Annotated in this window: 56 protein-coding genes and 1 pseudogene (2 of these 57 running past the window's edge); 39 read left to right on the forward strand and 18 right to left on the reverse strand. The window is 72.1% G+C overall.

Annotated elements, in window-relative coordinates:
• Window positions 1–401: the 3' portion of a Fe-S cluster assembly sulfur transfer protein SufU gene (sufU, locus tag ACZ404_RS18590; protein WP_468441105.1), read on the forward strand. The gene continues 67 nt to the left of window position 1, outside the view; 401 of the gene's 468 nt are visible here — the last part of the coding sequence; the start codon falls outside the window, past its left edge; its stop codon occupies window positions 399–401.
• Complete coding sequence (locus ACZ404_RS18595; RefSeq protein ID WP_399069030.1) at window positions 398–730, forward strand: metal-sulfur cluster assembly factor; 333 nt, start codon at window positions 398–400, stop codon at window positions 728–730. Before sufU ends, ACZ404_RS18595 begins: the two co-directional genes overlap by 4 nt.
• Before the next feature lie 93 nt (window positions 731–823).
• Here the strand turns inward: ACZ404_RS18595 and ACZ404_RS18600 are convergent, their stop codons facing one another.
• A complete protein-coding gene (locus ACZ404_RS18600) occupies window positions 824–1,642 on the reverse strand; it encodes an AbfB domain-containing protein (protein WP_468441107.1) in 819 nt (272 codons plus the stop codon).
• A gap of 405 nt (window positions 1,643–2,047) precedes the next feature.
• Here ACZ404_RS18600 and dapD point away from each other — a divergent pair, with 405 nt between their 5' ends.
• Complete coding sequence (gene dapD, locus ACZ404_RS18605; protein ID WP_468441109.1) at window positions 2,048–3,037, forward strand: 2,3,4,5-tetrahydropyridine-2,6-dicarboxylate N-succinyltransferase; 990 nt, start codon at window positions 2,048–2,050, stop codon at window positions 3,035–3,037.
• A 45-nt stretch (window positions 3,038–3,082) separates the two neighbouring features.
• On the opposite strand, the gene ACZ404_RS18610 is transcribed toward dapD, so the two are convergent.
• Window positions 3,083–3,586: an HAD domain-containing protein gene (locus ACZ404_RS18610; protein WP_468441111.1), complete on the reverse strand. Its 504-nt coding sequence runs from the start codon at window positions 3,584–3,586 to the stop codon at window positions 3,083–3,085.
• A 137-nt stretch (window positions 3,587–3,723) separates the two neighbouring features.
• Between ACZ404_RS18610 and ACZ404_RS18615 the strand changes: the two genes are divergently transcribed.
• A complete protein-coding gene (locus ACZ404_RS18615; RefSeq protein ID WP_468441113.1) occupies window positions 3,724–4,272 on the forward strand; it encodes a SigE family RNA polymerase sigma factor in 549 nt (182 codons plus the stop codon).
• Entirely contained in the window at window positions 4,269–5,480 is a 1,212-nt protein-coding gene (locus ACZ404_RS18620; protein WP_468441115.1) for a WD40 repeat domain-containing protein, read from the forward strand. Before ACZ404_RS18615 ends, ACZ404_RS18620 begins: the two co-directional genes overlap by 4 nt.
• Here ACZ404_RS18620 and dapA read toward each other — a convergent pair.
• Window positions 5,467–6,363 (reverse strand): 4-hydroxy-tetrahydrodipicolinate synthase, encoded by an 897-nt coding sequence (gene dapA, locus ACZ404_RS18625; protein WP_468441117.1) that lies wholly within the window; start codon window positions 6,361–6,363, stop codon window positions 5,467–5,469. The two genes, ACZ404_RS18620 and dapA, sit on opposite strands and share 14 nt — an antisense overlap.
• Window positions 6,364–6,533: 170 nt before the next feature.
• On the opposite strand from dapA, the gene ACZ404_RS18630 reads away from it, so the two are divergent.
• The 6 genes from ACZ404_RS18630 to ACZ404_RS18655 all read left to right on the forward strand — a co-directional run bounded on the left by ACZ404_RS18630 (window position 6,534) and on the right by ACZ404_RS18655 (window position 9,817).
• Complete coding sequence (locus ACZ404_RS18630; RefSeq protein WP_468441119.1) at window positions 6,534–6,674, forward strand: hypothetical protein; 141 nt, start codon at window positions 6,534–6,536, stop codon at window positions 6,672–6,674.
• Window positions 6,671–7,366 carry a hypothetical protein gene (locus tag ACZ404_RS18635; protein ID WP_468441121.1) on the forward strand — a complete coding sequence of 232 codons (696 nt, stop codon included), beginning with the start codon at window positions 6,671–6,673 and terminating at the stop codon, window positions 7,364–7,366. Before ACZ404_RS18630 ends, ACZ404_RS18635 begins: the two co-directional genes overlap by 4 nt.
• 53 nt (window positions 7,367–7,419) lie before the next feature.
• Entirely contained in the window at window positions 7,420–7,839 is a 420-nt protein-coding gene (locus ACZ404_RS18640; protein ID WP_468441123.1) for a phage holin family protein, read from the forward strand.
• Complete coding sequence (locus ACZ404_RS18645) at window positions 7,836–8,348, forward strand: DUF3618 domain-containing protein (protein WP_468441125.1); 513 nt, start codon at window positions 7,836–7,838, stop codon at window positions 8,346–8,348. The genes ACZ404_RS18640 and ACZ404_RS18645 overlap by 4 nt, the downstream gene beginning before the upstream one ends.
• Window positions 8,349–8,435: 87 nt before the next feature.
• Window positions 8,436–9,041: an ArsR/SmtB family transcription factor gene (locus tag ACZ404_RS18650; protein ID WP_468441127.1), complete on the forward strand. Its 606-nt coding sequence runs from the start codon at window positions 8,436–8,438 to the stop codon at window positions 9,039–9,041.
• 14 nt (window positions 9,042–9,055) lie between these two features.
• A complete protein-coding gene (locus tag ACZ404_RS18655) occupies window positions 9,056–9,817 on the forward strand; it encodes an SRPBCC family protein (protein WP_468441129.1) in 762 nt (253 codons plus the stop codon).
• Between the two features lie 11 nt (window positions 9,818–9,828).
• Here ACZ404_RS18655 and ACZ404_RS18660 read toward each other — a convergent pair whose 3' ends face one another.
• Window positions 9,829–11,655 (reverse strand): endonuclease/exonuclease/phosphatase family protein, encoded by a 1,827-nt coding sequence (locus ACZ404_RS18660; protein ID WP_468441131.1) that lies wholly within the window; start codon window positions 11,653–11,655, stop codon window positions 9,829–9,831.
• Between the two features lie 265 nt (window positions 11,656–11,920).
• On the opposite strand from ACZ404_RS18660, the gene ACZ404_RS18665 reads away from it, so the two are divergent.
• From ACZ404_RS18665 to ACZ404_RS18685, 5 genes are all read left to right on the forward strand, one after another.
• Window positions 11,921–13,348 carry a hypothetical protein gene (locus ACZ404_RS18665; protein ID WP_468441133.1) on the forward strand — a complete coding sequence of 476 codons (1,428 nt, stop codon included), beginning with the start codon at window positions 11,921–11,923 and terminating at the stop codon, window positions 13,346–13,348.
• Window positions 13,349–13,511: 163 nt separating this feature from the next.
• Window positions 13,512–14,969 (forward strand): alkaline phosphatase PhoX, encoded by a 1,458-nt coding sequence (locus tag ACZ404_RS18670; protein ID WP_468441135.1) that lies wholly within the window; start codon window positions 13,512–13,514, stop codon window positions 14,967–14,969.
• 494 nt (window positions 14,970–15,463) lie between these two features.
• Entirely contained in the window at window positions 15,464–17,044 is a 1,581-nt protein-coding gene (locus ACZ404_RS18675; protein WP_468441136.1) for a TROVE domain-containing protein, read from the forward strand.
• Between the two features lie 86 nt (window positions 17,045–17,130).
• Entirely contained in the window at window positions 17,131–17,778 is a 648-nt protein-coding gene (locus ACZ404_RS18680; RefSeq protein WP_468441138.1) for a GntR family transcriptional regulator, read from the forward strand.
• A 17-nt stretch (window positions 17,779–17,795) separates the two neighbouring features.
• The gene (locus tag ACZ404_RS18685; protein ID WP_468441140.1) at window positions 17,796–18,824 is read left to right on the forward strand and encodes a 1-aminocyclopropane-1-carboxylate deaminase; all 1,029 of its coding nucleotides are present in this window, start codon (window positions 17,796–17,798) and stop codon (window positions 18,822–18,824) included.
• 34 nt (window positions 18,825–18,858) lie between these two features.
• Here ACZ404_RS18685 and ACZ404_RS18690 read toward each other — a convergent pair whose 3' ends face one another.
• The 3 genes and pseudogenes from ACZ404_RS18690 to ACZ404_RS18700 form a co-directional block, all read right to left on the reverse strand.
• A complete protein-coding gene (locus ACZ404_RS18690) occupies window positions 18,859–20,061 on the reverse strand; it encodes a TerD family protein (protein WP_468441142.1) in 1,203 nt (400 codons plus the stop codon).
• Window positions 20,062–20,179: 118 nt separating this feature from the next.
• A pseudogene (locus ACZ404_RS18695) lies at window positions 20,180–20,722 on the reverse strand (alcohol dehydrogenase catalytic domain-containing protein); the annotation flags it as partial.
• A 32-nt stretch (window positions 20,723–20,754) separates the two neighbouring features.
• Window positions 20,755–21,564 carry an NAD-dependent epimerase/dehydratase family protein gene (locus ACZ404_RS18700; RefSeq protein WP_468441144.1) on the reverse strand — a complete coding sequence of 270 codons (810 nt, stop codon included), beginning with the start codon at window positions 21,562–21,564 and terminating at the stop codon, window positions 20,755–20,757.
• 229 nt (window positions 21,565–21,793) lie between these two features.
• On the opposite strand from ACZ404_RS18700, the gene ACZ404_RS18705 reads away from it, so the two are divergent.
• Window positions 21,794–22,735, forward strand: a complete 942-nt coding sequence (locus ACZ404_RS18705) for a 5-dehydro-4-deoxyglucarate dehydratase (RefSeq protein ID WP_468441146.1) — start codon at window positions 21,794–21,796, stop codon at window positions 22,733–22,735.
• Window positions 22,736–22,769: 34 nt separating this feature from the next.
• Window positions 22,770–23,933, forward strand: coding sequence for a hypothetical protein (locus ACZ404_RS18710; protein ID WP_468441148.1), 1,164 nt, complete (start codon window positions 22,770–22,772; stop codon window positions 23,931–23,933).
• Here the strand turns inward: ACZ404_RS18710 and ACZ404_RS18715 are convergent.
• Entirely contained in the window at window positions 23,870–25,108 is a 1,239-nt protein-coding gene (locus ACZ404_RS18715) for an MFS transporter (RefSeq protein ID WP_468441150.1), read from the reverse strand. The genes ACZ404_RS18710 and ACZ404_RS18715 overlap by 64 nt on opposite strands.
• Window positions 25,109–25,300: 192 nt before the next feature.
• On the opposite strand from ACZ404_RS18715, the gene ACZ404_RS18720 reads away from it, so the two are divergent.
• The 14 genes from ACZ404_RS18720 (at window position 25,301) to ACZ404_RS18785 (ending at window position 39,649) form a co-directional block, all read left to right on the forward strand.
• Window positions 25,301–25,882: a TIGR03086 family metal-binding protein gene (locus ACZ404_RS18720; RefSeq protein ID WP_468441152.1), complete on the forward strand. Its 582-nt coding sequence runs from the start codon at window positions 25,301–25,303 to the stop codon at window positions 25,880–25,882.
• Between the two features lie 230 nt (window positions 25,883–26,112).
• Window positions 26,113–26,286: a DUF6368 family protein gene (locus ACZ404_RS18725; protein WP_468441154.1), complete on the forward strand. Its 174-nt coding sequence runs from the start codon at window positions 26,113–26,115 to the stop codon at window positions 26,284–26,286.
• Window positions 26,287–26,378: 92 nt separating this feature from the next.
• The gene (locus tag ACZ404_RS18730; RefSeq protein ID WP_468441156.1) at window positions 26,379–27,140 is read left to right on the forward strand and encodes an MBL fold metallo-hydrolase; all 762 of its coding nucleotides are present in this window, start codon (window positions 26,379–26,381) and stop codon (window positions 27,138–27,140) included.
• A 132-nt stretch (window positions 27,141–27,272) separates the two neighbouring features.
• A complete protein-coding gene (locus ACZ404_RS18735; RefSeq protein WP_468441157.1) occupies window positions 27,273–27,956 on the forward strand; it encodes a GntR family transcriptional regulator in 684 nt (227 codons plus the stop codon).
• On the forward strand, window positions 27,953–28,864 hold the full coding sequence (locus ACZ404_RS18740) for a dihydrodipicolinate synthase family protein (RefSeq protein WP_468441158.1): 912 nt from the start codon (window positions 27,953–27,955) through the stop codon (window positions 28,862–28,864). Before ACZ404_RS18735 ends, ACZ404_RS18740 begins: the two co-directional genes overlap by 4 nt.
• Window positions 28,861–30,594: an L-arabinonate dehydratase gene (gene araD / locus ACZ404_RS18745; RefSeq protein WP_468441160.1), complete on the forward strand. Its 1,734-nt coding sequence runs from the start codon at window positions 28,861–28,863 to the stop codon at window positions 30,592–30,594. The genes ACZ404_RS18740 and araD overlap by 4 nt, the downstream gene beginning before the upstream one ends.
• Before the next feature lie 100 nt (window positions 30,595–30,694).
• Complete coding sequence (locus ACZ404_RS18750; protein ID WP_468441162.1) at window positions 30,695–31,630, forward strand: carbohydrate ABC transporter permease; 936 nt, start codon at window positions 30,695–30,697, stop codon at window positions 31,628–31,630.
• Complete coding sequence (locus ACZ404_RS18755; protein ID WP_468441164.1) at window positions 31,627–32,511, forward strand: carbohydrate ABC transporter permease; 885 nt, start codon at window positions 31,627–31,629, stop codon at window positions 32,509–32,511. Before ACZ404_RS18750 ends, ACZ404_RS18755 begins: the two co-directional genes overlap by 4 nt.
• Window positions 32,508–33,656 carry a Gfo/Idh/MocA family protein gene (locus ACZ404_RS18760; protein WP_468441166.1) on the forward strand — a complete coding sequence of 383 codons (1,149 nt, stop codon included), beginning with the start codon at window positions 32,508–32,510 and terminating at the stop codon, window positions 33,654–33,656. Before ACZ404_RS18755 ends, ACZ404_RS18760 begins: the two co-directional genes overlap by 4 nt.
• A gap of 246 nt (window positions 33,657–33,902) precedes the next feature.
• Window positions 33,903–35,237 (forward strand): ABC transporter substrate-binding protein, encoded by a 1,335-nt coding sequence (locus ACZ404_RS18765; protein ID WP_468441168.1) that lies wholly within the window; start codon window positions 33,903–33,905, stop codon window positions 35,235–35,237.
• Between the two features lie 109 nt (window positions 35,238–35,346).
• Window positions 35,347–36,156, forward strand: a complete 810-nt coding sequence (locus tag ACZ404_RS18770; RefSeq protein WP_468441170.1) for a rhamnogalacturonan acetylesterase — start codon at window positions 35,347–35,349, stop codon at window positions 36,154–36,156.
• A 16-nt stretch (window positions 36,157–36,172) separates the two neighbouring features.
• On the forward strand, window positions 36,173–37,489 hold the full coding sequence (locus ACZ404_RS18775; protein WP_468441172.1) for a pectate lyase family protein: 1,317 nt from the start codon (window positions 36,173–36,175) through the stop codon (window positions 37,487–37,489).
• 72 nt (window positions 37,490–37,561) lie between these two features.
• A complete protein-coding gene (locus tag ACZ404_RS18780) occupies window positions 37,562–38,683 on the forward strand; it encodes a pectinesterase family protein (protein ID WP_468441174.1) in 1,122 nt (373 codons plus the stop codon).
• Window positions 38,684–38,851: 168 nt separating this feature from the next.
• Complete coding sequence (locus tag ACZ404_RS18785; RefSeq protein ID WP_468441176.1) at window positions 38,852–39,649, forward strand: HAD family acid phosphatase; 798 nt, start codon at window positions 38,852–38,854, stop codon at window positions 39,647–39,649.
• A gap of 107 nt (window positions 39,650–39,756) precedes the next feature.
• Here ACZ404_RS18785 and ACZ404_RS18790 read toward each other — a convergent pair whose 3' ends face one another.
• Window positions 39,757–40,590 carry a hypothetical protein gene (locus ACZ404_RS18790; protein WP_468441178.1) on the reverse strand — a complete coding sequence of 278 codons (834 nt, stop codon included), beginning with the start codon at window positions 40,588–40,590 and terminating at the stop codon, window positions 39,757–39,759.
• Entirely contained in the window at window positions 40,587–41,153 is a 567-nt protein-coding gene (locus ACZ404_RS18795; RefSeq protein ID WP_468441180.1) for a SigE family RNA polymerase sigma factor, read from the reverse strand. Before ACZ404_RS18795 ends, ACZ404_RS18790 begins: the two co-directional genes overlap by 4 nt.
• 275 nt (window positions 41,154–41,428) lie before the next feature.
• On the opposite strand from ACZ404_RS18795, the gene ACZ404_RS18800 reads away from it, so the two are divergent.
• Window positions 41,429–42,880, forward strand: coding sequence for an NCS2 family permease (locus ACZ404_RS18800; protein WP_468441182.1), 1,452 nt, complete (start codon window positions 41,429–41,431; stop codon window positions 42,878–42,880).
• A gap of 7 nt (window positions 42,881–42,887) precedes the next feature.
• Here ACZ404_RS18800 and ACZ404_RS18805 read toward each other — a convergent pair whose 3' ends face one another.
• The 3 genes from ACZ404_RS18805 to ACZ404_RS18815 form a co-directional block, all read right to left on the reverse strand.
• The gene (locus ACZ404_RS18805) at window positions 42,888–44,342 is read right to left on the reverse strand and encodes a peptidoglycan D,D-transpeptidase FtsI family protein (protein WP_468441184.1); all 1,455 of its coding nucleotides are present in this window, start codon (window positions 44,340–44,342) and stop codon (window positions 42,888–42,890) included.
• A gap of 91 nt (window positions 44,343–44,433) precedes the next feature.
• Window positions 44,434–44,904 (reverse strand): GNAT family N-acetyltransferase, encoded by a 471-nt coding sequence (locus ACZ404_RS18810; RefSeq protein WP_468441186.1) that lies wholly within the window; start codon window positions 44,902–44,904, stop codon window positions 44,434–44,436.
• Between the two features lie 38 nt (window positions 44,905–44,942).
• Complete coding sequence (locus ACZ404_RS18815; RefSeq protein WP_468441188.1) at window positions 44,943–45,716, reverse strand: IclR family transcriptional regulator; 774 nt, start codon at window positions 45,714–45,716, stop codon at window positions 44,943–44,945.
• A gap of 140 nt (window positions 45,717–45,856) precedes the next feature.
• Between ACZ404_RS18815 and ACZ404_RS18820 the strand changes: the two genes are divergently transcribed.
• The 5 genes from ACZ404_RS18820 (at window position 45,857) to ACZ404_RS18840 (ending at window position 50,550) form a co-directional block, all read left to right on the forward strand.
• Window positions 45,857–47,386, forward strand: a complete 1,530-nt coding sequence (locus ACZ404_RS18820) for an aldehyde dehydrogenase (NADP(+)) (protein WP_468441190.1) — start codon at window positions 45,857–45,859, stop codon at window positions 47,384–47,386.
• Between the two features lie 9 nt (window positions 47,387–47,395).
• Complete coding sequence (locus tag ACZ404_RS18825; protein WP_468441192.1) at window positions 47,396–48,007, forward strand: DUF1349 domain-containing protein; 612 nt, start codon at window positions 47,396–47,398, stop codon at window positions 48,005–48,007.
• 89 nt (window positions 48,008–48,096) lie between these two features.
• A complete protein-coding gene (locus ACZ404_RS18830; protein ID WP_468441194.1) occupies window positions 48,097–48,603 on the forward strand; it encodes a GNAT family N-acetyltransferase in 507 nt (168 codons plus the stop codon).
• A gap of 74 nt (window positions 48,604–48,677) precedes the next feature.
• The gene (locus ACZ404_RS18835; RefSeq protein ID WP_468441196.1) at window positions 48,678–49,391 is read left to right on the forward strand and encodes a DsbA family oxidoreductase; all 714 of its coding nucleotides are present in this window, start codon (window positions 48,678–48,680) and stop codon (window positions 49,389–49,391) included.
• A gap of 97 nt (window positions 49,392–49,488) precedes the next feature.
• Window positions 49,489–50,550, forward strand: a complete 1,062-nt coding sequence (locus ACZ404_RS18840) for an aminotransferase class V-fold PLP-dependent enzyme (RefSeq protein ID WP_468441198.1) — start codon at window positions 49,489–49,491, stop codon at window positions 50,548–50,550.
• Window positions 50,551–50,627: 77 nt separating this feature from the next.
• Here the strand turns inward: ACZ404_RS18840 and thpD are convergent, their stop codons facing one another.
• From thpD to ACZ404_RS18865, 5 genes are all read right to left on the reverse strand, one after another.
• On the reverse strand, window positions 50,628–51,515 hold the full coding sequence (thpD, locus tag ACZ404_RS18845) for an ectoine hydroxylase (RefSeq protein ID WP_468441200.1): 888 nt from the start codon (window positions 51,513–51,515) through the stop codon (window positions 50,628–50,630).
• Between the two features lie 5 nt (window positions 51,516–51,520).
• Entirely contained in the window at window positions 51,521–51,925 is a 405-nt protein-coding gene (locus ACZ404_RS18850) for an ectoine synthase (RefSeq protein ID WP_391719297.1), read from the reverse strand.
• A gap of 21 nt (window positions 51,926–51,946) precedes the next feature.
• A complete protein-coding gene (gene ectB / locus ACZ404_RS18855) occupies window positions 51,947–53,218 on the reverse strand; it encodes a diaminobutyrate--2-oxoglutarate transaminase (RefSeq protein WP_468441203.1) in 1,272 nt (423 codons plus the stop codon).
• Window positions 53,219–53,230: 12 nt separating this feature from the next.
• Window positions 53,231–53,749, reverse strand: coding sequence for a diaminobutyrate acetyltransferase (gene ectA / locus ACZ404_RS18860; RefSeq protein WP_468441205.1), 519 nt, complete (start codon window positions 53,747–53,749; stop codon window positions 53,231–53,233).
• Between the two features lie 311 nt (window positions 53,750–54,060).
• Complete coding sequence (locus tag ACZ404_RS18865; protein ID WP_468441206.1) at window positions 54,061–54,993, reverse strand: aminotransferase class V-fold PLP-dependent enzyme; 933 nt, start codon at window positions 54,991–54,993, stop codon at window positions 54,061–54,063.
• A gap of 116 nt (window positions 54,994–55,109) precedes the next feature.
• Between ACZ404_RS18865 and ACZ404_RS18870 the strand changes: the two genes are divergently transcribed.
• Window positions 55,110–55,486: the 5' portion of a transporter substrate-binding domain-containing protein gene (locus tag ACZ404_RS18870; protein ID WP_468441208.1), read on the forward strand. The gene runs 472 nt beyond the window's last position; 377 of the gene's 849 nt are visible here — the first part of the coding sequence; its start codon is at window positions 55,110–55,112; its stop codon lies off the right edge, out of view.

The raw sequence follows: 55,486 nt of genomic DNA on the forward strand, positions 1-55,486 counted from the left end.
TGCGGGACGGCGACGCCGAGGTGCACCACGTCAACCCGACGTGCGGCGACGAGATCACCCTCCGCGTGAAGTACGCCGGCACGACCATCGAGGACGTCAGCTACGAGGGCCAGGGCTGTTCCATCAGCCAGGCCAGCGCGTCGGTCCTCAACGAGCTGCTGGTCGGCAAGGAGCTGGCCGAGGCGCAGAAGATCCAGGAGACCTTCCTGGAGCTGATGCAGTCCAAGGGCCGGATCGAGCCGGACGACGCGATGGAGGAGGTCCTGGAGGACGCGGTCGCGTTCGCCGGGGTCTCCAAGTACCCCGCGCGGGTCAAGTGCGCCCTCCTGAGCTGGATGGCGTGGAAGGACGCGACGGCCCAGGCGCTGGGTGGCGCCGACGCCGAAAGGAAGACCGCATGAGCGACACCGTCGAGATGAAGCCGGCCTCCGAGGAGGAACTCCGCGAGGCCCTGATGGACGTCGTCGACCCCGAGCTGGGCATCGACGTGGTCAACCTCGGGCTGATCTACGGCATCCACATCGACGAGTCCAACATCGCGACCGTCGACATGACCCTGACCTCGGCGGCCTGCCCGCTGACGGACGTCATCGAGGACCAGGCCAAGTCCGCCACGGACGGCCTGGTCAGCGAGTTGCGCATCAACTGGGTCTGGATGCCGCCGTGGGGTCCCGACAAGATCACCGACGACGGGCGCGAGCAGCTGCGGGCGCTCGGCTTCAACGTCTGAGAGAGCCGACGGAGCCGTCCGAGAGAGCCGACGGAGCCGGGGAGAGGGGTCACGGCCGCGAGCCGTGGCCCCTCTCCGCATGTCCGGGGACGTTCACCCGAGCCCGTTCACGAGCAGGAACGCCGAGTCCGCGCGGTACAGGTCCGAACTCTGGTACGGGTCCAGCTTCAACTGGAAGTTCTGGTGCCGCAGGAACCGCCCGGGGTAGTTGACCGACTCCAGCATGACCGCGCCGGAGGAGGCGGAGGCGCGCGGGCAGAAGGTGGCGTCCTGCTCGAACAGGGCGGAACCGTCGTCGTGTTCGTCACGCAGCAGGAAGTCCCGGTGACGCAGGTAGCCGCCGTCGGCGGTGGCGAAGGAGTAACAGGAGGCGTTGCTCAGCCCCTCGACCAGCTTGAAGGTGGCGGCGCGGCGGTCCGCGGAGGAGCTGACCGGGTCGAGCTTCACGTAGTCGCCGACGACGTGCCAGTAGCGGTCGGGGTAGTTCACGGAGCGCACGGACCGCCAGTCGGCGGAGGGCTTGGAGTCGGACGAACCGCCGTGCGAGCGCCGGGACCTGGTGGGGGCGGGGTGCGGCCCGGGGGAGTGCGAGGGGGAGGCGGACACCGTCGCCGAGGGCGTCACCGAGGACATGGCCTCCTTGCCCTTCGGGGGAGTGGGGGGACTCGCCGAGGGGGAACTGAAGGAGAGCAGGCCCGGGCCGTTGTCCGTGGCGGCTCCCGTCGCGGCCGGTGAGGCCTTCTCCTGCGGCGTCCGGCCGTTCACGGCTATCGCCGTGACACAGGCGGCGACCGTGGCCAGGGCCAGCGCGCCGGCCAGCCAGAGTCTTCGGGTGCCGGGAGCCCGGGAGGCGTCCGGGGCCCAGCCGTTCTCCCACGGCTGCTGCGGCGAGTCGGGGGTGTGTTCAGGCATGCGCGGTTCTCCACCGCCGCCGGTGCGGCTGCCGGGGCGTGAGGGTCAGTGGGGAAACAGTGGGGAAAGAGTGAAGGTTGGTGCTGCCGAGGGCTGCACCCTAGTGGAGCCGACGGGCCGCCGGGAGGTGTTTCAGTGAGCGGTTTCCATGAAGTTGCAACTTTCTCGCCGCGCCCTCGGCGTACACCCGGACACACCGCCACAGCACGGGACTTGGCAGACACGGGCCGGCTTCCGCGCCAGACGCCGGCCGGCTTCCGCCAGGCACCGCGCAGCCCGCTCGCGTGGGCGCGTACGCAACGCCCCGCGACGCGACCCGCGGGTGGCCGGAGGCGGCGCGACCGGCAGGTGAGACGCGCCCTCCTCGGTTCGCCCCCTCGGGCGTCCGCACGTTAGGTTGCCCTCATGACCGACTCCACTGCTACCCGCACCACCGGCGCCGTCGCCGCCGGCCTCGCCACGATCGCCTCCGACGGCACCGTTCTCGACACCTGGTTCCCGGCCCCCGAGCTGGTCGCGGAGCCCGGCCCCGCCGGCACCGAGCGGCTCACCGCCGAGCAGGCCGCCCAGCTGCTGGGCGGAGGCGCGACCGCGGCCATCGGCCCGGACGCCCGCCGGGGTGTCGAGGTGGTCGCGGTCCGCACGGTCATCGCCTCGCTGGACGAGAAGCCGATCGACGCGCACGACGTCTACCTGCGCCTGCACCTGCTCTCGCACCGCCTGGTCAAGCCGCACGGCCAGAGCCTGGACGGCATCTTCGGCCACCTCGCCAACGTCGCCTGGACCTCGCTCGGCCCGGTCGCCGTGGACGACATCGAGAAGGTGCGGCTGAACGCCCGCGCCGAGGGCCTGCACCTCCAGGTCACCTCGATCGACAAGTTCCCGCGCATGACCGACTACGTCGCCCCCAAGGGCGTCCGCATCGCCGACGCCGACCGGGTGCGCCTCGGCGCGCACCTCGCCGAGGGCACCACGGTGATGCACGAGGGCTTCGTCAACTTCAACGCCGGCACGCTCGGCACCTCCATGGTCGAGGGCCGCATCTCCGCCGGTGTCGTGGTCGGCGACGGCTCGGACATCGGCGGCGGCGCCTCCACCATGGGCACGCTGTCCGGCGGCGGCAATGTGATCATCTCCATCGGTGAGCGCTGCCTGGTCGGCGCCGAGGCGGGCGTCGGCATCGCGCTCGGCGACGAGTGCGTGGTCGAGGCGGGCCTCTACGTCACCGCGGGCACCCGGGTGACCATGCCCGACGGCCAGATCGTCAAGGCCCGCGAGCTGAGCGGCGCCTCCAACATCCTCTTCCGCCGCAACTCCCTCACCGGCGCCGTCGAGGCCCGCCCGAACAACGCGGTCTGGGGCGGCCTGAACGACATCCTGCACAGCCACAACTGACCCACCGCCGCGACAGCGCCCTTCGCCCTGGCGAGGGGCGCTTCGTCATGCGGGCAGGCCGGCCGCGAACGCCCGCAGGGCCGTGAAGTCGCCCTCGCGCAGCCCGCGTCGCGGGTCGACGCGGTGCAGCAGCGCCGGGCCGGGGTGCCGGCCGGCCACGTACGCGGTGTCCGCCGGGCTCTGCTCGTCGTCCACCCAGGCGAACGGGCGGCCCCCGGCGTACGCCACGATCGCCTCCGTCTTCCAGTGGACGCCGTCCGGCCGCACCGCGAACAGGCCCGCGCCGAAGTCGACGTACGGCAGTTCGGGCAGCCCGACGACCGGCGCGATCCAGCGGTTGGCCTCGGCCATCCAGGTCGTCGCCCAGCACAGCTCGTAGCCGAGCGCGAGCAGGGCCGGGCCGTGGGACGGGTTCAGCCAGACCCGCAGGGGGCGGCCGGGGACCACGGACGCCCGGATCGTCGTGTAGCCCTCGGGCCGGCGCTCCGGCTGGGCCGCGTACGGGTTGAGGGGGCCGTCGACGTCGAGGAACAGCAGGGGGCGGCTCACTCGGACACCGTACGGCCGTGTCCGGGCCGGCCGGAGATTATTTTCGCGCGGGCAGGCATAGCGGGGCGCGGCGGCGCGCGTCTCGAGGGGTACAAGGGCCCGGACACCAGGTCGGCCCGGGGGAAGAGAAGGTGACGATGGATGCCGAAGCGCAGGAGAGTTTTCGACAGTTCGTGGCCGGCAGGTCCTCGGCGCTGCTGAAGACGGCCGTCCTGCTGACCGGCGGCGACCGGCACGCGGCCGAGGACCTGCTGCAGAACGCGCTGGTCAGGGCGGCCGGGCGGTGGCAGCGGATCGACGAGCCGGAGGCGTACGTACGGCGCGTCCTGTACCGGCAGCAGATCAGCCGCTGGCGGCTGAAGTGGCCACGCCGGGAGGTGTCGGTCGCCGAGCTGCCGGAGGCCGGTGCGGCCCCGGACGCCGCGGGCCGCGCGGAGCTGCGCCTGCTGCTGCGCACCGCCCTGTCCCGGCTCACCCCGCGCCAGCGCACCGTGCTGGTGCTGCGCTACTTCGAGGACCTGCCCGAGGCCGACGTGGCCCGGCTGCTGGGCTGCTCCGTCGGCACCGTACGGTCCACCACCCACCGCTCCCTGGCCCGGCTGCGCACGCTCGCTCCCGAGCTGGCCGCTCTCGACGGCGGCGGGCGGCCGTCCCGTGACTTCTCGCCCGTGGAGGTGCGTCCGTGAACGTCGAGGAACTGGTGCGCGACTCCCTGCGGGAGATGGCGCTGGAGGCGCAGCCGGCGGCCGCGAACCTCGCCGACCGGGTGCTGGTGCTGCGCCGCAGGCGCCGTACCCGCCGGATCGCGGCTGTCGCCGTGTCCGCCGCGGCCGTGGTCACCGTCGCCGTGGCCGTGCCGCTGCTCGACGGCGGCGGGCGGGACGTACGGCCGGCGCACCTCACGCCCGGCCCGGTCGTCGCCCACGCCGACCAGTCGCCGCCGCGCCAGATGATCGGTGCCGGCGATGCCCTCATGGCGGGTTACAGCACCCAGAAGCGGGTCGAGCAGCCCAACAAGGACGAGATCACCACGCGAACCTACCGGCTGCTGGACCCCCGCACCGGCACCTACAAGAAGGACGACCGCTGGTCCTTCGTGACCGTCGCGCCGGGCGCCCGCACGGCCGCGGTGCTGGAGCGCGAGCTGCCGGCCGGCCGGGTGGGGCTGCTGGACCTGTCGGACGGCCGGGTCAAGCGGTGGATCCCGGTGCCGCAGGGCGCAGGAGGGGCCGCCTTCTCACCCGACGGGACCAAGCTGGTCGTCACCACGTACGCCAAGAACCCCGATCGGGCCTTCTGGAGCGCCAAGATCCCGGTGAACGACAAGGTGGAGCCGCAGCAGGTACCCAGCCGGACCGGGTTCACCGTCGTCGACGTCGCCTCCGGAACGGCGCAGTGGCACCAACTGCCCTACTGGAAGGACAAGATGGACTTCGGGGGCAACGCACGCGCGGATCTGGAGTTCAGCCGCGACGGCAAGTCCCTGTGGGAGCCCCTGCCGATGCGTCCGGGCCGCAAGTACCACGCCCTGGACGGCACGAACGTCCCGGCGCCCGCCGCCGAGAAGCACGTGCAGCCGTGGGTCGAGGCCGGCCTGTCGCCCGACGGCCGGCTCGCCGCGGGCGACTTCGCCGGGCAGGGCGACGAGATCGCCTCGGCCGTCGACGACGCCGTCACCGGCAAGGTCGTCACCAAGGTGCCCGGTCAGCAGCTGCTCGCCTGGGCGGACAACAAGCGGCTGATCGCCTGGGGCATCGGCGGCGACGGCAACGAGTTCCACCAGCGGCTGGTGCTCGTCACCATCGGCAGCAAGAAGGTCCAGCCGCTCAGCGGCTTCCGCTCGCCGAAGGACGACACCGGCGGCCGCTGGGAGCCGCTGTTCACGACCCGCTGACCAGCTCCTCGTACAGCGCCCGCAGCCCGTCGGCCGTCTCCCGGCCGGCGGGCAGCAGCGGTGGGCGCACCGGGCCCGCGGGCAGGCCGAGTTCGCCCAGGAGCGCCTTGGCGGTGACCGTGCCCGGCAGTCCCGCGCCCATCATCGCCTCGATCAACGGCGTGGCGCGCAGCTGCAGTTGTCTCGCCCGGGCCGTGTCGCCCGCGTCGAACGCGTCGAGGAGGGCCGCGAAGGTGCCCGGTACGGCGTTGGCCACCGTGCTCACGCAGCCGGCAGCGCCCACCGCGTACAGCGCGAGGACGTGCTCGTCGCAGCCCGCGTAGTACGCCAACTCGCTCTGCGCCAGCACCTTCTGGGTGCCGAGGAAGTCGTAGGAGCAGTCCTTGACCGCCGCGATCCGCGGATGCCCGGCGAGCCGGAGCATGGTGTCCGGCTCGATCCGGGTGCCGGTGCGGCCCGGGATGTCGTAGAGCATCAGCGGCAGCCCGCTCGCGTCGGCGACCTGGCGGAAGTGCGCCTCCACCGCCTCCTGGGGAGGCCGGCTGTAGTACGGCGTGACCACCAGCACCCCGTCGGCGCCGGCCTTCTCGGCCGCGAGGGCCTGATCGATGGTGTGCCGGGTGTCGGCGGTGCCGACGCCCGCCACGAGCGGGACCCGGTCGCCCACCGCCTCCCGGACCGCTCTGATCAACTGCGTCTTCTCCGCGTCCGTGGTGGTCGGCGACTCGCCCGTGGTGCCGCTCAGCACCAGCCCGTCGCAGCCCTCGGCCACCAGCCGCACGGCCAGCCGCCGGGCCCCCTCCAGGTCGAGCGCGCCCGCCTCGGTGAACGGGGTGATCATCGCGCACAGGGTGCGGCCGAAGGGCCGGGGTCGGTTCGTCATGGGAGTAGTCTCGGCATGACAACCGTGAAGCTCTACTTAAATCTTCTACGAGGTATTGATAAGTGATGCTGAGGAGAGTCGGGTCGATGGGCTGTCCTGTGTCCACCTCGGCCCTTGATGCGTCACTATGGGCACGGACGGTCAAGTTCACGTCGGTCATGGGAGGCACCATGAAGCTCGGCAAGGCACTGGCCACCGGAGTCGCCGAGGAGCGGCCGCTCACCCGCGAGGAGGAGCCGCGGCTCCCCGAGGAGAACGCCCGCACGGAACCGGCCGAGCCGGCCCGCGAAGAGGTACCGGCGGCCCGATGAGGCTGCGGCTCCCGGCGGAACGCCCGACGGAGCCGCCGACCGGATGCAAGATCGCCCACCCGGTGCTGTCCGAGGACGGCACCCGGGCCGGGTTCACCGGTGTGTCCCTGGGCGGCGCGCTGCCGTACGGCGTGCTCGACGACGCCTCCTGCGTCTACGGGCGCCGGCACCGCCCGCCCGCGCGCCTGTGCGACTGCGGCTTCCACTGCGTGCACGACCGCACGGCCGCCGAGGCCCTGCGGTGCACGGCCGAGCACCGGTCCGCCGTCCTGCTCGAGGTCTCCGTCCTCGGCGCCTACATCCGCTTCGAGCGCGGCTTCCGCTACGCCCGCCAGCGCGTGCGCACGGCGACCGTCGGCCCCTGCGCCTGCGGTGCCGCGGCCGCCGCACTCGCCGACGCCGGCTGGGGCAGACCCGGCTGGCGGGCCCTCGCCCCCGCCTGCGCGGGTTGCGTACGGGGGCGTACGTCCGTCTCGCTCGCCGGGTTCGCCCGACTGGCCGGGGAGGGGCTCCGGGTGATCACGGGAGGCGGCGCCGGCCCGGCCCCGTCCGCCGAGTTGACGGCGGGCACGGAGCTGGGCATGCCCGAACTCGTCGCCGAGGCCGCCCTGTTGCAGGCCCGCCTCGACTGGCTCCAGGCCCAACTCGCCCGCCTCGGCGAGCGGGGGACCGGGGGAGCGGACCACGGCTAACGGTCTTCGGCCTGGGTACCCGGGTGGTCCGCACAGAGAGGAGGCGGAACACCGTGACCGTGACCCCCCACGCACGGCCCGCTGTCGACGGGCACCCCACCACCGGGGAACTCGTCAACAAGGCCACCGAACAGCTTTCCCGGCTCCTGCGGCAGGAGGTCGCTCTCGCCAAGGTGGAGCTGGCCGAGAAGGGACGCCGTGCCGGACGGGGCGGCGGACTGCTGGGCGCCGCGGGCGCCCTTGGATACGTCGGGCTGATCGTCCTGGCCGGCGCCATGACCGCCGCCCTCTCCCTGGTACTGCCCGTGTGGGCGGCGGCGCTGATCATCGCCGGCGTGTTCTTCGTCGTGGCCGCCGTGCTGGGCGCGATCGGACGCGCCCAGCTGCGCCGCGCCACGCCGCCCGCGCCCAAGGAGACCCTCGGCAGTGTCAGGGCGGACGTCGACGAGATCAGGGAAAGGGCACATCGATGACGGACAGGAACCCCCACGGCTCGGGCGCCAAGGGTCCCGACGAACTGCGGCACCAGATCGAGCAGACCAGGCACCAGCTGGGCGACACCGTCGCCCAGCTGGTGGAGAAGGCCGACGTCAAGGGCCGGGCCCGGGCCCGGGTCGCCGATCTGCGGGACAAGGCCGGCGCCATGACGGTGCAGCTGCGCTCCACCGCCGCCCAGGCGGGGCACGAGGCGCAGGGCAAGGCGGCCGTCGCGCGGCACGCGATGCAGGGCCGGGCGGCCCAGGCCCAGCACGCGGTCCAGGGCTCGGCGGCCCGTGCCGGACACGCGGTCCAGGGCCGGGCGGTGCAGGCCGGGCACGCCGTGCAGGGCGCTGGGCACGCCGTCGAACGGCACACTCCGCGGCCCGTACGGTCCCTCGCGCAGGCCGCGCTGCGCCACCCGCGCCCGCTGCTGGTCGCGAGCGCCGCCGGGGCCGCGCTCCTCGCGATGGGCATGATGCGCCGGCGGCACGAGCGCTGCTGAGCCGGGCGGCACCCGCGCGGCCACCACCCTCTCACCGAAAACTATGTCCGTCTGGACAAGAAAAGTTTTCGGTGGGAGGGTGGACGCATGCTGGACGTCACCGTCATCGAGGACCCCGAGGCGGCGGCCGTGTCGCTCGACCCGGTCCGCGCCCGCCTGCTCGCCGAGCTGGCCACCGGACCCGCGTCGGCCGCGATGCTGGCCGGTCAGGTGGGCCTGCCCCGGCAGAAGGTGAACTACCACCTCAAGGCGCTGGAGCGGCACGGCCTGGTGGAACTGGCCGGGGAGCGCCGCAAGGGCAACGTCACCGAGCGGCTGATGCGCGCGACCGCCGCGTCGTACGTCATCTCACCGGCCGCCCTGCCCGCGGTGCAGCCGGACCCGGAGCGCTTCCGGGACCAGCTCTCCGCCCGGTGGCTGCTCGCGCTCGGCGCCCGCCTGGTGCGCGACGTGGGCGCGCTGATCACCGGCGCCACCAGGGCCCGGCGGCAGCTGGCCACCTACGCCCTGGACGGCGAGCTGCGCTTCGCCTCCGCCGCCGACCGCGCCGCCTTCGTGCAGGAGCTGACGGCGGGCGTGAGCGCCCTGATCCGCAAGTACGATGCCCCCGGCGCCGAGGGCGGCCGCGACCACCGGATCGTCGTCGCGCTGCACCCCGCGGTCAAGGACGACCGGCCCACCCCCGAGAGCTGAGCAGGAGCCCCGCCATGCCCGAGGAATCCACGAGGGAATCCGCGCAGGAATTCGAGATCGTCCGCGAGTTCGAGGTCGACGCCCCGCCGGAGAAGGTGTGGGAGGCGATCACCACCGGCACCGGCGGCCATCTCTGGCCGATGGACCCGCCCGAGCCCCACGAGGGCGGCAGGGGACCCTTCGGGTCCACCGTCACCGCCTGGGACCCGCCCCACCGCTACACCAACCGCAGCGAGGACGTCGGTTTCCCGGTGCAGTCGCTCAATCAGCTCGACTACACCATCGAGCCCCGCGACGAGGGCCGCCGCGCCTGGGTGCGTTACGTCCACAGCGGCATCTTCACCGACGACTGGAACACCCAGTACGACGGCGCCAGCAAGCACACCAACTTCTATCTGCACACCCTGTGCGAGTACCTGACCCACTTCGCCCCCCGCCCAGTCACCTTCGCCCAGCTCGAGGGCCCCGAGGCCTCCCGCAGCCCGCGGGCGCTCGCCGCCGCCGGCCGCGCCCTGGGGCTCCCGGACGACGCGGCGGCGGGCACCAAGGTGAGCGCCCATGGGCCCGGCGGGCAGACCCTGGACGCCGTGCTCGACTACCGCAACCCGTACTTCATCGGGCTGCGCACCGACAACGCCCTCATCCGCTTCTTCGGACGCGGCCACTGGGGCGCCCCGCTCGGCATCAGCGTGCACGACTTCGCGCCGGACGCCGACGCGCAGGCGAACGAGAGCGCCTGGCAGGGCTGGCTGAACGGGGTGTTCAGCCGGCCCTGAATCCCCGCGCCCTACGGGCGGAAGCGCAGCACCTGCGGGTCGTGGTCGCTGATCTGGTCGTGGAACTCCGAGTTGATGTGCACGCTGTCGTACTCGAAGTCGCAGCCGCGCCGGACCGCCGGGCTGACCAGGATCTGGTCCAGGACCTGCTGATTGCCCTGGTAGTCGTAGGTGTACCGCTCGCTGCGCGGCAGCGACTTGATCGCCGACCACAGCTCGCCGTCACCCTCCAGGATCTTGGCCGTCCCGGAGAACTCGAAGTCGTTCATGTCGCCGAGCGCGATGACCTCCGCGTTCTTCTGGACGGACAGGATGTCCTTCACGAAGGCGTTCACCAGGGTCGCCTGGGCGTGGCGCTGGACCTCGGAGCTGCGCACCGGCGGCTGGTACTGCGCCGTCAGGCCCTGGTCGCCACCCTTGGAGTTGAGGTGGTTGCCGATCACGAACACCGTCCTGCCGCGGAAGACGAACTCACCCGCGAGCGGCTTGCGGCTGCTCTTCCAGGCCGCGTTGGTCGGGTCGATGCGGCCCGGTGAGGCGGTGAGCTGCGCCTTGCCGTGCACCTTGGTGACGCCGACCGCGGTGGTGGAGTCGCCGCCCGGGCGGTCCACGAAGGACACGCGCTGCGGGTTGAACAGGAACACCTGGCGGATGTTGCCGCCCGGCTCGCCGCCGTCCTGGTCGTTGACCGGGTCGATCGAGCGCCAGTCGTACTTCGGGCCGCCCGCCGCGACGATCGCGTCGATCAGCTTGTTCACGGTCGTGCTCGCGTCGACCGTGCCGTCGTCCTTGGCGCCGTTGTCGTCCTGGATCTCCTCCAGGGACACGATGTCCGGCGCCTGCAGGTTGTGCACGATCGCGGCGGCGTGCTGGTCGAACGTGGGGTCCGACGGGTCGAGGTTCTCGACGTTGTACGTCGCCACCGCCAGCTCACGGCTCGACTGCTTGCGCGTGGTCTCGCGCTGCAGGCCGCCGCTCTCGAGCGTGCCCAGCTCGCTCGCGACCAGGGTGTAGCCGCCGAACTGGTTGTAGTCCAGCGGGCCGGTGGTGGTGCCGGTGAGCGTGTCGCCGACGTTCGCCTGCGGGAAGTCGGCGACCGCGCCCAGCGACTGGATCTGCAGCCGGCCGGTGTTCTGCGAGTCGTAGGAGCCGTAGACCGTGCCGCCGCGGCGGCTCCTGTGCTCGTGCGGCTTCACGGTGACCCACAGTTCGCTGTACGGGTCGGTCCCGGTGACCACACGGGCGTCGGCGATCTGGACGTTCATGCCCTCGAGGGACTCGTAGTAGTCCAGGGCGTACTTCGACGGGTCCAGGGCGAGGCCGTTGATCGAGCCGTTCGCGGCGGTGTCGCCGGCCGGGGCGTACGCGCCCGGGACCGACGTGGCGTCGATCACGACCGGCGCGGGCACCGGGTTGCCGGTGGAGACGGTGGTGATCGCCGGCTTGGTGATCTCCGTCAGCGACTGGTTGCCGGAGGAGGCGCCGCCCGGGACGTACTCCGAGACCGTGCCGGTCACCGTGACCGCGTCGCCGACCGCGACCTTCGGCGCCGAGCTGGTGAAGACGAACACGCCCTCGCTGGTCGCCGGGTTGTCGTCCGGGGTCGGGTCCTGCAGCCAGAAGCCCTTGGAGGAGCCGTAGCTGCGGGTGGCCGTGACGACGCCGGGCACGTCCGTGACCTTCTGGCCCGCGAACGGCGATATCCGGGTGGTGCCCTGGACGTCGTGGATGCGCACCGCGTCGGCGTGCGCGGGGGAGGTGAGGACGACGACGGAAGCCGCGCTGCAGACGGCGGCGACGGTGAGCGCGGCGAGACGCGCGGAAGACCTGCTCGGCAAGGGATCCCTCCGGGGACGAACGTGAGCGCCGGGACGAGGGTGGAACGGGAGCGTGCCGGGCCGGTGGCCCTCCGTGACACGCATAGAGCCGAGTGAACAGTTGTCCCCCCAACTTCTACGCGCGTCAATCTCCTGCCTGACGGCGGGAGTTGTCAAGGTTTCGGCCATGTACGGATCACGTCGGGGAGATGAACCGGGCGGCATGGGTGGAAATCCGTCTAGGCTGAGCGGCTGAGCCCTTTCACGCTCCGAGGAGAACCAGCCGATGTCAGACAGCTCCCCCCTGCCGCCCGTACGGCTGCACCCCGAAGCGGAGCTGGCGCGCGACGCGCTGTCCACGCCGGTGCTCTCCCGCGCCGCCCGGCTCGCCCGCTGGGCCGGACCCGGGACACGCGTCGACGCGGGCGGCGGCCTGGTCGACGAACAGCTCCCTGCCGCCGCCGAACTGCTCGGCCTGAGCGGGGACGACGCCGCCGCCGACGCCAGTGCGGCCTGGCGGGTCGCCGTGGACACCGGCCTGGTCGAGATCGCGGACGAGGACGCCGGCACCGTGACGGCCGGCGAGGAACTCGCCCTGCTCACCGGCGGCTCCCCGCACGACGTGCTCACCGTGTGGCTCTCCGCCCTGGAGACGGTCGTCGCCGACGCGAGCGTGCCCGACCTCGACGGCCTGGCCGAGGCACTGGAGGAGGGCGGGGAGGTCGATTTCTCGTCACTCGACTGGGACCCGCAGGCCGAGGCCGAGTTCCTCGACGGCGTCCTCGGCAACCTCTACCTGCTGACCGTCAGTGAGGAGGGCCCCGCCGGCGGACCCGTCCCGCTGCCCGCCCTGGCCGCCTCCATGATCGTCCCCGGTGACATGGGCGAGCCCACCAACGACGTCCTGGAGCAGGTATCCGACGCGATGATGCGCCTGGACGACCAGTTCCGGATGCTCGAGCCGGTGGGGCTCGTGGAGTACCAGCCCGTCGACGAGGCGCTGATGGCCGACGCGGACGAGGAGCCCTCGGCGCCGGTGGACGACACCGACGTCGCCCGCTACGGCATGGTCCGGCTGACCCCGCTCGGCGTCTACGGGCTGCGGATGCGGCTGCTGGAGGCCGGATTCGACGCGCCCGCCGTCGGTGAACTCGCCGACAAGGGCGCCGACGCGCTGCTCGACGCCACCGCCCGCTTCGGCCAGTCCGCCGCCCGCGCCGAGACCGAGCAGTGGCTGGCCCGCCGCGAACCCCTCGCCGGTGCCCGGGAGTTGCTGGCCGCCGCCCGGGGCACAGACACCGGCGCGCCCCTGCGCAGGCTGCGCTGCCAGCAGGCACTGTCCCTCCTCGGCCCCGAGGCGGAGCCCGCCCTGCGCGAGGTGCTGGACGACCCCGAGCTGGGCGGCCTCGCCCGGGTCTGGCTGAGCGAACGGGGCGCCTCCGGGGTGCCCGCGCCCTCACCCGACCTGATCTTCTGGCTGACCATCGACACGGTCGCCGCCCAACTGGCCGCCGAGGGGAACTCGGACGAACTCCAGGCACTGGTGGAGGGACTGGCCGAACAGCACGGCGGCTTCTTCGCGGCCGCGTGGCGGGTGGAGCACCCGGCCACGGCGGACGTCCTGGAGGCGATGGGCCGGCTCCACCCGGACAAGAAGGTGGCCAAGGAGGCCCGCAAGGCGGCGTTCAAGGCGCGGTCGCAGCAGGCGGGGTGAGCGGCGCTTTGGGACGGCCATGGGGCCGCGCATACGGATTCATGGAACAGGGGCCGGTGAAGTAGCCCGGAGTTCAGCCGGTGTTCAGCAGCGGGCGGGAGCGTGGGCGGCGCATCGAGGCCCGCCACCCTCCACGGCACGCCCACCGTCACAGGAGAACACCATGTCGCTCACCCGCAGGGACTTCGCCAGGAAATCCGCGATCACCGGTGCCGGGGTCGCCCTGGCGGGCAGCGTCGGCGCCCTCGCCACCGCCCCGGGCGCCCTCGCCGCCACGGAGACCCCGAGCGCGGACACCGAGGGCGCGGGTGGAGCCCCGGCCCACGGGCACCACGGCGTCGGCTACGGCCCCCTCGTCCCCGACCCCGACGGCATCCTCGCCCTGCCGGCCGGCTTCACGTACCGGATCATCACCCACAGCGGCAGAACCAAGCTGGAGTCGGGCGAGTTCACCCCGTCCAACCATGACGGCACCGCCGCCTTCGCCGGCCCCCGCGGCGCCACCCTCCTCGTCAACAACCACGAGCTGAAGGGCCCCCGCGCCGGCTGGACGTACCCCGTGCCGCTCACCGAGGGCCTTGTCTACGACCCCGCCGCCTCCGGTGGCTGCACGGTGGTCGAGGTGCGCCGCGACCACGTCGCCGAGTGGGTCGGCATCGCCGGCACCTCCACCAACTGCGCCGGTGGCAGCACCCCGTGGGGCACCTGGCTGACCTGCGAGGAGACCGAGGACAAGGCCGGCCAGAACGGCATGACCAAGGACCACGGCTACGTCTTCGAGGTCGACCCCCAGGACCGCCGCGCCAACCGCGGCCCCCAGCCGATCAAGGCACTCGGCCGCTACGCCCACGAGGCCGTCGTCGTGGACCCCCGGCGCGGCCACCTCTACCTCACCGAAGACGCCTCCGGCCCCAACGGCCTCCTCTACCGCTGGACCCCGCCGGCCGGATTCCGCCACGGGCGCGGGAAACTGCGCACCCTCGCCGACGGCGCGGGCGTCCTGCAAGCCTTCAAGTGCTTCGACTCCGGTGGCCGGTTCGTCGACGACCTCTCCCGCGCCACGAAGACCGGCACGGTCTACGGCGTCGACTGGGTGGACGTCCCCGACCGCGACGCCCGGGCCGTCCCCGTCCGCAAGCAGTTCACCGACGGTCAGGTCACCCGCGCCCGCAAGCTGGAGGGCATGTGGTGGGCCGACGGAGGCGCCTACATCGTCTCCTCCTACGCCCGCGCCGAGAGCCCCGTCCAGCACGACGGCCAGGTCTGGTTCTACGACCCGGCGCGCCGCACGCTCACCCTGAAGGTCCTCCTCGGCGTCAACCCCGACCCGTCCGCCGACGGCGCCTTCGACGGCCCGGACAACATCACCGTCTCCCCGTACGGCGGCCTGATCGTCGCCGAGGACGGCGAGGGCGTCCAGCACCTGTTCGGCGCGACCGACAGCGGCCGCACGTACCCGATCGCCCGCAACGAACTCAATCTCGGCACCGAGGAGTCCCCGGAGTACAGCGAGTTCACCGGCGTCACCTTCTCGCCCGACGGCAGAACCCTGTTCGCCAATATCCAGGAGCCCGGCATCATGCTGGCCATCACGGGTCCCTGGAAGCGGCAGAAGCGGTAAGTAATTCGCTCGCCCGTCCCGCGGTACGCCTCCTAGAGTGATGCATGTCCAGGTGCGAAGGCAGGACCTACTTCCACTCATCATGGGGCGGCCGCGGGTTCGAGTCCCGCCACCGGTACAACGCGCCGGTGTAGCTCAGGGGTCAGAGCACCTACGTCGGTTCCGCCGGCCTCGATCTCTGGACACCACAACTTCATGCACCTCCCGGTGCGCAGGCTGCGGTTACTTCTTCTGCAAAAAGAATCCATGCCGCCGCCGACTTGATCTCGGGAGGCGCAGCTCATGGTGGGTGCCCGGTGCGCAGGCAGCGGATACTTCAGGGACCTGGTGCTTCACGGAAGCGTGCGGGTTCGAATCCCGTCACCGGCTCAGGGCCGGTGTGGCGGAAAAGGGAGACGCGCCAGGTTATAGTGCCGTCGCCGATTCCTGACCTCGGGTGCCTTCCTTTTGCTGCGCCTCCCTCCGAAATGGCACAGAATTCGGGGGAATTCACCATGGCGCGATTCAACACCAGGGCCGCGAAGGCGCAGCCCACCTCGCGGGTCACCTCCACGGGCCGCGTCCTGCGCACCTACGAGGGCGGCCGGGGCCGTGAGCGGGACGCACGCTCCGAGCTTTTCCTGCTGTCGGTCGCCAACTTCGTGTCGCAGCAGACCTTCTACGAGTCCGGTGCCGACCGCGACGCCCGGTTCGTGAAGCTCGTCCGGCGGCTCGCCGTGGAGGACCCCGGCTGGACGGCCGGCCTGCTCGGCTGGCTGCGCGGTGCGGGAAACCTCCGCACCGCCTCGATCGTGGGCGCCGCCGAGTACGTGAAGGCGCGCCTCGACGCGGGCGCCACCGACGGCCCCTCGAACCGGCAGGTCGTGGCCTGCGTACTGCAGCGCCCCGACGAGCCGGGCGAGTTGCTCGCGTACTGGACGGCGACGTACGGCCGCAACGTCCCCAAGCCCGTCAAGCGCGGGATCGCCGACGCCGTACGCCGCCTCTACAGCGGCAAGTCCCTGCTGAAGTACGACACCGCGTCCAAGGGCTACCGCTTCGGCGACATCCTGAACCTGGTGCACGCCGCTCCGGACCCGGACAAGCCGTGGCAGGGCGAGCTGTTCCGGTACGCACTCGACCGCCGGCACAACCCGGACACGGCCGTGCCGCCCGCGTCGAGCCCTGTGCTCACGGCGCACCGCGAGCTGATGGCGCTGCCCGTCGGCCGGCGGCGCGCCGTCGTCACCTCGCCGGGCGGTGCCGAGCGGCTCGCGGCGGCCGGGATGACGTGGGAGGCGCTGGCCGGCTGGCTGCAGGGCCCGATGGACAAGGCGGCCTGGGAGGCCGTGATCCCGTCCATGGGTGCGATGGCGCTGGTGCGAAACCTCAGGAACTTCGACCAGGCCGGTGTCTGCGACGAGGTCGCGGCCCGGGTGGCGGCGAAGATCAGCGACCCGGCGGAGGTCGCGCACTCGCGGCAGTTCCCCTTCCGCTACCTCGCCGCGTACCAGCACGCGCCGGCGCTGCGCTGGTCGTACCCGCTGGAGCAGGCGCTCGGCCACTCGCTGGCGAACGTGCCGGCGCTGCCCGGCCGCACCCTGATCCTGGTGGACCGCTCCGGCTCGATGTGGGCCCCGCTCTCGGACCGCTCGGAGCTCAACCGGGCCGACGCGGCGGCGATCTTCGGCACGGCGCTCGCGCTGCGGGCGGCGGACGCGGACCTCGTCGAGTTCGGTACGACGAGCAAGCGGCTGGCCTTCGAGAAGGGCGAGTCGGTGCTGAGGGTCCTCGGCCGCTTCGGCGACCTGGGCGGCACCGACACCACCTCGGCGGTCCGCGCGCACTACCGCGGGCAGGACCGGGTGCTGATCGTCACCGACGAGCAGTACGCCTTCAGCCACCACGGCGACCCGACCGAGCAGGTCCCGGCGCACGTGCCGGTGTACACGTGGAACCTCGCCGGCCACCAGGCGGGCCACGGCCCCTCGGGCAAGGGGAACCGGCACACCTTCGGGGGACTTTCGGACGCGGCCTTCCGGATGGTTCCCCTGCTGGAGGCCGCTCGCGACGCCGACTGGCCGTGGGCTGCCTGAGCCACCCGATCGTGGCCCGCGCTTCTACGGGGGGCGCGGGCCACACCCCATGTCCGCGAGCCGCACTGACATATAACATTTCAGTTGTGGAGGCCCTACGACCTGTCCGGCGCACCCTCCTCAGGGACCGCGCCTACGCATCGATCCGGGACGCCATCGTGGCCGGGGAGATCGAACCCGGCGCGGTGGTGCGCGACGCCGATCTGGCCGAGCGGCTGGGCCTGTCCCGGGCGCCGGTGCGCGAGGCGTTCGCCCGGCTCGCGGACGAGGGGCTGCTGGAGAGCAAGCCGCAGAGCTACACCCGGGTCACCCCGCTTCTCGCCGCCGACGTGCGGGACGCGGCGGCCGTGGTCGGCGCGATGCACGAGCTGGTCACCCGGGTCGCCGTGCCCCGGCTGCGGGAGGCGGACCTGACGGAGATGCGCGCGGCCAACGAACGGTTCGCCGCCGCCGTGCGCGCCGGTGAGGTGGACGAGGCCCTGCGTGCCGACGACGACCTGCACGACGTCCTGGTCCGGGCCGCCGGCAACCGGGCGGCCGCCGCCACCGTGGCCCGCTACACCCCGCTCATCCGCCGCCTGGAGCGGCAGCGCTTCGGCGAGGGCGGTTCCTGCCGCTCGGCCGGGCTGCACGAGCGGCTGATCGAGGCGTGCGCGGGCGGTGACGTGGACCGCGCGGTCGGCGTCACGGCGGAGATCTGGCGCACGCTCACGGCCCTGGCCGATCCCGACTGACCGACCCTGGAGGCCCCGTGTCCCTGTCCGCGTCCCTGGCGTCCCACCCCCGCCACCCCCTTCTCTTCGGCCCCTCCCCGGTGCACCGCCTCGAACGCCTGACCGCCCACCTCGGGGGTGCCTCGCTGTGGGCCAAGCGGGAGGACTGCAACTCGGGGATCGCCTACGGCGGGAACAAGACCCGCAAGCTGGAGTACCTGGTCGCCGACGCGCTCGCCCAGGGCTGCGACACGCTGGTGTCGATCGGCGGGGTGCAGTCCAACCACACCCGTCAGGTCGCCGCCGTCGCCGCCCGGGCGGGGCTCGGGTGCGTGCTGGTCCAGGAGAGCTGGGTGGAGTGGCCGGACTCCGTCTACGACAAGGTCGGCAACATCCTGATCAGCCGGCTGGCCGGCGCCGACGTACGGCTCGTCCGGGCCGGGTTCGGGATCGGGTTCAAGGAGAGCTGGGAGCAGGCGCTGCGGGACGTCGAGGACGCGGGCGGCAAGCCGTACGCCATCCCGGCCGGCGCCTCCGACCACCCGCTCGGTGGGCTGGGCTTCGCCCGCTGGGCCGAGGAGGTCGCCGAGCAGGAGGCGGAGCTGGGGGTCTTCTTCGACACCGTGATCGTCTGCTCGGTGACCGGCTCGACCCAGGCGGGCATGGTCGCCGGTTTCCGGGCCCTGGAGGAGGAGGGCGGCCGGCCCCGCCGCGTCCTCGGCATCGACGCCTCCGCCGACCCCGCCCGGACCCGTGAGCAGATCACCCGCATCGCCCGCGACACCGGACGACTCATCGGCCTCCGGCGGGAGTTGACCGAGGCGGACGTCGAGCTCGACGAGCGGTACCACGGGGGCACGTACGGCATTCCGGACGAGACCACCCTGGAGGCGATGCGGCTCGCCGCCCGCACGGAGGGGATGGTCACCGATCCCGTGTACGAGGGGAAGTCGATGGCCGGAATGATCGACCTGGTCGCGCGCGGCGAGATCGGCCGGGACTCCACCGTGCTCTACGCGCACCTGGGCGGCCAGCCCGCGCTGAACGCGTACAGCGCGCTGTTCTAGGACCGGCTGCGCAGGTACGCCCGCAGCCGCGCCGCTACAGCGCCCTCGCGCCCGGCTCCACCATGTTGCGCACGGTGCGGGCCTTGACGAAGTCGCCCATGGCTGTCATCTCCCATTCGCCGGAGAACTGGCGGATCAGCTTGGCCATCATCACACCGGTCTGGGCCTCGGCGTGGGTGAGGTCAAAGCGGACGAGTTCCTCGCCGGTGGCCGCGTCCAGGAGGCGGCAGTAGGCCTTGGCGACCTCGGTGAACTTCTGGCCGGAGAAGGAGTTGACCGTGAAGACCAGGCCGGTGACCTCCTGGGGGAGGCGGCCGAGGTCGACGGTGATCACCTCGTCGTCGCCTCCGCCCTCGCCCGTGAGGTTGTCGCCGGAGTGTTTGATCGCGCCGTTCAGGATCGTCAGCTTGCCGAAGTAGCAGCTGTCGACGGCGTTGCGCTGCGGGCCGTAGGCGATGACCGACGCGTCCAGATCGATGTCCTTGCCACCGTACGCCGGCTCCCAGCCGAGGCCCATCTGCACCTGCGACAGCAGCGGGCGGCCGCCCTTGACCAGGGACACGGTCTGGTTCTTCTGGAGGCTGACCCGGCCCTTGTCCAGGTTGATCTTCCCCGGGCCGGCCGGCGGGGCGGGCGGTGTCGGGGGGGTCGGCTGCGCGGCCGGTGCCGGCGGCGCCACCGGCTGCGGCTGCGGCTGCGGCGGGGCGGCCGGTGCCGCCGCCGGCGGTGCCGCGGCGGTGGCCGGTTCCTCCACCGTCACGCCGAAGTCCGTCGCGATGCCCGCCAGACCGTTCGCATACCCCTGGCCCACGGCGCGGGCCTTCCAGGCGCCGCCCCTGCGGTAGATCTCCACGACCACCAGGGCCGTCTCGGTGCCGAGCTGCGGCGGCGTGAACGTGGCCAGCACGGTCCCGCCGTCCGGGTCGCGCAGGGTGGCCGTCGGCTCGATGCCCTGGAAGGTCTGGCCGGCCGCGTCGGGGCTGGCGGTGACCACGATCTTCTCGATGTCCGGCGGCACCGCGGCGGTGTCCACCGTGACCGCGTCGGGCGCGGCACCGCCGCCGGACGTGTACGTCACGCCCGGCCCGCTGGGCTGGTTGTAGAAGATGAAGTCGTCGTCGGAGCGCACCTTGCCGTCCGCGGCGAGCAGCAGGCCCGACACGTCGAGCCGCACCGGAGCGGCGACGTCCACCGTCACACGGGCGACCGGCAGAGGGATGTTCGAGCCAGGGGTCATAGCTGTCATGTCGGGTGAACGAACGACACCACTTTGCCGTTCCCTTACCGACGCCCGGACCGCCGGCCGTCCCCCGATCGGCTCAGGGCACGACCACGATCGTGCGTCCCACGCCCGGTTCCAGCATCATCAGGCCCATCGTTCCGGAGCCGTGGACCAGCACGTGCGCGCCCAGCCTCGCCCGCAGGACGTCATAGCCGCGCACCGCGCACGACAGCGGCTCCACCAGGGCCGCGTCCGCGGTGCGCACGTGCTCCGGGAGCTTCACGCAGTTCGCGACCGGCGCCACCGCGTAGCGGGCCGCGCCTCCCGCCGTCGTCACGCCGATCGCCGCCCACCGCTCGCACAGGTTGTTGTGGCCGGTACGGCGGTGGCGGCACTCGTAGCAGTAGAGGGAGGGGTCCACGGCGACCCGGTCGCCGGTCGCCACCTCGGTGACCTGCGGGCCGACGCCGACCACCTCGCCCGCGAACTCGTGCCCCGGCACGATCGGCAGCTGGGGTGCGAACTCGCCCTGGAGAATGTGCAGATCGGTGCCGCACAGGCCGCAGGCGGCCACCTCGACGACGACCTCACGGGGTCCGGGCGCCGGGTCCGGGACCTCGGTGCCCGCCCACGCGAGCGATCGTTTCCCGCCGCCCCGTGCCCCGTGCCGCCCGATGCCGGTGCGGCCGCCGGCGGCGCTGCCGGGTGTCAGTACGGCCAGATCGGCGGGTCGTTCACGAAGTGGCCGCCCAGGTGGGTGTGCGCCGGGTTCTCCGGGTCCAGCTCGCCCTGCTCGGCGATCAGCTTCTCGGCGTACGGCTCGGAGTCGTCCTGCGGTTCGTAGCCGAGCGCCCGCGCGGAGGTCAGGTCCCACCACAGGCGGGTGTTGGCGGAGGAGCCGTGGACCACCGTGTGGCCGACCTGCTCGGCGGTCAGGGCCGCGTGGAAGAGCCGGGCGCCGTCGGCCGGGCTCATCCACACCGAGAGCATGCGCACGCTGGTGGGCTCCGGGAAGCAGGAGCCGATGCGCACCGAGACGGTCTCCAGGCCGTGCTTGTCCCAGTAGAACTGGGCGAGGTCCTCGCCGAAGGACTTGGACAGGCCGTAGAAGGTGTCGGGGCGGCGCGGGGTGTCGACCGGGATCAGCGGCTCGCCCGCGCGCGGGGCCGGGGTGAAGCCGACGGCGTGGTTGGAGGAGGCGAAGACGATGCGGGGCACGCCCTCGAGACGGGCGGCCTCGTAGAGGTGGTAGGTGCCCTGGATGTTCGACTTCAGGATCTTCTGGAAGGGCGCCTCCAGGGAGATGCCCGCGAGGTGCAGGATCGCGTCCACGCCGTGCACCGCCTCGCGCAGCGCCTCCGGGTCGGTGAGGTCGGCGGTGATCGCGTCGGGCGCGTCCTCCACGGGGCGCACGTCGAACAGCCGCAGCGTGTAGCCGTACTCCGGCAGCAGGGACCGCATCAGGGTGCCGAGCCCGCCGGCGGCGCCGGTGAGCAGAATGGTGCGGGGAGCGGGCATCCTCGGTCTCCTTGAACATCAGCGGCCGTGTGCATGGCTCGAGTTCACATGCGTGGACACGCTAGGGAGCGGTCACTGACCTCGTCAAGTGGGCCGTGGAGTGCGGAAATCCGCTGCCGTGTTGCCGGTTCGCCCGCTTGACCGCCACGAAGAGTGGACCGTAGCGTGAGGCCGTTCAGAGATATAGACATTGATCAGGCACATATATCTCCATGCGCAGGGAGCGCCCGTGACGCCAGCCCCTCTCGACGCCCGGCTCCGCGACCCGGGCGGCCCGCTGTTCTTCCCCGTCACGGCGTACCGCTCCGACGGTTCGGTCGATCTCGACGTCCACCGCACCCATGTGGGCCAGGGTGTCGCGGCCGGAGCCGCCGCCGTCTTCGCCTGCTGCGGCACCGGCGAGTTCCACGCCCTGCTGCCGGAGGAGTTCCGGGCCGTGGTGCGGGCGAGCGTGGAGGCGGCCGAGGGACGCGTACCGGTGGTCGCGGGCGTCGGCTACGGCACCGCGCTCGCCGTCCACTACGCGCGCCTGGCCGAGCAAGCAGGCGCCGACGGGCTTCTCGCCATGCCGCCCTACCTCGTGCGCGCCGGGCAGGAGGGACTGCTGCGGCACTACCGCGAGATCGCCACCGCCACCGCCCTGCCGGTGATCGTCTACCAGCGCGACAACGCCGTCTTCACCCCCACGACCGTGGTGGAGCTCGCCCGCACCGAGGGCGTCGTCGGCCTCAAGGACGGCCTCGGCGACCTGGACCTGATGCAGCGCGTCGTCAGCGCCGTGCGCACCGAGGCGCCCGGCGACTTCCTGTACTTCAACGGCCTGCCGACCGCCGAGCAGACCCAGCCCGCCTACCGCGCCCTCGGCATCACCCTGTACTCCTCGGCCGTGTTCTGCTTCGCCCCGGAGATCGCCCTCGCGTACTACCGGGCGCTGGACGCGGGCGACCAGGACACCGTGCGCCGCCTGCTGGACGGCTTCTACCGGCCGTTCGTCGAACTGCGCGCCCAGGGCAGCGGCTACGCCGTCTCCCTGGTCAAGGCGGGCGTACGGCTGCGTGGTCTGGACGTCGGCGAGGTCCGGCCCCCGCTGCACGAGCCGCCCGAGGGCCATGTCGAACAGCTCGCTCGGCTCATCGAGCGCGGCCACGCCCTGCTGGAGGAGGACACGTGACCGAGGACAGCCCGGCGCACCCCGGGGAGGACGCGTGAAGGCGTCGGCGTTCGTCTACCCCTGGGACGTCGTCGGCGACCCGGAGGCCCCCGCACGGATCGCCGCGCTCGGCGTGGAACAGGTGACCCTCGCGTCCGCCTACCACTCCACCCGGGCGCTCACCCCCCGCCACCCCCGCCACCGCATCGTCACCGCCGAGTACGCGGCCGTCCTGTACCCCACCGGCGACCGCTGGGCCGGCCGCGGCCTGCGCCCCTACCCCGCCGGACGCTGGGCCCCGGGGAACGCCTACGGCGAGGCCGCCGGGGCGCTCGCGGAGGCCGGGCTCGAGGTGCACACCTGGGTCGTCCTCGCGCACAACTCCCGCCTGGGCGCCGAGCATCCGGACACCTCGGTCGTCAACGCCTACGGCGACCGCTACCCCTGGGCCCCCTGCATCGCGCAGCCCGCCACGCGCGCGTACCTGACCGACCTGGCCGCCGAGGCCGCCGTGCGCCCCGGCGCGCGCGGCACCGAACTGGAGTCCCTCGGCTGGTACGGCCTGCAGCACCTGCACGCCCACGACAAGACCGCGGGGGTCGGCCTCGGGGAGGCCGGGCAGTACCTGATGTCGCTCTGCTTCTGCCCCGCCTGCCGCACCGGCTACGAGGCGCAGGGCCTCGACGCCGGCGCGCTGGCGGCCGCCGTACGCGCCGCCCTGGAGCCGCTGTGGCGGGGCGCGGCGGACGACGGGGGCCGGCCCGCGATCGAGAAGCTCCTCGGGGAGGACACGGCGGCCGCCACGCGCGCGTGGCGCGACACCACCGCCCGCACCCTCCAGGAGGAGGCCGTGGCCGCCGTACGCGCCGCCGCGCCCGACGGCTTCCAGGTGCTGCTGCACGCGGACCCGGTGCCGTACCACTGCGGCGCCAACGCCGGTGTCGACCCCGGGCACATCCTCTCCGTCGCCGACGGCGTCGTGGTCCCCTGCACCGGCGGTACGGCCCTGCTGGCGCCCTTCGCCGAACGGGCGGGCGAACGGACGGTGCTGGCCGCCAACTTCACCGTCGTCTCCGGCATGGGCGGCAGCCCCGGCACCCTCGCGGCCGACACGGCGCGCGCGCGTGCCGAGGGGGCGACGCAACTGCGCCTCTATCACGCCGGATTGGCGTCGGACGAGGACCTCGCGGTGGTGCGGGAGGCGCTGGCCGCGCGCTGAGCCAGGCGCGCCGCCGTGCCGAGCAGGGCGAGGCCGTACAGGGGCAGCAGCAGCCCGGGGCCGGCCAGTTCCACCAGGCCGGCCCCGACGGCCAGGCCGAGCACGTTCGGCGTGAACAGCAGCGTGTGCGCGGTGGCCGTCGCCCGGCCGGCCAGCGGCCCGGGCGTCTCACGCTGTACGGCGGTGAGCGCGGCCACCAGCACGCACGGCAGGCCCAGGCCGATCGCCGCGCCGGACGCCAGGGCCGCCGGATCCGAGGGCACGGCCCGCGCGGCCACCGCGAGCCCCGTCAGCGCGATCCCGGCCGCCGCGAACCGGTACTCGCCCAGCCGCCGCAGCGCCGGCCCGGCGATCAGCCCGGCCGGCACCGACCCGGCGCCCTGCACGGCGTACAGCACGCCCGCGTAGGCGGGGGAGTGCCCGAGGCGGTCGATCACCGCGTACAGCGTCGCGCTGCCCAGCGAGACCAGCAGCATCGCCGTACCGCCCGCCCGGACCAGCGGGCGCAGCCCGGGATGGCCCCACAGGTGCCGGACGCCCTCAGCGGTCTGCCTCCGCGGGGCGCCGCCGGACCGGGCGGGTCGGTCCTCGGACACGCGCAGCAGGGCGCACAACCCGGCGGCGAGCACGAAGGTGACCGCGTCCAGACAGGCGACGGCCGGTCCGCCGCAGGCCGCGTAGAGCCCCGCGCCCGTCAGCGGGGCGAGCAGCTTCATGCCCTCCGTGGCCGTCATCCGCAACCCGTTGAGGTCGCCGCGCAGCTCCCCGGCGACCGCGGACGCGACCAGGGCCGACTCGGCGGCGTCGAGGACGGCACCGGCGGCGCCGTACACCACCAGCACCGTGAACAGCAGCCACAGGCGGCCGGGAGAGTCCACGGCGAACAGCGCGAGCAGGACGCCGGCGAGGCCCAGGTTGGTGGCGATCAACAGGGGCCTGCGGCGGAAGCGGTCGGCGAGGGTGCCCAGTGCCGGCCCGGCCACCGTGGGCGCCCACAGGGCGAACACGCACAGCGCGGCCAGGCCGTCGGACCCGGTGAGGTCCTTGACCCACACGCCCGACGCCAGCCACAGCGAGGAGGTGCCGAAGCCCGACACCACCACGCCGGCCAGACACAGCAGCGCGGTGCGGTCCCGCAGGACACGGATCACCGTCCAGGAAGTCGTGGTCGTCATGCCCGCACATCGTGGCTCTGAGGCGGCGGCCCACGGATCGGGCAGATGCCCGGTTCCCCCTGCCCTGCCGGGCCGGACATCTAAGTCCTGTTCGCCTGCCCCCGCCGACGCCGGCCGGCCGCGCCGATGAGTTCTGGCGCTCCGTCCGGTCATCCCTCCGTACGGCTGCCGCACCCCCCGAAGGAGCGAGACATGAACATGGTCGACCTGGGCCCGCAGACCCGCATCGTGGCGCGGCTGGCGGAGGCCGTGACCGACGAGCACCTGCCGGGCGCCACTCCCTGCCCGGACCTGCCGGTACGGAACCTGCTGGGCCACCTGCTGATGCTGTCCGTCGCCTTCCGCGACGCCGCCCGCAAGGACTTCGGCACCACGACCGACACCAGCCCCGGCGCCGTCGTCCCGGACCTCGGGCCCGGCTGGCGGGAGGAGCTGCCCAAGGCGCTGGACGAACTCGCCGACGCCTGGCGCGACCCGGCCGCCTGGACCGGCACGACGCGCGCGGGCGGCGTGCATCTGCCCGGCGCGGTCGCGGGCGCGGTCGTCGCCGACGAACTGGTGATCCACGGCTGGGACCTGGCCCGCGCGACCGGGCAGCCCTACGACGCCGACCCCGCCGCCCTCGACGCGGCCCACGGCTTCCTCCTCGTCGCGGCCGAGGACCCGGGCCGCGGCAACGGCCTCTTCGGCCCGGTCGTCCCGGTCCCGGACAACGCCCCCCTGCTGGACCGTGCGGTGGGCCTGAGCGGCCGCGACCCGGGATGGCGGCCGTAGCATCCGGCGGAACCCGACGCGCCGGGGAGAGGGAGAAGCCATGGTGGGGCCGGCCGTGGGCCTGTGGCTGCGCGACGGGGCGCGCGTCGCCCGGACGGTGACGGCCGACGTCCTGCCCTGGCCGGCGACCTTCTGCAGCCCCGTCCGGCCCGGGCGGGACGGGGTGCCGGCTTCCGGATCACGGACGGCGGCCCGCTCGGGCCGGACGCGGCGGACGTCGAGGGCACGGGGTGTTTCACCCTCGGCGCGGACGACTCACGCCGGCCACCGGCGACGACCACTCGGCCTTCCCGTGCCCGCCGGCGGGCGGTCTCGTGCTGAGGACCGGCTTCTCCGGCCCGGTCGACCACCGTGCCCTGGGCCACCTCGCCCTCGCCCTGGCGCACCGCCCGCCACTTCGGTGACGCCGAGTTCCTGGCCGCCCGGATGCGGCACCCGGCGTTCCCGATTGGTCAAGTGAGCCGGTGGCCCGGGCGGGGCGTCGTAGTCTCCTCCCATGCCGCTCACCCTCACCGTTCTCGGCACCGCCTCCCCGCACCCCGGGCCCGGCCGGCCCTGCTCGGGGTATCTGCTGTCCGGCGGGGGCGCCGAGGTGTGGGTGGACGCCGGGACCGGCACGTTCGCGGAGTTGCAGCGGTACACCGATCCGGCCCGGCTCACCGCCATCTGGATCTCGCATCTGCACGCCGACCACAGCGCCGACCTGCTCGCCGCCGCGTACGCCCTCGCGCACGGCGGGATGACCCCGGCCGCGCCGGTTCCCGTCTACGCCCCGCAGGACTGCGCCCGTCGCCTGGCCGGCTTCTTCGGGCGCCCCGACGTCGAGTTCCTCAAGGGCGTCTTCGACTTCCGGGACCTGTACGACGGCCACGACGTGCGGCACTGGAACCTGCGGCTGACCTCCCTGGCCGTCGCCCACGACACCGAGGCGTACGGGCTGCGCGCCGAGTGCCAGGGCAGCGTACTGGCGTACTCGGGCGACAGCGGCCCCTGCCCCGCCCTCGGTGAACTCGCCGCCCGGGCCGACCTGTTCCTGTGCGAGGCGGACATCGACGGGCATCGCGACGGCGAACACTTCCCGCAGGTCCACCTCACCCCCGAGGACGCCGGCCGCATCGCCCGCGAGGCGCGCGTACGGGAGCTGCTGATCACCCACGTCGGGCCTACGCTCACCCGGGAGGCGGCGACCGCGCGGGCCGCCACGGCCGCCGGGCGGCCGACCCACGCCGCCGTCGAGGGTGACGTCCACACCGTCTGAACCGCCGTCCGGGCCGCGCCGCGACTTCCTTTGTCAGAAGCATTGACGAAACCCGGGCCCCCTCCTACCTTCAACGCGTCGTACTTCGTACGTCATATATGAGACGCGATATGTGAGATCCGAGAGGGCCGCATGACCTCTGTGCCCACCCCGATCCCGTCCCGCACGCAATTCGTGCTGGACGCGATCAAACACCGCATCCTGACGGGGCAGCTGACGCCCGGACAGGCCCTGGTCGAGACCGAGCTGGCCGCGCAGTTCGGGGTGTCCAAGACCCCGGTGCGCGAGGCGCTGAAGACGCTCGCCGGAACCGGGCTGGTCGTGATGAGCCAGTACAAGGGCGTCACGGTGCGCATGGTGGACGCGGACATGGCGCGCGAGGTCTACGACGTGCGGCTGCTCCTGGAACCCGAGGCCCTGCGCCGCGCCGTGCGCCGCGGCGCCTCCCTCGAGGCCGCCCGCGACGCGCTGACCCGGGCCGACGACGCCACCGACACCGCCGAGCGCTCCCTCGCCAACCGCGAGTTCCACCGCGCCCTCTACCTGCCCTGCGGCAACCCGCTGCTCGGCCGGATGCTGGACGAGGTCCGCGACCAGGCCGCCCTCGTCTCGGCCGTCGCCTGGGCGACCGACCCCTCCTGGGAGCGGGAGGCCGCCGAGCACCGGGAGATCCTGCGCCTCGCCCTGGACGGCGACGCCGACGGCGCGGCGGGCGCCCTGCACGCCCACATCGCGTCGTTCGTGCGGCGGGCGTTCCCCGACGGCACCGACGCCGCCGAGGACACCCGGTCCCGTCCACAGGAAGGCCAGGAATGAGCAGCGTGACGTTCGAGACCCAGCGGGCGGCCCTGGCCGACGTGGTGGCCATCCCGGTGACCCCCTTCGCCGAGGACGGCTCCGTCGAGCAGGACACCCACCGGGCCCTGCTGCGTCGCCTGCTCGACGGCGGGATCACCACCCTGACCCCGAACGGCAACACGGGCGAGTTCTACGCCCTCGCCCCCGAGGAGCGCCGCCTGGTCACCGAGCTGACCGTGGCCGAGGCCGGCGAGCGCGCCGTGATCCTCGTCGGCGTCGGGCACGACCTGCCCACCGCGATCGCCGCCGCCCGGCACGCCCGCGAGCTCGGCGCCCAGATGGTCATGGTCCACCAGCCCGTCCACCCGTACGTCTCGGCCGCCGGCTGGGTCGACTACCACCGCGCCATCGCCGCCTCCGTGCCCGAGCTGGGCGTGGTGCCGTACATCCGCGACGGCCGGCTCACCGGCGCCCGCCTCGCCGAACTCGCCGACGACTGCCCGAACGTCATCGGCGTCAAATACGCCGTCCCGGACGCGGCCCGCTTCGCCGCCTTCGCCCGCGACGCGGGGCTGGACCGCTTCGTGTGGGTCGCGGGCCTCGCCGAGCCCTACGCCCCCTCCTACTTCTCGGCCGGCGCCACCGGCTTCACCTCCGGCCTGGTGAACGTCGCCCCGGCCGTCTCGCTGAACATGATCGACGCGCTGCGCTCGGGCGACTACCCGGCCGCCATGAAGGTCTGGGAGCAGATCCGCCGCTTCGAGGAACTGCGCGCCGCGCACGGCTCCGCCAACAACGTCACCGTCGTCAAGGAAGCCCTCGCCGCCCTCGGCCTGTGCCGCAGGGACGTCCGCCCGCCGAGCAGAGCGCTGCCCGAGAACGAGCGCGCCGAAATCGCCGCCATCGCCGCCGGATGGTCGATATGACAACAGCCGGGAAGTCCCCCGAGGAGCTGCGCAGCCACCAGTGGTACGGCACCGACGGCCTGCGCTCCTTCAGCCACCGCGCCCGTACCCGCCAGCTCGGCTACCTCCCCGAGGAGCACCTCGGCAAGCCGGTCGTCGCGATCCTCAACACCTGGTCCGACATCAACCCCTGCCACGTCCACCTGCGCGACCGCGCCCAGGCGGTCAAGCGCGGGGTGTGGCAGGCGGGCGGCTTCCCGCTGGAGTTCCCGGTCGCCACCCTCAGCGAGACCTTCCAGAAGCCCACCCCGATGCTGTACCGCAACCTGCTCGCGATGGAGACCGAGGAGCTGCTGCGCTCCTACCCCGTCGACGGCGCGGTGCTCATGGGCGGCTGCGACAAGTCCACCCCGGCCCTCCTCATGGGCGCCGCGAGCGTCGACCTGCCGGCCGTCTTCGTGCCCGCCGGGCCCATGCTGCCCGGCCACTGGCGCGGCGAGGTCCTCGGCTCCGGCACCGACATGTGGAAGTACTGGGACGACAAGCGCGCCGGCCTCATCGGCGACTGCGAGATGCAGGAACTGGAGAGCGGCCTGGCCCGCTCGCCCGGCCACTGCATGACCATGGGAACGGCATCCACGCTGACCGCCGCGGCCGAGGCGCTCGGCGTCACCGTGCCCGGCGCCTCCAGCATCCCCGCCGTCGACTCCGGGCACGACCGGATGGCGGCCAAGGCAGGCCTGACGATCGTCGACCTGGTCCACCGGGACCGGAGGCTGAGCCACATCCTCACCCGGGAGGCGTTCGAGGACGCGGTCACCACCGTGCTCGGGCTCGGCGGCTCCACCAACGCCGTGATCCACCTGATCGCCATGGCGGGGCGGGCCGGGGTGAAGCTCACCCTGGACGACTTCGACCGCATCGCCCGCACGGTCCCCGTCCTCGCCAACGTCCGCCCCGGCGGCCGGACCTACCTGATGGAGGACTTCCACTTCGCCGGCGGCCTGCCCGGCTTCCTCTCGCGCATCCCGGACCTGCTCCACCTGGACCGGCCGACCGTCTCGTACGACACCCTGCGCGAGCAGCTCAGCGGCGCGCGGGTGCACCACGACGACGTCATCCGGCCCCGCGACAACCCGGTCGCGGGCGAAGGCGGGGTCGCCGTGCTGCGCGGCAACCTCTGCCCGGACGGCGCCGTCGTCAAGCACATCGCCGCCGAGCCGCACCTGCTCGAGCACACCGGTCCGGCGGTGGTCTTCGACGACTACCGGATCATGCAGCGCACCATCAACGACCCGGCGCTGGACATCACCGCCGACAGCGTCCTCGTGCTGCGCAATGCCGGGCCGAAGGGCGGCCCCGGCATGCCGGAGTACGGCATGCTCCCGATCCCCGACCACCTGCTCAAGCAGGGCGTGCGGGACATGGTCCGCATCTCCGACGCCCGGATGAGCGGCACGAGTTACGGCGCCTGCGTGCTGCACGTGGCACCGGAGTCGTACGTCGGCGGGCCGCTGGCGCTGGTGCGCACCGGGGATGTGATCACCCTGGACGTCGGGGCCCGCTCACTCCATCTCCACGTGGACGACGAGGAGCTGGCGCGCAGACGGGCCGCGTGGACGCCGCCGCCCGCCCGCTACGAGCGGGGCTACGGCGCCCTCTACAACGAGCAGATCACCCAGGCCGACACCGGCTGCGACTTCGAGTTCCTGGCCCGCCCCGGCCAGGTCCCGGACCCGTACGCCGGCTGAACGACCCCTCCCGGCGACATCCTCGACCCATGTGTATGTAGCAAGCGCTTCCTGTCCACCGACAGCCGCTGCAATGCCCACTGCGAACGGAGAACCAGTCATGGCCCAAGCCGCAGCCGTGGCGAAACCGCCCGCGCCACCCCGGCGGCGCCGTGCCTCCGCGACCCCGCGCAGGCTGCCGTACCTGCTGATCGCCCCGGCGGCCCTGCTGATGCTGGGCTTCATCGCCTACCCCGTGCTCAGCGTCTTCTACTACAGCCTGCAGAACTACAACCCCACCAAGCCGTGGCGGAACGGCTTCGCGGGCCTCGACAACTTCACCCAGGCCTTCGCGCACGACCCGCAGTTCTGGGACACGCTGACCTTCAGCGCCAAGTGGGTCGTCGTCGAGGTCGGACTGCAGCTCCTGCTGGGGCTCGCGCTGGCGCTCATCGTCAACCAGACGTTCGTCGGGCGGGCGCTGGGACGCGCCCTGGTCTTCTCCCCGTGGGCGGTCTCCGGCGTGCTGACCTCCGCGATCTGGGTGCTGCTCTACAACTCCCAGACCGGCATCACCCGTTACCTCGCCGACGCCGGCATCGGCTCCTACGGCACCAGCTGGCTCTCGGACACCTCCACGGTGTTCCCGGCGGCGGTGGTCGCCGACCTCTGGCGCGGCGTGCCCTTCTTCGCGATCCTCATCCTCGCCGACCTGCAGTCCGTCTCCGGGGACCTCTACGAGGCCGCCGAGGTCGACGGCGCGAGCAGGCTCAAGCAGTTCCGGCACATCACCCTGCCCCACCTGAAGGACGCGATCGTCCTGTCCACGCTGCTGCGCGCGGTGTGGGAGTTCAACAACGTCGACCTGCTCTACACGCTGACGGGCGGCGGCCCGGCGGGGGAGACCACGACCCTTCCCCTCTACATCGCCAACACCAGCGTCGACGCCCACAACTTCGGCTACGCCTCCGCCCTGACCACGGTGGCGTTCGTGATCCTGCTCTTCTGCTCGATCGTCCATCTGCGGCTGAGCAAGTTCGGAGGTGAGACCAAGTGATCACCGAGATCGCTCCCGCACCCGAGCGCGTGGTGCCCGAGCCCGCCCGGCCGCGCCGCCGGCGCCGCTCCTGGAACGAGGTCCCGCGCTGGCAGATCTACGTCCCCCTGGGGATCTACCTCCTGTTCACCCTGATCCCCTTCTACTGGATCCTGCTCTTCGCCCTGCGCCCGGCCGGCTCCACCTCCCTGGTGCCCTGGCCGATGACCTTCGACCACTTCCACAAGGTCTGGACCGAGCGCAGCTTCGGCACCTACTTCACCAACAGCGTCTACGTCGGTCTCGCCACCCTCGTGCTGACCACCGTGGTCGCCCTGGCCGGCGGCTACGCCCTCGCCCGCTTCGACTTCCGTCTCAAGCGCGGCTTCCTGCTGGCCCTGCTGTGCTCCCAGTTCGTGCCGGGTGCGCTGCTGCTGGTGCCGCTGTTCCAGATCTTCGCCAACCTGCGGATGATCAACTCCCTGGGCAGCGTAGTCATCGCCGAGACCGTCTTCCAGCTGCCGCTGTCGATGATCCTGATCAGCGGGTTCATCCGGAACGTGCCCTACTCCCTGGAGGAGGCCGCCTGGGTGGACGGCTGCAACCGGCTCACCGCCTTCCGGATCGTCGTGCTGCCGCTGCTGCGGCCCGGGCTGATCGCCGTCGGCTCCTTCGCCTTCGTGCACGCCTGGAACCACTTCCTGTTCGCCCTGATGTTCCTGTCCGACCAGAGCAAGCAGACCATCCCGGTCGGCCTCAACACCCTGATGAGCTCCGACAGTGTCGACCTGGGCGCCCTGGCGGCGGGCGGCATCGTCGCCGCCGTCCCCGTGGTCGTCGTGTTCGCCTTCATCCAGAAGTGGCTGATCACCGGCTTCAGCGCGGGGGCGGTGAAGGGATGACGACGACACCGCTGCCCCTCGTCCTGGCGGGCGCCCGCGGCCACGGCCGCCTGCACCTGGACAACATCCGCCGGCTCCAGCGCAGGGGGCTCGTCCGGCTGGCCGGGATCTGCGAACCGACCCCCCTGACCGGCGAGGAGATCCCGGCCGGGCTCGGCACACCCGAGCAGTCCGCCGACCTCGGGGCGCTGCTGGACGCAACCGGCGCCCGGATCGCCGTGCTCTGCACGCCGATCCCCACCCACACCGACCTGGCCCTCACCGCCGCCCGGCGGGGCGTGCACCTGCTGGTGGAGAAGCCGCCTGCACCGTCGTACGCCGAGTTCCGGCGCATGACCGACGGGGTCGGGCAGGCGGGGGTGGCCTGCCAGATCGGGTTCCAGTCGCTGGGCTCGCACGCCGTGCCCGCGATCCGCCGGCTCGTCGCCGAGGGCACGATCGGCGAGGTCCTCGGAGTCGGGGGCGCCGGTGCCTGGGCCCGGGACGAGGCCTACTACCGGCGGGTGCCCTGGGCGGGCAGGCGGCGGCTGAACGGCGCCGACGTGGTCGACGGGGTGCTCACCAACCCGCTCGCGCACGCCGTCGCCACCGGTCTCGCCCTGCTCGGCTCGACCCGCGCCGAGCACGTCACCGGCATCGAGGCCGAGCTGCTGCGCGCCAACGACATCGAGTCCGACGACACCTCCTGCGTCCGCGTGAGCACGACGCACGGCCCGGTCACGGTCGCCGCGACCCTGTGCGCCGAGGAGCCGGGGGAGCCGTACGTGCTGGTGCACGGCAGCAGTGGGCGGATCACCTTCTGGTACAAGCAGGACCGGGTGCTGCTCCAGCGGGCCGGACACGGCCCGGAGGAGACCGAGTACGGCCGCACCGACCTGCTGGAGAACCTGGTCGAACACCTCACCGCCGGCGCGCCGCTGCTGGTGCCCCCCGACGAGACCGGTGCCTTCATGCGGGTGGTGGAGGCGGTCCGGACCGCCCCCGACCCGGCCCCGCTGCCGGAGAGCGCCTGGCGTCTGCTGCCCGCCCAGCGGCGCCGCGTGGTGCCCGGCGTCGACGGGCTGGTCGCGGCCTCGGCCGACACCCTCGCCCTCTACTCCGAGCTGGGCGCCTCCTGGGCGCTGCAGAACGAGGTGAGCACCTGATGACCTCCCCCGACTCCCTGGTCCTCAGGATCGCCGGCCGCCCGGTCGCCCGCTACGTCGGTTCGCGAACCCGGTGCTGAACGCCGACTGGTCCGACCGGACGTCGTGCGCGTCGGCGACGACTTCCACCTCACCGCCTCCAGCTTCGGCCGCGCCCGCGGTCTGCCGCTGCTCCACTCGCGCGACCTGGAGCTCCACCCGTCCATGGGATCCCGAGGAAACCAGAAGAAGAGAAGAGCCGACTCAATGAAGAGCAGCATCCGCAGAAACAGGCGTGCCGCCACGGCCGTCGCCCTGGGCTCCGTCCTCGCGCTGGCCACCACCGCCTGCGGCGACGACGGCAGCGGCGGCGCGGGGGACAAGGGGGGCGAGGGCTCCGGCAAGGGCACGATCACGTTCTGGGACAACAACGGCGGTGTCCGCACCGACGTCTGGAAGCAGATCATCTCCGACTTCGAGAAGAAGTACCCCGCCATCAAGGTCAAGTACGTCGGTGTCCCGGCGGCCGGCGTCCAGTCCAAGTACGACACCGCCATCCAGGGCGGCGGCCTGCCGGACGTCGGCGGTGTCGGCACCGCGATGCTCGCCGAGGTCGCCGCGCAGGGCGCGCTGGAGCCGCTGGACGGCCGGCTCTCCAGGAGCGCGCTGAACGGCAAGCTCAACACGAAGTTCCTGGAGAGCGTGAAGGCCGCCGGCGGCGACGACAGGACGTACACCGTGCCGACCTCCGCGAACAACGGCACCCTCTGGTACCGGACCGACCTGTTCGCCGCGGCCGGGCTGCAGCCGCCGACGACCTGGACGAAGTTCTACACGGCCGCCGGCAAGCTCACCGACAAGGGCAGGAACAGGTTCGGGTACACCATCCGCGGCGGCGAGGGCTCCATCGCGCAGGCCCTGGACGCGATGTACGGGCAGAGCGGGATCACGTCCTTCTGGAACGGCGACAAGGCCACCGTCAACGATCCCAGGAACGTGGCCGCGCTGGAGAAGTACGTCGGCCTGTACAAGAAGGACACCCCGTCCGCCGACGTCAACAACGACTTCACCAAGATGGTCGCGCAGTGGGACTCCGGCACCATCGGCATGCTCAGCCACAACCTGGGCTCCTACGCCGACCACGAGAAGGCGCTGAAGGGCAAGTTCAAGGGCATTCCGAACCCGACCCTGGACGACGGTACCCGGGTGCAGGTGTCCAACCCGGTGGACGGCCTCGCCCTGTTCAGGTCCAGCAAGAACAAGGCGGCGGCCTGGAAGTTCATCGAGTTCGCCGCGTCCCACGAGTCCAACAGCAAGTGGAACGAGTCGGCGGGACAGGTGCCGGCGAACACGGAGGCGGCGCAGGACGCGTGGGTGCAGGCGTCGGAGCCGACGAAGCTGGCGGCCGAGGCGCTGAACGGGTCCAGCACGAAGATCGTTCAGTTGCCGTACTACCTGCCCGACTGGAACACGATCTCCAAGGCGGACAACGAGCCCAACTTCCAGAAGGTGCTGCTGGGGAAGCTGAGCGCCAAGGACTTCCTGGACACGCTGGCCGATCAGCTGAACAAGGCCCAGGCGGACTGGAAGAAGAACCACTGAGAGCTCGGTCGGCCCCGGTCGTGGGGAGGTGCGCGTGCGTCGTGGTCGCGCGCGCAGTTCCCCGCGCCCCTCGGCTTCTTCCCCGATCCCTGTTGGAAAGGTACTGGTCGTGTCCCTTGCGCGCAGGCAGGTAACACTCGCGGCACTCGCCGCCCTTCCGCTCGGTCTCGCCGCGAACGGCACCGCGCAGGCCGCGCCCCACCGTCGTACGGTCTACATCGCCGGTGACTCCACAGCCGCCCAGAAGTACGCCGACGCCGCGCCCGAGACCGGATGGGGGATGGCGTTTCCCTTCTTTCTGCGGCAGCAGCAGTTGAGCGTCTCCAACCGGGCCGTGAACGGCCGGAGTTCCAAGAGCTTCGTCGACGAGGGGCGGCTGGAGGCCATTCTCGCCGAGATCCGGCCGCACGATCTGCTGATCGTCCAGTTCGCGCACAACGACGAGAAGACCACCGACCCGGCCCGCGGCACCGAGCCCTGGACGACGTACCAGGACCATCTGCGGCTGTACATCGAGGGCGCCCGCGCCCGTGGTGCCCGGCCGGTGCTCGCCACTCCCGTCGAGCGGCGCAAATTCGACGCCGACGGCAAGGCCCTGCCGACCCACGGCGACTATCCGGCGGCGATGCGCGCGCTCGCCCGGGAGGAGAGGGTCGCGCTGCTCGACATCGAGGCGCTGTCGCTCGCGCTGTGGCAGCGGCTCGGGGTGGAGGAGACGAAGAGGTACTTCAACTGGACGGCGACCGAGCAGGACAACACGCACTTCAACCCGCCCGGCGCCATCGCGGTGGCCCGGCTCGTGGCGCAGGAGCTGCTGCGCACCCGGGTGCTGGCCCGGCCCGACGTCGTCCGGCTGCACGAGGACGTCCCGACGTCCTGGATCACCTGGCCGCCCGGGACGCAGCCGTCCGCTTCCTGACAGAGGAGACCCGCACATGCGCACACAGAAATGTCATGGACGTGTCATAGGGACGCTGGTGGGCTGCACGGCTCTCGTGCTCGCCGTCACCTCGGCCGCCTCGGCACAGCCCCTCCACCGCGCCGGCCCCGACCGGCAGACGCTGCCCGCCAAGGACGGGTGGGCCGCCTACGGCACGGGGACGACCGGCGGCGCCGGGGCCGACGCCGCGCACGTCCACACCGTCACCACCTGGGAGCAGTTCAAAGCCGCCCTCGCCGACGGCGGCAGCACCCCGAAGATCATCAGAGTCAAGGGCACCATCGACGCCGACGGGCCGAGCTGCGACTCCTTCGCCGTCCCCGGCTACGACTTCGCCACCTATCTGAAGACCTACGACCCGGCGGTGTGGGGCCACGGCAAGAACCTCGACGGCGAGCCCGACGACAGCCCCGAGGGCCTGCGCCGCGCCTCCGCCGCCCACCAGGACGCCTACGTCAAGGCGAACGTCCCCGCCAACACCACCATCGTCGGCATCGGCAAGGACGCCGGGTTCAAGGGGGCGAGCCTGCAGATCAAGGGCGTCGACAACGTCATCGTCCGCAACCTGAGCCTCGAGAGCCCCCTCGACTGCTTCCCGCAGTGGGACCCGACCGACACCGCCGACGGCAACTGGAACTCCGAGTACGACAGCGCGGTGGTCCACGGCTCCACGCACGTCTGGATGGACCACAACACGTTCACCGACGGGGACCACCCCGACTCCACCCTGCCGTCCTACTACGGGCGGATCTTCGAACAGCACGACGGTGAGCTGGACATCGTCAAGGGCGCCGACTACGTCACCGCCTCCTGGAACGTCTTCGAGGACCACGACAAGACGATCCTCATCGGCAACAGCGACAGCGCCTCCACCGCCGCCGTGGACCGGGGGCACCTGAAGGTCACCTTCCACCACAACCTGTTCGCCGACCTCGTCGAGCGCGCGCCCCGCGTCCGCTTCGGCCAGGTGGACTCGTACAACAACCACTTCGTCGCGGGCGACGGCTACGGATACAGCTACGGCATCGGCATGGAGTCCCAGCTCGTCGCCGAGCACAACGCCTTCACGCTGCCCGACGGGGTCCAGGCCGGTCTCATCCTGAAGAAGTGGAAAGAGGCGCCGGTCACCGCCGACGACAACTACGTCAACGGCAGGCGGACGGACCTGATCGCCGTCCACAACGCCCAGGTTCCCGGCGAGATCCTGCAGTCCGGGGCCGGATGGACGCCCGTCCTGCGCACCCACGTCGACCCCGCACGGGCCGTCCCCGGCCTCGTCGACCACTGCGCGGGCGCGGGCCACCTGCGCTGAAGCAGCCCGGGGCCGGGGAGCGACCCCGGCCCCCACCCCTTCACCGAGCCGCACCAGCGAAGGAGCCCTCGCATGCCCTCGCCCCACCACCGCCCGTCCAGACGGCACTTCCTCGCCGCCGGCGCCGCGGCCGCCGCCGCGCTCGGCCTCGGCGCCGCCCCCGCACGGGCCGCCGGCCGGCCCCGCCCGTTCGGCCGCTACGGCTCCCCGGCCCGCCGCCTGACCCCGGGCACCCTGTACGTCGACCCGCACGGCCGCGGCGACTTCACCTCCGTGCAGGCCGCGGTGACCGCCTCCGCCGGCAGCGGCCGCACCCTCGTCCTCGCCCCCGGCACCTACCGGGAGACGGTCGCCGTCGACCCGAGCCGCAGGGAGATGACCTGGATCGGCGCCTCGGAGGACCCCCGGGACGTCCTGATCGTTTTCGACAACGCGGCCGGCACCCCCAAGCCCGGCGGCGGCACCTACGGCACCACCGGCTCGGCCACCACCACCGTGCAGGCCGACGGCTTCACCGCCCGCTGGATCACCTTCGCCAACGACTGGCTGCGCGCCGACCACCCCGGCATCAGCGGCACCCAGGCCGTCGCCATCAAGGCGCAGGGCGACCGCAGTGCCTTCCTGCACTGCCGCTTCCTCGGCCACCAGGACACCCTCTACGCCGACTCCATGGCCCTCGGCACCTTCGCCCGCCAGTACTACGCCCACTGCTACGCCGAGGGCGACGTCGACTTCGTCTTCGGGCGGGCCACGGCGGTGTACGAGCACTGCCACTTCCGCACCCTGAACCGGACGGACCTGGCGGCCGCGCCGTACGGCTTCGTCTTCGCACCCTCCACCGCCGTCGCCAACCCGCGCGGCTACCTGGTCCTCCGCAGCCGCGTCACCAGCGAGGCGCCGGACGCCTCCTACAAGCTGGCCCGGCCCTGGGTGCCCGGTTCCGACCCCACCGCGCGCCCGATGCTCACCGTCCGCGACACCTGGCTCGGCCCCGGCATCGACGCGGTCGCGCCCTACACCGACATGTCGGCGAGCCATCCCTGGCAGGACCAGCGGTTCGCCGAGTACCGCAACACCGGCCCCGGCGCGGCCGTCACCGTTCCCGAGAACCGGCCCCGGCTGACCGACGCGCAGGCGGAGTCGGCGACCAGAGGGGCCTACCTCGGCGACTGGACACCGTGGAAGGAGTGCTGACCGTGCTCCCGCGCAGACGCCCGCTGCTCGCCTGACGACGGGCAGCAGCACGATCGGGGCAACGACGAACCGAACACACGGGAGAAAGGGGCCCGTTCGCCCGATGGCTTGATATCGATCGGGCAACGGGTCTCGCGCTCCCAGGGGTGACGCGCGTAGAAACCTGTCATGCATAAAACACTTCGGATCGCGGCAGTCGCCGCCGCGGCTACCGTCGCCGCCGGCGCGCTCTACGGCGCGGGCGCGGCCACCGCCGGGCAGTCGACGGCGAACTCCACCCACGAGCCCTACAACATCGGGCTGCTGGTGAAGGACATCGACACCTACTACGGGACCACGGCCGACGCGAACGGCGTCTACCAGGCGTCCCCGACCAGCCCGTACGCCAAGGACCTGGCACGGATCGACGCCGACGCCAAGCGGTACATCGACAAGGCGGCCCGCAAGGCGCACCGCCACGGCGAGAAGCCGGCCGTCATGTTCGACATCGACGACACCCTGCTGCTCAGCCTCGACTACGAGAAGCGCTACAACTACACGTACAACCCCACCACGTGGAACGACTACGTGAACCGGGCCGACCGCCCGGCCGTGTTCGGCAGCCCCGAGCTGGTGCGCTACGCCGAGTCCAAGGGCGTCGAGGTCTTCTACAACTCCGGCCTCACCGAGGCCCAGCGCACCGCCGCCGTGGAGAACCTGAAGAAGATCGGCGCCGATGTGAACCTCGACGCCGACCACATGTTCCTCAAGGACAAGGCCAACCCGCCGGCCTACCTCTCCGGCTGCGCCACCCCGGGCGCCTGGAACTGCACGACGGTGCAGTACAAGTCCGGCACCCGCAAGCACATCGAGGACGACCTCGGGTACGAGATCATCGCCAACTTCGGCGACCAGTACTCGGACCTGGACGGCGGATACGCCGACCGCACCTACAAGCTGCCGAACCCGACGTACTTCGTCAGCTGACCCCTCCGGGCAGGCGGCCGGCAGCCGCTCGTACTCCGCCCCCGCCACCGGCAGCACCGTGCCGTGGCGGGGGCCGGTCGCGCGGGCCGGTCGGCTGCGCGTCCCCGTCAGTTCCCGTGGTCGGGCGCGAAGCCGCCCTTCACCGCGTACGTGTGGCCGCCCGCCACGGCCGTGATCGTGTAGCCGTCGTCCTTCGCGTTCCGGCCGCCGCGCTCGTGGTTGTACTGCCCGGCGAACTCCCAGGTGCCCGCGGCGACCGTGCGGCCGGCCTTGAGCGTCCAGGTGTAGACGAGGAAGCCGTCGCTCCTCCGCGTCGTCTGCGTGAAGTCCGGCTCGGGCAGGGAGCGCCAGGCACCGGTCGGGGACACTCCGGCGGTCAGCCGCACGGTGAGCCGGACGGTGAGCGCGGTCAACTGCCGTGAGGTCTTGAGCGTCACGTTGCTCTGCGCCCAGAAGTCGTTGCTGTGCGGGTCGACCGAGCCGTCCGACCACAGGGGGCCGTCCTCCCCGCCGTCGGCCACGGGCGGCTGCGCGGAGGCCGCCGGTGTCCCGGACGGGGTGGCCTCGGGCGTGCGGGACGGGTGGGGGGAGCCCGTGCCGGGCGCCGGGGGCGCCGAGTGCGCCGGCCGGCGCGTGGTCGCGTCGGGGGAGGCGGCGGGCGTCGGCGGGACCGTGACCGTCGCCTGTGCGGGCGGGTCGTCCTTCACCGCGGAGGCCACCGCGTACCCGCCGGCCGCGAGGATCCCGGCCACCGCAGCCGTCGCGGTCGCCACCCGCGCCCAGCCGAACACCGGCGGCCGGGTGGCCCGGTGGTCGGCGCGGGTCTGCCCGGACATGCCGCGCTCCACCCGGGCCAGCATGCGCGCGCGGTCGGGCGCATGGGCGTCGGCCGCCTCGTGCAGCCGGGCGCGCAGCTCGTCGTGCACGTCCTGCTGCCTCATCGGTTCCTTCCTCCGCTCTCGCCGCCGCGCGCCATCGCCGCGTGCATCCGCTGCGGGACGCCCCGGCCGCCGAGCAGGCGCTGCAGTTCGGCCATGCCCTTGGACGTCTGGCTCTTTACCGTACCCACCGAGATCCCCAGGGCGAGTGCGGTGTCCTTCTCCGACAGGTCGAACGCGTGCCGGAGGACCACACACGCCCGTTTGCGGAACGGCAGCCTGCGCAGCGCCTCCTGCACGTCGACCACGCCGGCGACGTCCGGGTTCTCGGTCCGCTCCTCGCGGTGCGGCCAGAACAGCGCGATCCGGCGCCGCTCGCGCACCGCACTGCGGATCCGGGTGCGGGCCAGGTTGGCGACCACACCCCGCGCGTACGCCACCGGGCGGTCGGCCGCGCGCACCCGGTCCCAGCGGTGCCAGAGCGCGAGCAGCGCGTCCGCGGCCAGGTCGTCGGCGGCGTCCGCCTCCCCGGTCAACAGGTGGGCGAGGCGGGAGAGCTCGGCGTAGTGCCGCTCGAAGAAGGCATGGAACTCCACGGAGGCGGCGTCGTCGACGACTGTGCCCACGGGGTGACCTCTCTCGGTGCAGCTCGGGGTCTGTGCGTGTCATGTGAATGACATGCGAGCATCCGGAGGAGCTCCCGGACGGAGATCCGGAAGCGTACCAGTGACCTTTTCGTGTCGGTCGTACGGGGGTTCGGACAGCGTATGACGCACCGAACCGCGGGCGAGCCCGAATCGAGCCCGATTCCGTAACACGGGGAACACCTGAAACAGGTTCATCGGGGGAACAATCCAGCCAGCATCCGCACACCGCTCATCAGGCGACGAGGAGTACGCCCATGTCCGAGACGCAGAAGGTGGACCAGCGGCCCGGCGCCGCACCACCTGCCGGGAACGGCGTCGACCGGTACTTCAGAATCTCCGAACGGGGCTCCACCTTCGGCAGGGAGATACGCGGCGGATTCGCCACGTTCTTCACCATGGCCTACATCCTTGTCCTGAATCCGATCATCCTGGGCAGCGCAAAGGACAAGTTCGGCCACTCGCTCGACACCGGCCAACTCGTCACCGCCACCGCCCTGGTGGCCTGTGTGATGACGATCGTCATGGGCGTCGGCGGCAACCTCCCGCTCGCCATCGCCGCCGGCCTCGGCCTCAACGCCGTCGTCGCCTTCCAGCTCGCGCCGCTGATGAGCTGGCCGGACGCGATGGGCCTGGTGGTCCTGGAGGGCCTGGTCATCTGCCTGCTGGTCCTCACCGGGCTGCGGGAGGCCATCATGAACGCCATCCCGCAGCAGCTGAAGCAGGCCATCGGTGTCGGCATCGGCCTGTTCATCGCCTTCATCGGCTTCGTGGACGCCGGGTTCGTCAGCCGCATCCCGGACGCCGCGCACACCACCGTGCCCGTGCAGCTCGGCGCCGTCGGACGCCTGACCGGCTGGCCCGTCCTGGTCTTCTGTCTCGGCGTGCTGCTCACCATCGCGCTGCTCGCCCGCAAGGTGAAGGGCGCCATCCTCATCAGCATCGTGACGACGACCGTCGTCGCCATCGTCATCGACGCCCTCGCCGACATCAAGAGCTGGGGCCTGACCACGCCCAAGGTCCCCGACCGGATCGTCGCCGCCCCGGACTTCGGACTCGTCGGTCACTTCAGCCTGTTCGGCGGCTTCGCCAAGGCCGGCGTCCTCACCGCCGTCCTGCTGGTCTTCACCCTCATCCTGTCCGACTTCTTCGACGCCATGGGCACCATCGTCGGCATCAGCGCCGAGGCCGGGCTGCTGGACGAGAAGGGGCAGGTGCCCGGCATCGGGCGGGTGCTGTTCATCGACGGCGCCGCCGCCGTCGCGGGCGGTGTCGGCTCCGCCTCCTCCAACACCGCCTACATCGAGTCCGCCGCCGGCGTCGGCGAGGGTGCCCGCACCGGCTTCGCCAACCTGGTCACCGGCGGCCTCTTCGGCCTCGCCCTCTTCCTCACCCCGCTGCTCACCATCGTCCCGCTCCAGGCGGCGGCGCCCGCCCTGATCGCGGTGGGCTTCCTGATGATGACCCACGTCAAGCACATCGACTGGGACCGCTACGAGATCGCCATCCCGGCGTTCCTCACCATCGCCGCGATGCCCTTCACCTACTCCATCACCGACGGCATCGGCGCGGGCTTCGTGTCCTACGTCCTCATCAAGACGGTGCTGGGGAAGGCGCGTGAGGTGAACTGGCTGCTGTGGGGCGTCTCGGCGCTGTTCCTGGTGTACTTCGCGATCGATCCGGTGGAGCAGGTGCTCGGGGTGAAGTGAGGGGCGCTCACTTCAGTGCCGCCCGCATCATCGCCTTCGCCACCGGCGCCGCCAGTCCGTTGCCGCTGACCTCCGAGCGCGCCGCGTCCGACTGCTCCACCATCACCGCCACGGCGACCTCCTTGCCGCTGCTGTCGGACTTGCCGTAGGAGGTGAACCAGGCGTACGGCGTCTTGCTGTTGTTCTCGCCGTGCTGGGCGGTACCGGTCTTGCCGCCGACGGTCACGCCGTCGATCAGCGCGTTCGTACCGGTGCCGTCCTTCACCACCGTCACCATCGCCGACTGCAACTGCTCGGCGGTGGAGGAGCTGACGATCCGTCGCGTCCCGGCGTCGGAGTCGTAGTCCTTCAGCACGTCACCGCCGCTGTCGGTGATCTGCGAGACCATGTGCGGCGAGACCAGCCTGCCGCCGTTGGCGATCGCGGCCGACACCATGGCCATCTGCAGCGGTGTCGCGGTGACGTCGAACTGGCCGATGCCGGACAGCGCGGTCTGCGCCTGGTCCATGTCCGACGGGTACACGCTGGCGTAGGCCCGCACCGGCACGTCCAGCTTGTCGTCGTTGAAGCCGAACTTCTCCGCCATGGCCCGCACCTTGTCCTGGCCGAGCTGGACGGCCATGTGACCGAAGACGTTGTTGCAGGAGTACTGCAGCGCGACACGGATGGAGGCGTTCCTGCACGGCGCCGACCTGCTCTCGTTCACCAGGACGTGCGTCGTGCCCGGCGGGGTGTAGGGATCGGGGCTGTCGGTCGGGTCGTCCACGTTCTTGTACAGCCCGTCCTCCAGCGCGGCCGCCGCCACGACCAGCTTGAACGTCGAGCCCGGGGGCAGCGGCTGGCGCAGGGCGCGGTTGGTGAGCGGCTTGTCCTTGTCCGCGTTGAGGCTCTTCCAGGCCGACCCGGCCGTGTTGGCGCCGGTGAGCGAGGAGGGGTCGTACGACGGCGTCGAGACCACCGCGAGGATCTTCCCGGTCTTCGGGTCGATCGCGACCGCCCCGCCCTTCTTGTCGCCCAGCGCCTGGTACGCCGCCTTCTGCACCGCCGGGTCGATCGTCGTCAGCACGTTGCCCGGGTCGGCGCGCTGCCCGGTGAGGGTGCCCATCACCGTCTTGAGCCGGTTGTCGGTGCCCTTGAGCAGGTCCTGGTAGATGCCCTCCAGCTGGGTGGGCGCATAGGCCTGCGAGGCGTAGCCCGTCACCGCCGCGTACAGCTTGCCGTTCGTGTACGTCCGCTTGTACGCGAGGTCGCTCCCCTTCGTCCGCGCCGAGCCGGTGATCGCGTTCCCGGCCACGATGATGTTCCCGAGCGGCCGTGAGTACGTCTCGATCGCGTTCCGCCGGTTGTCGTTGTCGTCCGCGAGGGCCTTGCCGTCGTAGAACTGCACCCAGGTCGCCCTGACCAGCAGAGCGAGCACGAGCAGCAGCGCGAAGACGGACGCCCGCCTGATCGTCTTGTTCATCCCGCCCTGAAGACGAGCGAGGCGGGGGCGATCGTTCCCGTACGCCCGTGTTTCTCACCGGATGTTCAGGAAACCGGCCCCTGCCGAAGGGTCACGCGTCCAGGACGAGGACCACCTCGTCGATCTCCTCGCCGCGCCCCGCGGCGAACCCCCGCGCGCGTGCGGTCTCCCGGAATCCGCACTTCTCCAGCACCCGCAGCGACCCGGCGTTGTCGGCCGCGGCGCGGGCGTACAGCGGGCGGCCGGGGACCTCGGTGAGCAGGGCGCGCAGCGCGGCCGTGGCCACGCCGCGCCCCCAGTAGGCGCGATCGATCCAGTACGTCACCTCACGCTCGCCGGCCACGCGGTAGACCGCCGCGTTGCCGGCCACGGTCCCGTCGGCGAGGACGGTGCGCAGCACCTCGGAGGAGTCCCGCAGGCGGTGCCAGTGGGTCGCGAAGGCCTCCCGGTCGTGCGCGTCGTCCGGGCCGAACGCGGCCATGCGGACCGCGTCCGGATCGGTCATGTGCCGGTGGAACACCGGCAGGTCGCTGTCCTGCACGGCACGCAGCGCGATCTCCATGCTCCGAGCCTACGCGCCGCCCCGGAAGCGGCTCCGGCTCACAGCCTGCGCGTCGCCAGCGTGAGCCGGTCGCGGGCGTCGAACAGGGCGTCCTTGATCATCTGCTCGTGCGCGGGGGTCAGCCGGGCCACCGGGACCGAGCAGCTGATGGCGTCGCGGGCGGGCGTGCGGTACGGGATCGCCACGCCGAAGCAGCGCAGGCCCAGCGTGTTCTCCTCGCGGTCGACGGCGAAGCCCTGCTCACGGACCTGGTTCAGCTCCTCGATGAGCTTCTCGCGGTCGGTGATCGTGTGCTCGGTGAGCGCCGGCAGGGTCTCCGGCAGCAGCTTGCGCACCTGTTCGTCGGTGTGCGTGGCGAGCAGTGCCTTGCCGAGGGAGGTGGAGTGCGCGGGCAGCCGGCGGCCCACCCGGGTGAAGGGGCGCAGGTAGTGCTGGGACTGGCGGGTGGCCAGGTAGACCACGTTCGTGCCGTCCAGCCGGGCCAGGTGGATGGTCTCCGTGGTGTCGTCGGAGAGGCGGTCCAGGGTCGGCCTGGCCGCCGCCACGACCTCGTCGCCGTCGATGTAGGAGGTGCCGACCAGCAGCGCCCGCACCCCGATGCCGTACCGGGTGCCGGTGGCGTCGGTCTCCACCCAGCCCAGCTCCACGAGCGTGCGCAGCAGCATGTAGAGGCTGGACTTGGGATATCCCACGGCCTCCTGCACCGCCGCGAGGGAGTGCATACCGGGCTTGCCGGCGAAGTACTCGAGCAATTCCACGGTCCGCACCGCGGACTTGACCTGCGCCCCGCCGCCTGTCTCGCCTGCCGACATCGCCCTTGACCCCTTCGTTCGACGAGCACCTCGATATATAGTCTCCGAGCAGCATATTCATCATCAGAGACGGTGTTCAGTATATCGAACGCGGCTGATGGCCGACCTGGGCAATGCGGTCTTAACTGGAGGGACTCGCGGTGGCAGCAGCACCAGTCTGGAGTGTCGACCCGCGCACCGGGAAGCAGCGTGAACAGGTTGCGGTGGAGGCCACAGCCCAGGAGGTGGACGCGGTCGTCCGCGCCGCACACGCCGCCCGCCCCTCCCTCGCCGACCGCGCCGTCCGCTCCGCGTTCCTGCGCTCGGCCGCCGCCGGCCTGGACGCCGCCCGGGACCAGCTGGTGGAGGTCGCCGACGCCGAGACCGCGCTCGGCCCGGTCCGGCTGACCGGCGAACTCGCCCGGACGACGTACCAGCTGCGCGCCTTCGCCGGCATCGTGGACGAGGGTGCCTTCCTCGACGTCGTCATCGACCACCCCGACGACAGCGCCACCCCGCCCGTTCCGGACCTGCGCCGCTACAAGGTGCCGCTGGGCGTCGTGGCCGTCTACTCCGCCTCCAACTTCCCCTTCGCCTTCTCCGTCGCCGGCGGCGACACCGCGAGCGCGCTCGCCGCGGGCTGCCCGGTGGTCGTCAAGGCCCACCCCGACCACCCGGCGCTGTCCGAGCTGGTCGCCAAGGTGCTGCGCCGGGCCGCCGCCGAACACGGCATTCCCGAGGGCGTCGTCGGTCTCGTGCACGGCTTCGAGGCGGGCGTCGAGCTGATCGAGCACCCGCTGGTCGCCGCGGCCGGCTTCACCGGCTCGGTGCGCGGCGGGCGGGCCCTGTTCGACGCGGCCGCCGCGCGCCCGGTGCCCATCCCGTTCCACGGCGAGCTGGGCTCGCTGAACCCGGTCCTGGTCACCGAGGCGGCCGCCGCCGAGCGCGCCGAGGCCATCGGTACCGGGCTCGGCGGATCCATGACGCTGGGCGTCGGGCAGTTCTGCGTCAAGCCCGGCCTGGTGCTGGTGCCGTCCGGCGCGGCCGGTGACGGCCTGGTCAAGTCCCTCACGGACGCCGTCAGCGGCACCGACGCGGGCGTGCTGCTCGACCACCGGATGCGGGACAACTTCCTCGCCGGCGTCGCCGAGCGCGCGGAACTGGACGGCGTCGAGTCCCCGGTGACCCCGGGCGCGGGCGGCGAGCACAGCGTCAGCCCGGGCTTCCTGACGGTCCCGGCGAGCCGGCTCGCCGAGCAGGGGGCGTACGACCTGCTCCTGGAGGAGTGCTTCGGACCGGTCACCGTGGTGGCCCGCTACGAGGACCGGAGCGAGGCGAGCGCGGTCCTCTCCCGCCTGCCCGGCAACCTCACCGCCACCGTGCACCTGTCCGCCGAGGAGGCCGCCGGCGAGGGCCGGGGCGCGGAGATCCTCGCGGAACTGACCCCGCTGGCGGGCCGCGTGCTCGTCAACGGCTGGCCCACCGGTGTCGCGGTCGCCCCCGCCCAGCACCACGGCGGCCCCTACCCCGCCACCACCTCCACCTCCACCTCGGTGGGCGGTACGGCGATCGAGCGCTGGCTGCGCCCGGTCACCTACCAGAACGCGCCCGAGGCGCTGCTGCCCGAGGAGCTCCGGGACGACAACCCCCTCGGGCTTCCCCGGCGGTTCAACGGCGTCCTGGAGCGGTAGCGTCATCCGATGGACATGCAGCTTCCCGAACTCCCCTTCCCCCTGCGGACCTACGGTCCCGACGGCAACTGGTCCCACGACGGCGGTGTGCTCACCGGGTGGGCCGGGCCCCGGCAGGACCGGTTCGTGCCGCCCACCGGGGAGGCACTGGACACCGCCTCCGACGCGCCCCGTCTGCTCGGGGCGCCGCCCGAGGGCGACTTCCAGCTCATAGCCCGGGTGACGGTGGGCTTCAACGGGGCCTTCGACGCCGGGGTCCTCTACGTCCACGTGGGCGAACGGGCCTGGGCCAAGCTGTGCCTGGAGTACTCCCCGGACGTGCCCACGGTGTGCACGGTGGTCACCCGGGGCCACTCCGACGACGCCAACTCCTTCACCGTGGACGGAAGTTCGGTCTGGCTGCGGGTCAGCCGCACCGGCCGGGCCTTCGCCTTCCACGCCTCCCGGGACGGTGAGCGCTGGACCTTCGTCCGGCTCTTCACCCTCGGCGACGAGAAGGAGACGGGCGCGGCCCTGGTCGGTTTCATGGCCCAGGCGCCGCTCGGCGAGGGTTGTGTGGTCACCTACGACCACCTGGAGTTCAGGCCCGGCTGGCCGGACGACCTGCGAGACGGCAGCTGACGACGAGGGCCGGGGCGAACAGGAGCCATCCTCCGGGCCCGGTTCAGCCGGCGCGGAACCGGGGCCGGGGCCGCCTCGTCCTTCGTTGCATGATCAGTGACCGAGTGAACGGCGCCCTGGTGATCCGCACCGCCCTGCCCGCCGAAGCCGAGATCATCGCAGGCCTGCACCTGCGGGCCCGCTCGACCTACTACCCGGACGGCGTGCCCGAGAGCGACGTGGACTGGGTCGAGGCCTGGCGCGGTTCCATCGAGCGCCCCGACGGACGGGTGCTGTGCGCCGTCGGGCAGGGCCGGATCATCGGCATCGCCTCCTTCCGCATCCCGGACGGCGCACCCGCGGACACCGTCAAGCTGTTCCAGTTCCACGTCGACCCCGGCCACTGGCGCTCCGGCATCGGCTCGGCCCTGCACGCGGCCTGCGTGGAGGAGTGGCGGGCCGACGGCAGGCGGCAGGCCGTGCTCGATGTGCACGTGGACAACCGGCGCGCCCAGGCGTTCTACGCCGGCCGGGGCTGGCTCCCCGACCCCGCGAACCCGCCCGCCGAGGGCGACCACCACCTGTATCTGCGCCGCGCCGTGGCACCCCGGGAATGAAGCCCGCTGTTTGAACGTTCACGTATCGGCCGGAGAGAGCCTCCGCGCCGTACGGACCGGAAAGAGCCGAGAGCATGCGCGTCGAAATCTGGAGCGACATCGCCTGTCCCTGGTGCTACGTAGGAAAGGCACGCTTCGAGAAGGCGCTCGCGGCCTTCCCGCACCGCGACCAGGTCGAGGTGGTGCACCGCTCCTTCGAGCTGGACCCCGGCCGCGCCAAGGGCGACGTGCAGCCCGTGATCACCATGCTCACCCGCAAGTACGGCATGAGCGAGGCGCAGGCTCAGGCCGGCGAGGAGAACCTGGGCGCGCAGGCCGCCGCCGAGGGCCTGGACTACCGCACCCGGGACCGCGACCACGGCAACACCTTCGACATGCACCGCCTGCTGCACTTCGCCAAGGAGCAGGGCAGGCAGGACGAGCTGATCCAGATCCTGTACCGGGCCAACTTCGCCGAGGAGCGCTCCGTCTTCACCGAGGGCGACGAGCGCCTGGTGGAGTTGGCCGCCGAGGCCGGCCTGGACGCCGGCGCGGCCTGCGCGGTCCTCGCCGACCCCGACGCCTACGCCGAGGACGTCCGCGCCGACGAGCGCGAGGCCGCCCGGCTCGGCGCGAGCGGCGTGCCCTTCTTCGTCCTCGACCGGACGTACGGCGTCTCCGGCGCCCAGCCCGCCGAGGTCTTCACCCAGGCCCTGGCCCAGGCCTGGGGCGAGCGGTCCCCGCTGAAGGTGGTCCAGGGCGACGCCGAGGCCTGTGGCCCGGACGGGTGCGCGGTGCCGCAGCACTGAGAAACCGCAGGTCGGCGCGGACGTATAAGCAGCGCTTCGCGGATCTGCGTAAAGAATCGCAATGGACTGCTCCCTCCTGGGGCCGCAGAGTGGATCCATGGAGACCACGGAGACGTTCGAGAACCTCGTCCGCGCCGAGTTCACCCCCCGGAGCAGCTATCTCAACACGGCGAGCAACGGCCTGCTGCCCGCCCGCACCGTCAGCGCCCTGCACGAGGCCGCGCTGCTGCGGGCCGAGGGCCGGTCGGCGGTGCCGCTGTACGAGGACGTCGAGGCCTGCCGGGCCGCCTACGCCCGGCTCGCCGGCGTCCCGGCGACGCGGGTGGCGGCCGGCGCCTCGGTCGCCGCGCACACCGGGGTGATCGCGGCCTCCCTGCCCCCGGGCGCCGAAGTCCTCACCGCCGAGGGCGACTTCACCTCCGTACTGAACCCGTTCCACGTGCGCGGCGACCTCAAGGTCCGCACGGTCGCGCTGGAGCGGATCGCCGAGTCCGTCCGCCCCGGCACCGCGCTCGTCGCGGTGAGCGCCGTCCAGTCCGCCGACGGGCGGATCGCCGACCTGACCGCCCTGCGCGAGGCGGCCCGCGCGCACGGGGCCCGCACCTACGTCGACCACTCCCAGGCCGCCGGCTGGCTGCCGATGGACGCGGACGCCGACGACTTCACCGCGAGCGTCGCCTACAAGTTCCTGCTCGGCCCGCACGGAGCGGCCTTCCTCACGGTCCCGGAGGACTTCGGCGGCCTCACCCCGGTGCTGGCCGGCTGGGTCGCGGGCGAGGTGCCGTGGGACAGCTGCTACGGCCCGGTCACCGAACTCGCCCGCTCCGCCCGGCGGTTCGACCTCACCCACGCCCTGTTCAGCTACGCCGGGCTGCGCCGCTCCCTGGAACTGCTCGAGGAGGTCGGCGTGCCCGCCCTGCACGGCCACGCCGTCGCCCTCGCCGACCGGTTCCGCTCCGGACTCGCCGCCCTCGGCCACGAGCCCCTGCCCGCCCCCGGCTCGGCGATCGTCTCCGTGCCCGGAATCGGCGACCGCCAGGGCGAGTTGAGCCGCGCCGGCATCGAGGTCTCCGACCGTGCGGGCAACCTGCGGGCCTCGTTCCACCTCTACAACACGCCGGCGGACGTGGACCGCCTGCTCGACGCCCTGTCCGGCTGATGCCACCGGGCCCGGGGCCTCCCGTCCCGCACGGGAGGCCCCGGGCCCGGTGCTGCGGGGCCGTCACCCCACTCGTGTCACTTCACCGGCGTGAAGTCCCTCGCCCCGATGAACTCCGGCCGGCGCACCGGCGCCGCGAACGGCTCCACCGCGGTGTTCTCCACACTGTTGAACACGATGAAGACGTTGCTGCGCGGGAACGGCGTGATGTTGTCGCCGGAACCGTGCATGCAGTTGCAGTCGAACCAGGTCGCCGAGCCCGCCCTGCCGGTGAACAGCCGGATGCCGTACGCGCCGGCCAGCTCGGTCAGCGCCTCGTCGGACGGGGTGCCGGCGTCCTGCATCTGCAGCGACTTCTTGTAGTTGTCCTCGGGCGTGGCGCCGGCGCAGCCCAGGAACGTCCGGTGCGAGCCCGGCATGATCATCAGGCCGCCGTTGGTGTCGTGGTTCTCGGTCAGCGCGATCGAGACGGACACGGTGCGCATGTTCGGCAGGCCGTCCTCGGCGTGCCAGGTCTCGAAGTCCGAGTGCCAGTAGAAGCCGCTCGCGCCGAAACCGGGCTTGACGTTGATCCGGGACTGGTGGACGTACACGTCCGAGCCCAGGATCTGCCGGGCACGGCCGACCACGCGCTCGTCGCGCACCAGGTTCGCGAACACCTCGCTGATCCGGTGCACCTCGAAGACGGAGCGGATCTCCTTCGACTTCGGCTCGACGATGGAGCGCTCGTCGGCCCGGATCGCCGGGTCGGAGACCAGCCGTTCCAGCTCACGCCGGTAGACCTCGACCTCGTCGGGGCCGATCAGCTGGTCGACGGCGAGGAAGCCGTCCCGCTCGTAGGCCTGCAGGTCGGCGGTGGCGATGGGGCCCGGGGTGTCCGGGGAGCCCCAGACGACCGGGTCCTGGCGGGGCACGGTCACCTCACTGGTGCCGCGGGTGGGGTACAGGTCGGTGACAGCGGTCATGGGTGTCACACCTCCTCGGGCTCGGTGAGCAGCGGGTAGACGCCGTTCTCGTCGTGGTCCTCCCGTCCGGTGACGGGCGGGTTGAACACGCAGATGCAGTGGAAGTCCTCCTTGACGCGCAGCGTGTGCCGCTCGTGCCCGTCGAGGAGGTACATGGTGCCGGGGGTGATCGTGTACGTCTTCCCGGCCTCGTGGTCGGTGAGTTCGGCCTCGCCCTTCGTGCAGACGACGGCCTCGATGTGGTTGGCGTACCACATCGACGTCTCGGTCCCGGCGTAGAGGATGGTCTCGTGCAGGGAGAAGCCGACCCGCTCCTTGGCGAGGACGATCCGCTTGCTCTCCCAGGTGCCCGACTTGGACCTGACGTGCCGGTCGGTGCCTTCGATGTCCTTGAACGATCGGACGATCACGGTGGTGCCACTCCTAGTCGATCAGGCGGTTTCCCGGACGGCGCGGGCGAGGACGCTCAGCCCCTCGTCCAGCTCCTCGGGGGTGATGGTGAGGGCGGGCAGCAGCTTGACGACCTCGCCCTCGGGGCCGGACGTCTCGATGAGCAGCCCCAGTTCGAAGGCCCGCCGGGCGACCCGCGAGGCCCGGTCCTTGTCGTGGAACTCCAGGCCCCACACCAGGCCGCGCCCGCGGTACTCCTTCACGTCGGCGAGGTTCTCCTCGGTGACGGCGATCAGCCCCTGCTCGACCTGCTCGCCGCGGGTGCGGGTCTGCTTCTCCATGGCGGAGCCGTCGGTCCAGTACGTCTCCAGGGCCGCGGTGGCGGTGACGAACGCGGGGTTGTTGCCGCGGAAGGTGCCGTTGTGCTCGCCCGGCTCCCACAGGTCGAGCTCGGGCGTGAACAGGCACAGCGACATGGGCAGGCCGTAGCCGCTGATCGACTTGGAGACGGTGACGATGTCGGGCGTGATCCCGGCCTCCTCGAAGGAGAAGAAGGCGCCGGTGCGGCCGCAGCCCATCTGGATGTCGTCGACGATCAGCAGCATGTCCTGCCGCTCGCACAGCTCCTTGAGCGCACGCAGCCACTCGGGCCGGGCGACGTTGATGCCGCCCTCGCCCTGCACGGTCTCCACGATCACGGCGGCGGGCTTGTTGAGCCCGGAGCCCTGGTCCTCCAGCAGCCGCTCGAACCAGAGGAAGTCCGGGACCGTGCCGTCGAAGTAGTTGTCGAACGGCATCGGCGTGCCGTGCACCAGCGGTATGCCCGCGCCCGCCCGCTTGAAGGCGTTGCCGGTGACGGCGAGGGAGCCCAGCGACATGCCGTGGAAGGCGTTCGTGAACGACACGATCGCCTCCCGCCCCTTGGCCTTCCGGGCGAGCTTCAGCGCGGACTCCACGGCGTTGGTGCCGGTCGGGCCCGGGAACATGACCTTGTACGGCAGGTCGCGCGGGCGCAGCACCAGGTCCTGGAAGGTCTGCAGGAAGGACCGCTTGGCGGTGGTCGACATGTCCAGGCCGTGGGTGACCCCGTCCCGGGACAGATAGTCGATCAACGCCCGTTTCAGGACCGGGTTGTTGTGGCCGTAGTTGAGTGAGCCGGCCCCGGCGAAGAAATCGAGGTACGCATGGCCGTCCTCGTCGTACATCCGGCTGCCCTGCGCACGGTCGAACACGGTGGGCCAGCCGCGGCAGTAGCTGCGCACCTCGGACTCGACGGTCTCGAAGACGCTGAGGTCGGGCTGGGTGATGGTCACGTGAATCGCTCCTCAGTGCGAGGTGGTGGGGGTCAGCGGGCCGATGCGGTACAGCACTTCGGGGTCGTGCGGGCCGTCCGGGAACAGTCCGGCGGGGAACAGCACCTCGCGGGACAGCGCGGCGCCGTGCCGGGCGGCGAACGAGGTGAACAGGCGCTCGGAGGCGGTGTTGCCGGGCGTGATGGTGGTCTCCACCTCGGTGATCCCGCGCTCGGCGGCGAGCCGGGCGGTCAGCCCGTCCAGGAGCGCGGCGGCGATGCCGTGCCCCCGGTGGGAGGCGTCGACGGCCACCTGCCAGACGAGCAGGGTGCCGGGGCGGTCGGGCCGCACGTACCCGGTGACGAAACCGACGGGCTCGCCGTCCGCGCCGCGCGCCACCGCCGAGGTGGCGGCGAAGTCCCGGCACCAGAGCAGATAGCTGTACGAGGAGTTCAGGTCGAGGGTTTTCGAGTTCTTGGCGAGGCGCCAGAGCGTGGCTCCGTCCGTCACCGCCGGTCGGTCGATGAGCAGGTCTGCTGGTGCGGCAGTCATGCGGCACGAATTTAGCGAGGCAAATTGAAGAATGCACGACCGAGGCTCCGTGAGTGACCTCCGGTAATTCCTGTATGCCGGATTTGCACCCCGGAAAACCAGGACATACAGCCGTCCCTGTGGATTGAGTCACACCGCGGAAACCCGCATGAAAACTTACCCGTTTAGCCTCGCAAAAAGCGGGAAGGAGAAGACGGGAAGCTAGCAATGAATAAATTCGATGAAATTGTGAAGCTGATTTGAATTCTGCGGCCGGTAACAGAAACGGCCCGCACTGCATGTGCGGGCCGCTGTTTCTTGTGTGCGGGATCTCACCGCCAGGCGTCGTCCACCGCGCGGCGGGCCGCCTCCGGGTCCACCGCCAGGCCCCGCTCCCGGAGCGCCCGGCCGAGCGCGGCAAGGGACGCCCGCACGGCCAGCGGCAGTGCCGGGTCGCCGGCCAGGGCTTCGGCCACCAGTTCGGAGGCCACCACGCCCGACGGCACCCGGAGCGTCGTCGCGACCGGCGCCGCGTCCCGCGCCTCGTGCACATACGGCTCCAGGCCCCCGCCGAGGGCCACCGCACCGGCCCGCGTGGCCGGCGCGGCCGCGCGGTGCCGGGCCATCACCGTCTCCGGGCCCACCGCCTCCACCCGCTCCAGACACGCCTCCAGCGCCAGCATCTCCAGCTGGGCCGGAGCGTGCGGCAGCACCCTGCGGCCACCGTCGAGCCAGCGCTCCTTCCAGTCCAGAAGGGACAGGTAGGAGCGGCGTGGAGCGTTCGGGTTGGCCGCCATCCGGGCCCAGGCCCGCTCGCTCACCGAGATCGCCGAGACGCCCGCCGGGCCGCCCAGCGCCTTCTGTGCGCCGATCACGCACAGGTCCACGCCCCACGCGTCCGGCAGCACCGGCTCCGCGCCGACGGAGGCGACCGCGTCCAGATGGAAGAGGGCGCCCTGCTCCCGCACCGCCGCGCCGATCTCCGCGACCGGGTTGGTGTTGCCGGTCGCCGCCTCCGCGTGGACGAGCGAGACGAAGTCGATCTCCGGGTGCACGGCGAACGCCTCCCGGATCTGCTCGGCGCTCACCGCCGCACGGAAGGGGACCGAGAGGTCGTGCACCGTCGCACCGGAGTCCCGGAGCCAGTTGTCGAACGTCTGGCCGTACGGGCCGGTGATCACGTTCAGCGCCACCGTGCCCGGACCGGCCGCCGCGCGGATCGCTCCCTCCAGCGGCAGCAGCGCCTCGCCCTGGGTGATCAGCACGTGGGCATCCCCATCGATCTTAGGTCGAACGGCAGCCCAACCATCGGTTTGGTTTGAGAGACCCCAACATCTCCTTATAATCGGAAGCCACAGTTCCCTCATAGGAGAAACTTCCCATGACATCCCTCCTCGGGCGCCGGACCCGCCTTCTGGCCGCCACCACCGCGACCGCCGGACTCGTGCTCGTCGCGGCCGGCTGCTCCTCCAGCGACTCGGGGAGCGGCAAGACCACCGTCAAGGGGGTCCACCTGGTCAAGGCCGGGCAGCTGACCACCTGCACCCACCTGCCGTATCCGCCGTTCCAGTCGGAGATCAACGGCAAGGTGCAGGGCTTCGACGTCTCGCTCATCGACCTCGTCGCCAAGGATCTCGGCGTCAAGCAGCAGATCCTCGACACGCCGTTCGAGAACTTCAAGACCGGCGCCTTCCTCAACTCCGGCCAGTGCGACCTGGCCGCCGCCGGCATGACCATCACCGCCGAGCGCAAGAAGAA

Source organism: Streptomyces sp. NPDC030798 (assembly GCF_055572275.1).

What these genes read in the sequence shown, in the direction of transcription:
- ACZ404_RS18750 (WP_468441162.1), top strand. Translation starts at nt 30,695, where the DNA reads ATGGCCCAAGCCGCAGCCGTGGCGAAACCGCCCGCGCCACCCCGGCGG.
- ACZ404_RS18825 (WP_468441192.1), top strand. Translation starts at nt 47,396, where the DNA reads ATGGACATGCAGCTTCCCGAACTCCCCTTCCCCCTGCGGACCTACGGT.
- ACZ404_RS18670 (WP_468441135.1), top strand. Translation starts at nt 13,512, where the DNA reads ATGTCGCTCACCCGCAGGGACTTCGCCAGGAAATCCGCGATCACCGGT.
- ACZ404_RS18690 (WP_468441142.1), bottom strand. Translation starts at nt 20,061, where the DNA reads ATGACCCCTGGCTCGAACATCCCTCTGCCGGTCGCCCGTGTGACGGTG.
- ACZ404_RS18790 (WP_468441178.1), bottom strand. Translation starts at nt 40,590, where the DNA reads ATGAGGCAGCAGGACGTGCACGACGAGCTGCGCGCCCGGCTGCACGAG.
- ACZ404_RS18830 (WP_468441194.1), top strand. Translation starts at nt 48,097, where the DNA reads ATGATCAGTGACCGAGTGAACGGCGCCCTGGTGATCCGCACCGCCCTG.
- ACZ404_RS18615 (WP_468441113.1), top strand. Translation starts at nt 3,724, where the DNA reads ATGGATGCCGAAGCGCAGGAGAGTTTTCGACAGTTCGTGGCCGGCAGG.
- ACZ404_RS18740 (WP_468441158.1), top strand. Translation starts at nt 27,953, where the DNA reads ATGAGCAGCGTGACGTTCGAGACCCAGCGGGCGGCCCTGGCCGACGTG.
- ACZ404_RS18655 (WP_468441129.1), top strand. Translation starts at nt 9,056, where the DNA reads ATGCCCGAGGAATCCACGAGGGAATCCGCGCAGGAATTCGAGATCGTC.
- ACZ404_RS18810 (WP_468441186.1), bottom strand. Translation starts at nt 44,904, where the DNA reads ATGGAGATCGCGCTGCGTGCCGTGCAGGACAGCGACCTGCCGGTGTTC.
- ACZ404_RS18630 (WP_468441119.1), top strand. Translation starts at nt 6,534, where the DNA reads ATGAAGCTCGGCAAGGCACTGGCCACCGGAGTCGCCGAGGAGCGGCCG.
- ACZ404_RS18780 (WP_468441174.1), top strand. Translation starts at nt 37,562, where the DNA reads ATGCCCTCGCCCCACCACCGCCCGTCCAGACGGCACTTCCTCGCCGCC.
- ACZ404_RS18675 (WP_468441136.1), top strand. Translation starts at nt 15,464, where the DNA reads ATGGCGCGATTCAACACCAGGGCCGCGAAGGCGCAGCCCACCTCGCGG.
- ACZ404_RS18800 (WP_468441182.1), top strand. Translation starts at nt 41,429, where the DNA reads ATGTCCGAGACGCAGAAGGTGGACCAGCGGCCCGGCGCCGCACCACCT.
- ACZ404_RS18645 (WP_468441125.1), top strand. Translation starts at nt 7,836, where the DNA reads ATGACGGACAGGAACCCCCACGGCTCGGGCGCCAAGGGTCCCGACGAA.
- araD (WP_468441160.1), top strand. Translation starts at nt 28,861, where the DNA reads ATGACAACAGCCGGGAAGTCCCCCGAGGAGCTGCGCAGCCACCAGTGG.
- ACZ404_RS18815 (WP_468441188.1), bottom strand. Translation starts at nt 45,716, where the DNA reads ATGTCGGCAGGCGAGACAGGCGGCGGGGCGCAGGTCAAGTCCGCGGTG.
- ACZ404_RS18700 (WP_468441144.1), bottom strand. Translation starts at nt 21,564, where the DNA reads ATGCCCGCTCCCCGCACCATTCTGCTCACCGGCGCCGCCGGCGGGCTC.
- dapD (WP_468441109.1), top strand. Translation starts at nt 2,048, where the DNA reads ATGACCGACTCCACTGCTACCCGCACCACCGGCGCCGTCGCCGCCGGC.
- dapA (WP_468441117.1), bottom strand. Translation starts at nt 6,363, where the DNA reads ATGACGAACCGACCCCGGCCCTTCGGCCGCACCCTGTGCGCGATGATC.
- ACZ404_RS18840 (WP_468441198.1), top strand. Translation starts at nt 49,489, where the DNA reads ATGGAGACCACGGAGACGTTCGAGAACCTCGTCCGCGCCGAGTTCACC.
- ACZ404_RS18665 (WP_468441133.1), top strand. Translation starts at nt 11,921, where the DNA reads ATGTCAGACAGCTCCCCCCTGCCGCCCGTACGGCTGCACCCCGAAGCG.
- ACZ404_RS18760 (WP_468441166.1), top strand. Translation starts at nt 32,508, where the DNA reads ATGACGACGACACCGCTGCCCCTCGTCCTGGCGGGCGCCCGCGGCCAC.
- ACZ404_RS18730 (WP_468441156.1), top strand. Translation starts at nt 26,379, where the DNA reads ATGCCGCTCACCCTCACCGTTCTCGGCACCGCCTCCCCGCACCCCGGG.
- ACZ404_RS18835 (WP_468441196.1), top strand. Translation starts at nt 48,678, where the DNA reads ATGCGCGTCGAAATCTGGAGCGACATCGCCTGTCCCTGGTGCTACGTA.
- ACZ404_RS18650 (WP_468441127.1), top strand. Translation starts at nt 8,436, where the DNA reads ATGCTGGACGTCACCGTCATCGAGGACCCCGAGGCGGCGGCCGTGTCG.
- ACZ404_RS18635 (WP_468441121.1), top strand. Translation starts at nt 6,671, where the DNA reads ATGAGGCTGCGGCTCCCGGCGGAACGCCCGACGGAGCCGCCGACCGGA.
- ACZ404_RS18595 (WP_399069030.1), top strand. Translation starts at nt 398, where the DNA reads ATGAGCGACACCGTCGAGATGAAGCCGGCCTCCGAGGAGGAACTCCGC.
- ACZ404_RS18805 (WP_468441184.1), bottom strand. Translation starts at nt 44,342, where the DNA reads ATGAACAAGACGATCAGGCGGGCGTCCGTCTTCGCGCTGCTGCTCGTG.
- ACZ404_RS18600 (WP_468441107.1), bottom strand. Translation starts at nt 1,642, where the DNA reads ATGCCTGAACACACCCCCGACTCGCCGCAGCAGCCGTGGGAGAACGGC.
- ACZ404_RS18765 (WP_468441168.1), top strand. Translation starts at nt 33,903, where the DNA reads ATGAAGAGCAGCATCCGCAGAAACAGGCGTGCCGCCACGGCCGTCGCC.
- ACZ404_RS18735 (WP_468441157.1), top strand. Translation starts at nt 27,273, where the DNA reads ATGACCTCTGTGCCCACCCCGATCCCGTCCCGCACGCAATTCGTGCTG.
- ACZ404_RS18715 (WP_468441150.1), bottom strand. Translation starts at nt 25,108, where the DNA reads ATGACGACCACGACTTCCTGGACGGTGATCCGTGTCCTGCGGGACCGC.
- thpD (WP_468441200.1), bottom strand. Translation starts at nt 51,515, where the DNA reads ATGACCGCTGTCACCGACCTGTACCCCACCCGCGGCACCAGTGAGGTG.
- ectA (WP_468441205.1), bottom strand. Translation starts at nt 53,749, where the DNA reads ATGACTGCCGCACCAGCAGACCTGCTCATCGACCGACCGGCGGTGACG.
- ACZ404_RS18785 (WP_468441176.1), top strand. Translation starts at nt 38,852, where the DNA reads ATGCATAAAACACTTCGGATCGCGGCAGTCGCCGCCGCGGCTACCGTC.
- ACZ404_RS18720 (WP_468441152.1), top strand. Translation starts at nt 25,301, where the DNA reads ATGAACATGGTCGACCTGGGCCCGCAGACCCGCATCGTGGCGCGGCTG.
- ACZ404_RS18775 (WP_468441172.1), top strand. Translation starts at nt 36,173, where the DNA reads ATGCGCACACAGAAATGTCATGGACGTGTCATAGGGACGCTGGTGGGC.